Source organism: Citrobacter sp. Ce006 (assembly GCF_030336535.1).
GTDB lineage: Bacteria > Pseudomonadota > Gammaproteobacteria > Enterobacterales > Enterobacteriaceae > Citrobacter > Citrobacter europaeus.
In genome coordinates this window covers 105,992-162,641 of the sequence record NZ_JAOWDO010000070.1, presented here as the reverse complement: position 1 = coordinate 162,641, position 56,650 = coordinate 105,992, and the positions used below count along the sequence as shown (strand labels likewise).

Here is a 56,650-nt window from a genome sequence, read left to right as displayed (position 1 = left end):
GAGGTTGAGTAACGGGTACGGCCGTCCGAGATCGTCCACTTCTGTACGTCCCGTCACGTTAAATCCCATCTTCTTATAGAATCCAACTGCCTGCTCATTCTGTTCGTTAACGTTGGTTGTTAGCGTTGAACTCATTGATAAAGCATGTTCAATCAGCAACTTACCCACACCACTCCCACGCACATCCGGATCGACAAACAACGCATCTATATGCTTATCGGTAAGGAGCATGAAGGCGACGGGCTCATCCTGTTCTGTCACTGCAACCCATAGAGGGGCTTCAGGTAAAAATGAACGTACCAGCTCCTCCAGCTCAATCCGATAATCCGCAGAGAGGAAATGGTGTGTGGCATCTACTGAACGACACCAAATAGAAACTAACTTATCTCCTTCGTCCTGACGCGAACGACGAATGGTAATGGTCATAGCATTCTCCTTTTTTTCTTTACTCCACTATTCTACAGCAAGGAGCCGTGAAACTTTCTCAACTTGAGGATGCAGGCTCGACATTCGCATAATTCCTGGGTATCTTCAGCTATCTGGATGTCTAAACGTTTAAGCGTATGTAGTGAGGTTATCAGGTTATGCCAATTCGCGTGCAGGACGAGCTACCCGCCGTCAATTTCTTGCGTGAGGAAAACGTCTTCGTGATGACGACATCCCGCGCTTCCGGTCAGGAAATTCGTCCACTGAAGGTGCTCATCCTCAACCTGATGCCCAAGAAGATTGAAACGGAAAACCAGTTTCTGCGTTTACTCTCTAACTCACCGCTGCAGGTAGATGTTCAGCTATTGCGCATCGATGCCCGCGAGTCACGCAACACCCCAACGGAGCATCTGAATAACTTTTACTGTAATTTCGAGGATATCTGCGATCAGAACTTTGACGGACTGATTGTGACCGGCGCGCCGTTGGGCCTGGTTGAATTTAATGATGTGGCTTACTGGCCGCAGATTAAACAAGTGCTTGAATGGGCGAAAGATCATGTTACATCGACGCTATTTGTCTGTTGGGCGGTGCAAGCCGCGTTGAATATCCTGTACGGAATTCCCAAGCAAACCCGCACGGATAAGCTCTCAGGCGTCTATGAGCACCATATTCTTCACCCTCATGCGCTGCTGACGCGTGGATTTGATGATGCGTTCCTGGCCCCGCATTCGCGCTATGCCGATTTCCCTGCTGCGCTTATCCGCGACTACACCGATCTCGAGATTTTTGCTGAAACCGAAGAGGGAGATGCTTACCTGTTTGCCAGCAAAGATAAACGTATTGCCTTCGTGACGGGTCATCCTGAGTATGACGATCACACACTCGGCAGCGAATATTTTCGTGACGTCGAAGCGGGCTTAACGCCGGAAGTTCCCTATAACTATTTCCCGAAAGATGACCCACAAAACAAACCGCGGGCAACCTGGCGTAGCCACGGCAATCTGTTGTTCACCAACTGGCTCAACTATTACGTCTACCAGATCACGCCATATGATCTGCGTCACATGAATCCAACGCTGGATTAATCTTCTGTAGCAGACGATCCTTAAGCGTTTCAGCATGTTGAATCAGGCACCTTCGGGTGCCTTTTTTATTTCCGAAACGCACCTCATCATGTAATTAAATTTAATTTATATTGTTATCAATAAGTTAATTGATAATTAAATTAAAAATGGAAATTGTTTTTGATTTTGAAATTTAAATGAGTAGTCTTAGTTGTGCTGAACGAAAACCGCACAACGATCCTTCGTTCGCATTGGGGATGTGTTTGGATCAATGACGAGGAACTACGCAATGAATCAACAGGCAACGACAACCGATGAACTGGTCTTTACCAGGCCGGGCGGCGAACAGGAGCAACAAATTCTGACCGCTGAAGCGATAGAGTTTCTTACCGAGCTGGTGACAAGATTTACGCCAAAGCGGAATAAACTTCTGGCTGCGCGTATCCAGCAGCAGCAGGATATTGATGACGGTAAGTTGCCTGATTTTATTTCGGAAACGGCTTCCATTCGTGAGGGTGACTGGAAGATCCGCGGAATTCCTGATGATTTACTGGATCGCCGCGTAGAGATTACCGGACCGGTTGAGCGCAAGATGGTCATCAACGCGCTGAACGCGAACGTCAAAGTCTTTATGGCTGATTTTGAAGATTCGCTGGCTCCTGAGTGGAGCAAAGTTATCGACGGGCAGATCAACCTGCGCGATGCGGTCAATGGCACCATTAGCTATACCAATGAAGCGGGTAAAATTTATCAGCTCAAACCCAATCCGGCTCTGTTGGTGTGTCGTGTTCGTGGTCTGCACCTGCCGGAAAAACACGTCACCTGGCGTGGCGAATCCATCCCAGGCAGCTTGTTCGACTTTGCCCTCTATTTCTTCCACAACTACAAAACGTTGCTGGCGAAAGGCAGCGGCCCTTATTTCTATCTGCCAAAAACACAGGCCTGGCAAGAAGCGGCATGGTGGAGCGAAGTGTTCAGCTATGCAGAGGACCGCTTTAACCTGCCGCGCGGCACCATTAAAGCGACCCTGTTGATTGAAACGCTGCCGGCTGTTTTCCAGATGGACGAAATTCTGCACGCCCTGCGTGACCACATTGTGGGCCTGAACTGCGGTCGCTGGGACTACATTTTTAGCTATATCAAAACGCTGAAGAACCACCCGGATCGCGTGCTGCCGGACCGTCAGGTGGTGACGATGGATAAGCCATTCCTCAGCGCCTATTCGCGTCTGCTGATTAAAACCTGTCATAAACGCGGCGCGTTCGCGATGGGCGGCATGGCGGCGTTCATTCCCAGCAAAGATGCGGAACGTAACAACCAGGTTCTGACCAAGGTAAAAGCGGACAAAGCGCTGGAAGCGAATAACGGTCATGACGGCACATGGATTGCCCATCCGGGACTGGCAGATACCGCTATGGCGGTGTTCAACGACGTACTCGGTGAAAACAAAAATCAGCTATTCGTGACCCGTGAAGAAGATGCGCCGATTACCGCAGAACAACTGCTGGCACCTTGTGAAGGTGAGCGTACTGAAGAAGGCATGCGCGCCAATATCCGTGTCGCGGTGCAGTACATCGAAGCGTGGATCTCCGGTAACGGCTGCGTACCGATTTACGGTCTGATGGAAGATGCGGCCACCGCCGAAATCTCCCGTACCTCCATCTGGCAGTGGATCCACCACCAGAAGACGCTCAGCAACGGTAAGCCGGTTACCAAACCGCTGTTCCGTCAGATGCTGGCCGAAGAGATGTTGGTGATTCAGGACGAACTGGGCGAGCACCGCTACAGCAGCGGGCGTTTTGACGATGCCGCGCGCCTGATGGAACAAATCACCACATCAGATGACTTAATCGACTTCCTCACCCTGCCAGGTTACCGCCTGCTGGCGTAATCCACCACATAACAATATGGAGCATCTGCACATGAAAACCCGTACTCAACAAATCGAAGAATTACAGAAAGAATGGACTCAACCGCGCTGGGAAGGCATCACCCGTCCATATAGCGCGGAGGAAGTGGTGAAATTACGTGGCTCGGTCAACCCGGAATGTACGCTGGCGCAGCTTGGCGCGGCAAAAATGTGGCGTCTGCTGCACGGCGAATCGAAGAAAGGTTATATCAACAGCCTCGGCGCGCTGACTGGCGGTCAGGCGCTGCAACAGGCTAAAGCCGGTATTGAAGCGGTCTACCTTTCAGGTTGGCAGGTGGCGGCAGATGCCAACCTGGCATCCAGCATGTATCCAGACCAATCGCTGTATCCGGCGAACTCGGTCCCGGCAGTGGTGGACAGGATCAACAACACATTCCGTCGCGCCGATCAGATCCAATGGTCAACCGGTATTGAGCCGAACGATCCGCGCTATGTCGATTACTTCCTGCCGATTGTTGCCGATGCGGAAGCTGGGTTTGGTGGCGTACTGAACGCGTTTGAACTGATGAAATCGATGATTGAGGCTGGTGCAGCGGCCGTTCACTTCGAAGATCAGCTCGCATCGGTGAAAAAATGTGGTCACATGGGCGGCAAAGTGCTGGTTCCGACTCAGGAAGCTATCCAGAAACTGGTGGCCGCCCGTCTGGCAGCAGACGTCATGGGTGTTCCGACGCTGGTGATTGCGCGTACTGATGCTGACGCAGCCGATCTCATTACGTCTGATTGCGACCCTTACGACAGCGAGTTCATCACCGGCGAACGTACCAGCGAAGGGTTCTACCGTACGCATGCGGGCATTGAGCAGGCGATCAGTCGTGGCCTGGCCTACGCACCGTATGCGGATCTGGTGTGGTGTGAAACTTCCACGCCGGACCTCGAACTGGCGAAGCGCTTTGCCGATGCGATTCACGCGAAATTCCCAGGCAAACTGCTGGCCTACAACTGTTCGCCGTCGTTTAACTGGCAGAAAAACCTGGACGACAAAACCATTGCCAGCTTCCAGCAGCAGCTGTCGGATATGGGTTACAAATACCAGTTCATTACCCTGGCGGGCATCCACAGCATGTGGTTCAACATGTTCGACCTCGCGCATTCCTATGCGCAGGGCGAAGGCATGCGCCACTATGTTGAGAAGGTTCAGCAGCCAGAATTTGCGGCGGCTAAAGACGGTTACACCTTCGTATCCCATCAGCAGGAAGTGGGTACAGGCTACTTCGATAAAGTCACCACCATCATTCAGGGCGGTACTTCCTCGGTGACCGCGCTGACCGGCTCGACCGAAGAATCGCAGTTTTGATTAATGCCCGGTGGCGCTGCGCTTACCGGGCCTACGAAGGGATGTAGGCCGGATAAGCGAACGCGCCATCCGGCATGACGTTGTGCCGGATGGGAGAAATCGATGACGCGTGGCCTGGAATTACTGATTGCTCAGACTATCTTGCAAGGTTTCGACGCCCAGTACGGGCGTTTTCTGGAAGTCACCTCCGGCGCGCAGCAGCGTTTTGAACATGCCGACTGGCATGCGGTTCAGCAGGCGATGAAAAGCCGTATTCACCTTTACGATCATCACGTGGGTCTGGTGGTGGAGCAGCTGCGCTGCATTACTGACGGTAAAAGTACCGACGCGGATTTTTTACTTCGCGTGAAAGAGCATTACACCCGGCTACTGCCGGATTACCCACGCTTCGAGATTGCGGAGAGTTTCTTTAACTCCGTCTACTGCCGGTTATTTGACCACCGCTCGCTGACTCCCGAGCGGCTGTTTATTTTCAGTTCTCAGCCAGAGCGCCGTTTTCGCACGATCCCACGTCCGCTGGCGAAAGACTTCTTTCCTGATACCGGCTGGGAGTGGCTGCTTACGCGCGTTCTCGGCGATCTGCCCCTGCGCCTACCGTGGCAGAACAAACATCGTGATATCCACTTCATCATCGAACACCTGACCGAAACCCTGGGAGCGGATGTGTTGCTGGGCTGCCATTTACAGGTGGCGAACGAACTGTTTTATCGCAACAAGGCCGCCTGGCTGGTCGGTAAGTTGATTACCCCTTCCGGGACGCTGCCGTTTTTATTGCCAATCCACCGGACTGACGAAGGCGAACTGTTTGTCGATACCTGTCTGACCACGACAGCGGAGGCGAGCATTGTGTTTGGCTTCGCCCGCTCCTATTTTATGGTGTACGCTCCGTTGCCTGCGGCGCTGGTGGAGTGGCTGCGCGAGATCCTGCCCGGAAAAACCACCGCCGAACTGTACATGGCGATTGGCTGTCAGAAACACGCGAAGACCGAAAGTTACCGCGAGTATCTGCTCTATCTTGCCCATTGCGATGAGCATTTTATCGAAGCGCCGGGTATTCGCGGCATGGTGATGCTGGTGTTTACCCTGCCGGGCTTTGACCGGGTGTTTAAAATCATCAAAGACAAATTTGCCCCGCAAAAAGAGATGTCTGCCGCCCACGTCCGCGCCTGCTATCAGCTGGTCAAAGAGCACGATCGTGTTGGGCGAATGGCTGACACTCAGGAGTTCGAGAACTTTGTGCTGGATAAACGGCAAATCGATCCGGCGCTGATGGCGCTGTTATTGCAGGAAGCCCCGGAAAAAATTACCGATCTCGGCGATCAGATTGTCATTCGCCATCTGTATATCGAACGACGGATGGTGCCGCTGAATATCTGGCTGGAGCAGGTCGAAGGCCAGCAGCTGCGCGATGCCATTGAAGAGTACGGCAACGCGATTCGCCAACTGGCTGCCGCCAATATTTTCCCCGGCGATATGCTGTTTAAGAACTTCGGCGTGACCCGCCACGGGCGCGTGGTGTTCTACGACTACGATGAAATATGCTACATGACGGAGGTGAATTTCCGCCATATCCCGCCGCCACGCTACCCGGAAGATGAGATGAGCGCTGAGCCTTGGTACAGCGTATCGCCGGGAGATGTCTTCCCGGAAGAGTTTCGTCACTGGCTTTGTGCCGACCCGCGTATCGGGCCGCTATTTGAAGAGATGCACGCTGACCTGTTCAGCGCTGACTACTGGCGCGGCCTACAGACGCGCATCAAAAACGGTCACGTGGAAGATGTTTACGCCTACCGGCGTCGGCAACGGTTCAGCGTACGTTATGAAACCGACCGTAGGCCGGATAAGGCGCTTGCGCCGCCATCCGGCAATGTGCGCCGTGCCTGATGCGCTACGCTTATCAGGCCTACAAATCTGCACTAACCCTGGACAGTAGGCCGGATAAGGCGTAGCCGCCACCCGGCAATCCCATCTTAGCGAATCCCGCCATACGCCAGCGTCACTTCTTTCGCCGCTTTGATCGCCATAGCGCCAAACTCGGTCACGCGATCGTCGGTAATGCGCGAAATGGGTCCGGAAATGGAAATAGCGGCGAACGGCTCGCGGTGCTCGTCATAAATGCATGACGCCACGCAGCGCAGGCCCAGCGCATGTTCCTCATCATCAAAGGAATAGCCGCGCTTGCGCGTCTGGGCCAAATCCTCTTTCAGATGCACCGGCGACACCAGCGTGGCGTGGGTGTAAGCGTGCAGGCCTTTACGGTGTAGCAGGCCAGTCACCTGTTCTTCGCTCAGTTGGGATAAAAACGCCTTACCCGCGCCGGAAGCGTGCATCGGCAGTTTGCCGCCGATAGGCGCGGACATGCGCATCAGCTGGGTGCACTGCACCTGGTCGATAATAATGGCCTGATGGTCGCTTTGATCCAGCACGGCCAGGTTTACCGTCTCACCGGAGTCCTCCATCAGCTTGCGCAGGATCGGGTGGACAATCGCCAGCAAATTACGGCTTTGTAAAAAGCTGCTGCCGACGATAAACGCATGTGCACCGACGGCCCAGTGTCCTAAGTCACCGACCTGGCGGACAAAACCCTGCTGCTGCATGGTGGTCAATAAACGGTGAGTCGTGGAATTTGGCAGGCCAGCCTGCTGTGCCAGTTCGGTTAGCGCCACGCTGCCGTTGGATTCCGCAATCCACTCCAGTAGCTTCAGGCCGCGGGTCAGAGACTGAACCTGCCCGGTTGCAGGCGCAGTAGCAGCGGCGGGTTTTCTACCGCGTTTCGCGGGGATTGTGGCAACCATGGCGGACTCCTTTTCTGTATCGTGGAAATCATTTTCGTTTTATTCAATTATAATGCAAGAATTCCTGTACTGATCGGATGAGTGAAGCTGAACATGTCTCATGTTGGCCGTTGTTCCCTTTTCCACCTCTCAGGTTTGTGCCAGTATGGCCTGTTGAGTTTTTTTCGGTCTGGTTGAGCGTTGTCGGGAGCGAGTGTGAGCAGCAAAGTAGAACAATTACGTCAGCAGTTAAATGAACGTATTCTGGTGCTGGACGGCGGTATGGGCACCATGATCCAGGGATATCGTCTGAGCGAAGAGGATTTCCGCGGCGAACGCTTTGCCGACTGGCCGTGCGATCTGAAAGGCAACAACGACCTGTTGGTGCTCAGCAAACCGGAGGTGATCGCCGCGATCCATAACGCCTACTTTGAGGCGGGCGCGGATATCATCGAAACCAACACCTTTAACTCCACGACTATCGCCATGGCGGATTACCAGATGGAATCCCTGTCGGCGGAAATCAACTTTACGGCAGCTAAACTGGCGCGTGCGGCGGCAGACGAATGGACTGCGCGCACGCCGGAAAAACCGCGCTATGTCGCGGGTGTGCTCGGCCCAACCAACCGTACGGCGTCTATCTCGCCTGACGTTAACGACCCGGCTTACCGCAACATTACCTTTGATCAACTGGTGGCCGCCTACCGTGAATCTACCAAAGCGCTGGTGGAAGGCGGCAGTGACCTGATCCTGATTGAAACCGTCTTCGATACCCTGAACGCCAAAGCCGCTATTTTTGCGGTGAAAACCGAATTCGAAGCGCTGGGCGTTGAGCTGCCGATTATGCTCTCCGGCACCATCACCGATGCTTCCGGGCGTACGCTTTCCGGCCAGACTACCGAAGCATTCTATAACTCCTTGCGCCACGCGGATGCGCTGACTTTCGGCCTGAACTGCGCCTTAGGTCCGGACGAGCTGCGCCAGTACGTGCAGGAACTGTCGCGCATTGCCGAATGCTACGTGACCGCGCACCCGAATGCCGGTTTACCAAACGCCTTTGGCGAATACGATCTCGACGCCGACACCATGGCGGCACAAATCCGCGAGTGGGCGCAGGCGGGCTTTCTCAACGTGGTCGGCGGCTGCTGCGGCACCACGCCGGAACACATCGCCGCCATGAGCCGCGCGGTGGATGGCTTGCCGCCGCGCCGTTTGCCGGAAATCCCGGTTGCCTGCCGCCTGTCCGGCCTTGAACCGCTGAACATCGGCGACGACAGCCTGTTTGTGAACGTCGGCGAGCGCACCAACGTCACCGGTTCGGCGAAATTTAAACGCCTGATCAAAGAAGAGAAATACAGCGAAGCGCTGGATGTCGCCCGCCAGCAGGTGGAAAGCGGCGCGCAGATTATCGATATCAACATGGATGAGGGGATGCTCGACGCCGAAGCGGCAATGGTGCGTTTCCTCAACCTGATCGCCGGTGAACCGGATATCGCCCGCGTACCGATCATGATCGACTCCTCGAAATGGGACGTTATCGAGAAAGGGCTGAAGTGCATTCAGGGTAAAGGCATCGTTAACTCCATCTCGATGAAAGAGGGGGTTGAGACCTTTATTCATCACGCGAAGCTTCTGCGTCGCTACGGTGCCGCGGTGGTGGTGATGGCTTTTGACGAGCAGGGGCAGGCCGACACCCGCGCGCGTAAAATCGAGATCTGCCGTCGGGCGTACAAAATTCTTACCGAAGAAGTGGGCTTCCCGCCGGAAGACATTATCTTTGACCCGAACATCTTTGCCGTCGCGACCGGTATTGATGAGCACAACAACTACGCGCAGGACTTTATCGGCGCCTGTGAGGACATCAAACGCGAACTGCCGCATGCGCTGATCTCCGGCGGTGTTTCAAACGTTTCATTCTCGTTTCGCGGCAACGACCCGGTACGTGAAGCTATTCACGCGGTATTCCTCTACTACGCCATTCGCAACGGTATGGACATGGGGATCGTCAACGCCGGACAGTTGGCGATTTATGACGACCTGCCCGCCGAGCTGCGCGATGCGGTTGAAGACGTGATCCTTAACCGCCGTGACGATGGCACCGAACGACTGCTGGAGCTGGCTGAGAAATATCGCGGCAGTAAAACCGACGACACGGCGAATGCCCAGATGGCGGAATGGCGCACCTGGGACGTGAAAAAGCGCCTCGAATACTCGCTGGTGAAAGGCATTACCGAGTTTATTGAGCTGGATACCGAAGAAGCGCGCCAGCAAGCTGCGCGTCCGATCGAGGTTATTGAAGGACCGCTGATGGACGGCATGAACGTGGTCGGCGACCTGTTCGGCGAGGGAAAAATGTTCCTGCCGCAGGTGGTGAAATCCGCTCGCGTGATGAAGCAGGCGGTGGCCTACCTCGAACCGTACATTGAGGCCAGCAAAGAGAAAGGTTCCAGCAACGGCAAGATGGTCATCGCGACCGTGAAGGGCGATGTGCACGATATCGGCAAAAACATTGTTGGCGTGGTGCTGCAATGTAACAACTACGAAATCGTCGATCTTGGCGTGATGGTGCCCGCGGAGAAAATCCTCAGAACGGCGCGAGAAGTGAATGCCGATCTGATTGGCCTTTCCGGGCTGATTACCCCGTCGCTGGACGAAATGGTCAACGTGGCGAAAGAGATGGAGCGTCAGGGCTTCACCATCCCACTGCTGATTGGCGGTGCGACCACCTCGAAAGCACACACCGCGGTGAAAATTGAGCAGAACTACAGTGGCCCGACGGTTTACGTGCAAAACGCCTCGCGTACCGTTGGCGTCGTGGCTGCGCTGCTCTCAGACACCCAGCGTGATGACTTTGTCGCCCGTACGCGTAAAGAGTACGAAACCGTGCGTATTCAGCATGCGCGTAAGAAACCGCGTACCCCGCCGGTAACGTTACAGGTCGCTCGCGACAACGATCTGGCCTTCGACTGGGAAAACTACACGCCGCCGGTGGCGCACCGCCTCGGCGTGCAGGAAGTGGAAGCCAGCATCGAAACCCTGCGCAATTACATCGACTGGACGCCGTTCTTTATGACCTGGTCGTTGGCCGGGAAATATCCGCGCATTCTTGAAGATGAGGTGGTAGGAGAAGAGGCGAAGCGCCTGTTCAAAGATGCCAACGACATGCTGGATAAACTCAGCGCTGAGAAGACCCTGAATCCGCGCGGCGTGGTGGGTTTATTCCCGGCCAATCGCGTGGGTGACGACATCGAGATTTACCGTGACGAGACGCGTACGCATGTCATCAACGTGAGTCATCACCTGCGCCAGCAGACGGAAAAAGTCGGTTTCGCCAACTATTGCCTGTCTGACTTTGTCGCGCCGAAACTGAGCGGCAAAGCGGATTACATCGGTGCTTTCGCGGTTACCGGCGGTCTGGAGGAAGATGCGCTGGCGGACGCCTTTGAAGCCCAGCATGACGACTACAACAAGATCATGGTGAAAGCGATCGCTGACCGTCTGGCGGAAGCATTCGCGGAGTATCTGCATGAGCGCGTGCGTAAAGTTTACTGGGGCTATGCGGCGAATGAGAATCTCAGTAACGAGGAACTTATCCGCGAAAACTACCAGGGGATTCGCCCGGCGCCGGGCTATCCGGCGTGCCCGGAACACACTGAAAAGGCCACCATTTGGGAACTGCTGGACGTGGAAGCGCACACCGGGATGAAGCTCACTGAATCATTTGCGATGTGGCCAGGCGCGTCGGTCTCCGGCTGGTATTTCAGTCATCCGGACAGCAAGTACTACGCCGTGGCGCAAATCCAGCGCGATCAGGTTGAAGATTATGCCTTCCGTAAAGGCATGAGCGTGGCGGAAGTCGAACGTTGGTTAGCGCCAAACCTCGGCTACGACGCTGATTGATTCACAAAACTGTCATCTTTATTTACAACAAACAGGGCACTCATTGAGTGCCCTGTCTCTTTATTACGTTTAAACCCTTATACTGAAAGAAGGCTTCGGCCTCAGGAACATATAACGATAAGGAGTACCTGATTCCGTGTTAACTCTGTTACACCTGCTTTCTGCCGTCGCGATGCTGGTTTGGGGTACGCATATTGTGCGTACCGGCGTGATGCGTGTCTTTGGCGCCCGCTTGCGTACCGTCCTCAGCCGTAGTGTTGAAAAGAAGCCGCTCGCCTTTTGTGCGGGTATCGGCGTGACGGCGCTGGTGCAAAGCAGCAACGCCACCACCATGCTGGTCACTTCGTTTGTCGCGCAAGATCTCGTGGCGCTCACCCCTGCGCTGGTGATTGTACTCGGCGCCGACGTGGGGACCGCGCTGATGGCGCGTATCCTGACTTTCGACCTCTCCTGGCTGTCGCCACTGCTGATTTTTATCGGCGTGATCTTCTTTCTCGGACGTAAGCAGTCCCGCGTGGGGCAACTGGGGCGGGTTGGTATTGGGCTGGGATTGATTTTACTGGCGTTGGAGCTGATTGTGCAGGCAGTAACGCCGATCACCCAGGCGAATGGTGTGCAGGTTATTTTCGCCTCGCTCACCGGCGATATCATGCTGGATGCGCTGATTGGCGCCATGTTTGCGATTATCAGTTACTCCAGCCTGGCGGCGGTGCTGCTGACGGCCACACTGACCGCCGCAGGCATTATCTCGTTCCCGGTGGCGTTGTGTCTGGTGATTGGCGCCAACCTCGGCTCTGGCCTGCTGGCGATGTTGAATAACAGCGCCGCGAACGCCGCCGCCCGCCGAGTGGCGCTCGGCAGTCTGTTGTTTAAGCTGGTGGGGAGCCTGATTATCCTGCCGTTTGTTCATCCGCTGGCTAATCTGATGGATGAACTGCCGCTGGCGAAATCTGAACTGGTTATCTACTTCCACGTCTTCTACAACCTGGTGCGCTGCGTGGCGATGGTGCCGTTCGCCGAACCGATGGCGCGTTTTTGTAAGCGCATCATCCGCGATGAGCCAGAACTTGATGCGCATCTGAAGCCCAAACATCTGGACGTTAGCGCGCTGGATACGCCGACGCTCGCTTTGGCTAATGCCGCCCGTGAAGCTTTGCGCATTGGCGACGCGATGGAGCAGATGATGGACGGGCTGAAGAAGGTGATGCACGGCGAGCCGCGGGAAGAGAAAGAGCTGCGCAGGATGGCGGACGACATTAACGTGCTATACACGGCCATTAAGCTCTATCTGGCGCGGATGCCAAAGGATGAGCTGGCGGAAGAGGAATCACGCCGTTGGGCGGAGATTATCGAAATGTCGCTCAACCTCGAGCAGGCTTCCGATATTGTCGAACGTATGGGCAGCGAGATAGCCGATAAGTCGCTGGCCGCCCGCCGGGCATTCTCTGTCGAAGGGCTAAAAGAACTGGATGCGCTCTACGATCAGTTGCTCAGCAATCTGCAACTGGCAATGTCGGTGTTCTTCTCAGGTGATGTGACCAGCGCCCGCCGTCTGCGCCGCAGCAAGCACCGCTTCCGTATTCTCAACCGTCGTTATTCGCATGCGCACGTTGACCGTTTGCATCAGCAGAACGTGCAGAGCATCGAGACCAGCTCGTTGCACCTGGCGCTGTTGGGCGATATGCAGCGTCTGAACTCGCTGTTTTGTTCAGTGGCTTACAGCGTGCTGGAACAGCCGGATGAAGACGATGAGCGGGATGATTATTGAGTGAGGTGAAGCGGTAGGCCGGATAAGGCATTTATGCCGCCATCCGGCAATGCTGTCGTCTACCATATAGGCCGGATAAGGCGAAGCCGCCATCCGGCATCAGACAATAAATCAACTAAAAGCAGTGGCCTGCTTCAACGGCAACCGCCTCTTCACCCGCTTTAAAGATATACGTGGTGTTCGGGCCGCCGAGCACGGACTTACCGTTACTCACCTTAATCCAGTTACCTTCCGGCAAGCCAATTACCGTCAGCTCTGGCGCCACAACCAGCAGCTCGCGAATACGCTGTTCACGCGTTTCTCCTTTGTGGCCTTCCGGCAGCGCGTTGGTGAAATGTGGGTTAATCTGCAGCGGGAACAGACCCAGGGCATCAAAGCCTTTTGGATCGACAATCGGCATGTCGTTGGTGGTGCGGATGGTCTGGCAGGCAAGGTTGGAACCCGCGCTCCAGCCGATATACAGCGCACCGCGTTTGACGACATCCACAATCGGCGCCAGCAGTCCGCGTTCGCGGCTTTCTTTCAGTAACTGGAAGGTATTACCCCCGCCGACAATCACCAGCTCTGCATTTTCAATAGCGGCAATCGGATCGACAACGGTATGAATACCCGTAACGTTGACGCCCATTGGCGCAAAGATGGCTGCCGTTTTCGCCGTGTACTCATCCCAGGTTTGCGTCACGCCAGCGAACGGAATAAACACCGCCGTACGGCGACCATTCAGTTGTTCAGCAATCAGCGGCAGCGCATGTTCCATCCAACCTTTGCCCGGCAGCGTCGAGTTACTCAATAAAAGCAGTTCCATCATTTCTCCATGTAATCAGAAAATTACCAACCGCAGTCATGTTACCACCGTCAGTATAACGCCTCACTGATATGGCTCACGATGTTGGAAGGGGGACAGAAGCTGTGGCTATTTTTTAAGTGTAAATCCAATACCGAGCGCCTTCATCACAGCCAGCGTGGTTTTCAGCGTCGGGTTTCCTTTCTCACTAAAAGAGCGATAAAGCTGCTCGCGGGATAATCCCGTTTCTGCCGCAATGTTCGCCATTCCCTTAGCGCGAGCCACCACGCCCAGTGCTTTTGCAATGTACGTTGCATCGCCTGTTTCGAGGGCATCGGCCATAAACACGGCAATTTCTTCATCATCAACCAGCGCAGTGGCGGGATCGTACTGAGTAAGTTTATTCATGGCGGAAGATCTCCTGATAATTCAGTGAACAGGCGAGCATTTTTGCAAGAGTAATATCGTTGGCTTGTGAGCTTTTATCGCCCCCACATAACAAAATGATGATGCGGCAGCCTTGCTGTTTAAAGTAAATCCTGTAACCAGGACCGTATGAAATGCGCATTTCGCTGACGCCTTCTCCAACAGGTTTAACATCACCAGCTAAACCATTCGCTAAACGAAAAAGGCGTGTAGCAATGAGCGTTTTAGCTCTCCTGTCCCGTAGGTTGTGCTCCCAACGCTGGAAAACCATTGTCTGAAGAATTTCCATGATGACGTTCCATGTATTTTATAAACTACATTATGAATTGACAAGTTGAGACTAGAGAGTAAAAAAATGGGGAGTAAGGGGAAATGCTTGCTGGAGGAAGCAGGAAAGTGTCTCGCAATAATACGTAGTTTATCAGGACGCTGCGGTTGATACGAGAAACGATAACGGGGGAGAGGGGCTGCTTTGTGCCAATAGAGGACATTGTTATCATCTATCTGCATCAATCAGTGGGGGCAAGTCATATCAACTTCCAAAACATTCAAATTCTTTACGCAAAAAAAATGTTGATTTCTTGTCAATTAATTCCATAATGAAATTAATATATGAAAATCATTAGAAATCTTAACGTTAGGTGGTTAATATGGCATCAGATAACTGGAATAAAATAGATGATTTCACATTGGACAGTGAGCTTTACTACTGCGCGTTTTTAGATGTTCTAGGATATAAAAATAAATCTGATGAATTCTTTGATGGGCGATTTAATCTGCGTGGAAGGTATGAAAGAGCTCTGACTTCATCTTTGGAATTATTGGAAAATGTTACCGTTCGTGGCTTTACAGATACAAGCAGACTAGAAGTGAGGTTTTTCTCTGATAGTATCATCATAACGCACCCTAAAAATACAAATAAAGAAACTTCTTTTTTTAATATATTATTTTTATGCCAAGTATTGTCTGCACATCTAAGCTTTGAAGGTTTGTTCATTCGAGGCGGGATTTCCCAAGGTCAACACATTGAAAAAACTAATAAAAAACACAATTTCTCATTTTTATCCTCTAAAGCGCTCGAGAAAGCTTACATGCTTGAATCTACAAAGTCAGTTTATCCTAGAATATTAATTGACGATGATATTATTCCAGATGTGAGCGGACACAACCTCACTATGATTGTTAAAAACGCTTCTAGCTACATAGTGCATTTTTCTCCTCATATTATAAATAGAGAAGGGAATAATCAGTCAGACGTGAAGCTTGAAATGGAGGATATATATAAGATTTATGAATCAGTAACTACCCAAAGAGTTAAAGATAAATACAAGTGGTTGCTCTGTTATTACTATTGGTCGTTATCAACAATACCAGGGGTAAATATGGATGAATTTGAAAAATTTAAAGTCGGTAATGTTTGTGATTTTGAAATGATGTCCTCTGGTTATTTTTCCCATCAATAAGTATGTCGAAGATAATCCGGCTTCTTTGAGAAAGCCTCTTTGAGAAAGTAAGTCGCATTGAACCTCGAGAAATAGCATCATATGGAAATAGTCAGAATAATTTGAAAAGCACTATGTTGTTTGGCAAACCCTCATGACAGCACTCAGCAATGCACCGGGCATGTCCGCTCACAGCCAAAAGCAGAAGTTGGAATGCCGGAGACTCTCTTATAGTGGATCGGTAGTTTTGTAGGGATGATAACGCTGACATTAAGATGTTAATGGGATACGCTCAATTTGCACCGGGTCGTCTCAACGAAGCCATCCACTTTACCCCTCTTAACAATATGGATTGAATGACGTTATGGAAAATAAATACAAGCATGACAAAGCGTCGCTGGCAGACTGATATAGAGGGGTTAGTCTTGAAGTTATACGCAAGTTAAGGCTAAACTGGAAGAACAAGTTTTGGTTACTGCGCTCCTCATAAGTCAGTTAACTTTGTTCACACAGTGCCAACTTTATGAACTTTCGAAGAGAAGAAATTAATCTCTAATCTCAAAAATCACAAGGTTCTTAATAACAAGAATGGTATAAATATGGAATTACTAAATTCGATTGATTGGTATCTAACGAAAATAAATAATGCGCAGACAGCATTACTTGAAACCCCACCGCCCGCAAATATTGAACACCTAAGATTTAATCATGGCGTTTACATTGAGTCTATATTTTCACTAATAGATTACATGAAAGATAATAATAATTGTATACAGGAAGATATCAAAATAACAATAGGCAGTAACCTTTTTTATTTTAGGACGCTAAGGAATTCAATTGTACACCGTGGATTTGATCTTAGCACTAGAGGCACCGTCGTTAATGGAAATACACGAGTATTAACGCCAGACAATGTTGTCGACAAGGGAGTGTTACTCCCAACACCTGTAGAGCCGTTGCTATTAAAAGCAACAATGCAACTGGATATCGTAATGAGATCAATGCTAATCCTAAAGCTCAACAGTCTTGGAGCTTTAGATGAAAAAGAAATAGATGAGGATGTTGAATTTAAAAAGCATTGTTCATTGATAGAAAATGATAATTACATACCTTTATTCGTAAAAGAGATGTATATGAAAAACATTGAAGAAATAAAGAGAAGTTTGAATTTTACAGAAATAAATAGAGATAGAATCAATAAGTTAAAAGATAAATTATCACCAGTCAATACATTAATGTCGTTTTCAAAAATATAAAGTGTCATATAAATAATATTAAAAACACGCATATGATGGCTGCTTGGAGATTAACTGATAATATGCGAACATCTTCTTCTCAATCAATTAGTAAGTACTCCTAATCGAGTGTGGGCAGCCCAATTGTTAAACCAGTGGCGATTTAACTGCGAACTTCCGTTTTTCGCTCTAAACAGACCTTCAGAAAAGCGATATAAAGTACTGCCTCTTACACTTCGATCCCTTTCTGTTTCAGCTCTTTTCTAATCACTCGTTTAATCCAGGCTGCCAACGATTCATCGCCATCCTGCCGTTGTGCTTCTTCCATCGCTTTGCGCAGTTCCGGATCCAGACGGAATTGAAACGGGGGATTGCCTCTTCTTTCGTTCATGTGTGTTGACACCTTAATTACATAAGAGTAGTGTGAGTATGTGTGATGACACATTACTCTCACACACCAAAAATGACAACGCCCCGAAAGTGCGGGAACACGATCAGGGCGTCTTACCACAACATTATACGAGGTAATGCTATGGCTGATGCTAATAGTACCACTAACGCCTGTTTTGCGTCTTCTTCTCTCATTTCACAGGCCGATCTGCTTTATTTTCCACTCGCCGAGGCGTTTCGCCATCTTGATTGTAGCCATCTCACCACCGAAGAAAATCTGGCGCTATCGTTTGGCTGTGAAGAGGCGCTGGCAGGGTTGTACCAGACGCTGAATTTTATGGGCGAAAGCCTGCTGACCATGGCGGGTGAAGGTCAGGAACATTTTGAGTATGAGAGCATATGCCAGTTAGGACACAGTCTGGTAAACATCAGCCAGTTGATTCCCGCGTTGGCGCAGTTGGAAGTGAAAGCTGACCAGCAGCTGTTTGCTCGCGATCCCCTCAACTAATCTGGAAAACGCCTCGCAGACTTCTTCTTCGGGGCGTGACAGACCTGTGCAACCATCTTAGTGTGACATGATGATTTGCCGGCCGGGAACAGGAAATGCTCGCTTATTACGCACACCTTAGGTGTGTCATGCGTACTGCTATGGGGGTTATCATGCGCACAGTGTTTAAGGTAAAAAATCAGTCAATGTCTCTCTGACTCCAGAGATCCTGGAAGAGGCGCGCAAGCTTAAAATCAATCTGTCAGCGGTTTTAACCGAAGCCCTAATCGAAAAATTTCGCGAGAACAAACGCGAAGAATGGTTGCTGGATAATAAAAAATCGATAGAAGCATTAAATCAATGGGTGGAAGAAAACGGTTCGTTCAGTGATTTTCAAAGGACATTCTGATTAATGGCTATTAGAGCGCCCATCCCTGGCGCTCTGTTCCTGCTTTTTACCCCGCCCGCGCAAATTCCGCCGCTTCGGCGATTAGCGCGTCATCCGGGCGTACGCCGGTGTACATGGCGAACTGCTCCACGGCCTGTAAGGCAATCACCTCTGCACCGCTGATGGTCTTTTTACCTAATTGCTGTGCCAGTTTGATTACCGGTGTTTCCGGCGGCAGGGCGACGACGTCAAACACCACGCTGGCGGCAGCGACCATTGCTTCGCTGTAGGCCAGTTCATCGCTCTCTTTACCGCCAGCCATGCCGACGGGCGTCACGTTGACCAGAATATCGCAGGTAATCCCTTCCGGCTGAGGCTGCCACTGGAAACCGTACTGTTTTGCCAGCGCCGGGCCGCTCTCACGATTGCGGGCGGCGACGATCACATCGCGAAAACCGGCATCGCGAAACGCGGCGATAACCGCTTTACCCATTCCACCGCTGCCGCGGATCATGACGCGTGCGTGGGTATCAAGCTGGTGGCTGGCAATCAGGCTTTTTATCGCAATGTAGTCGGTGTTAAATCCTGTCAGCTTACCGTTGTCATTGACGATGGTGTTGACAGAGTCAATGACTTTTGCGGAAGGATCGATGGCATCCAGAAACGGCATGCAGCTCTCTTTAAACGGCATCGATACCGCGCAGCCGCGGATGCCTAGCGCGCGAACGCCTTTCACCGCGGCCTCAATATCCTGCGTGGTAAAGGCTTTGTAGATAAAATTTAACCCCAACTTTTCATACAGATAGTTGTGAAAACGTGTGCCGAAGTTGCCGGGGCGGCCGGCAAGCGACATGCACAACTGGGTGTCGCGGTTAATCATGTTAAATTTCCTCGGCGTGAGACAATATGTACTGTTCGGCTTCCTGCGACCAAATCCCCTGATGGCGCTCCAGGATGTCACGCAGGGCTGAATCATCAATCTGGGTGAGCGCGGTTAACGGAAAGGCTTTGCCGGTGTAGACCAGTTTTTTCCCGCCACCGACTTTTGGCAGTTCCAGCGTTGTCTCACCAGCCGCATTCAGCCCCAGAATGTGCGTCACCACTTTTGCGGCCTGAACCTTCTTCTCTTCGATCAGTTTTACCGCCGTGCGCATATCGTCGGTATTGCCGCCAGATGTCCCAACATAATGGGTAAAGGCGTAGTGCACGTCGTAGAAGTTAATCGGCGCGCTAAACTGCTTATCCTGCGGACCCGCAAAGAAGTTCATGCAGCCATCGGCAGCCAGCAGGGAAGAGGCCAGCGTGACCAGCTCTTCGTTGGGTACAAATACAAAGATGTCGTCAAACCCATGGCCGCCGCTCAATGCCATCAATGTGTCATAAGCTGCATCCTGGGCGTGAAGGTAGTGGATCAACGTTTGTGGCTCTGACGGATAGTGCTTGCGGGCGTAGCTCAACTTGTCGTTATTGGTGTCGGTCACTACCAGCAGCGCCGGGTTAACCGGACCATGCAGCGCGTAGTCGATCGCCAGTAGTCCCATTGGCCCAGTGCCGCCGAGGATTAACGTACGCCCCTGCGGACGAATGCCCATCTTATGGTTATAAGTGCCTTCCTGCAGGTGATAGTTGGCGTTGAATGCGCCAATCACGCAGGACAGTGGCTCAACCAATGAACCTTCAAAATAGGTTTCGCCTTCGTAAGCCAACAAGCAGTCCTGCTCCATGACTTCATCAGGAATGATGACGTGCGTGGCTTCACCGCCCACCCATGGGAAGGAGTAGCCGGGACAGTCCGGGCGATCCGGCAGTTGCAGGTTAGCCTGAATGACATAGCGTTGGCCGGGCTGAAACTTGTGCTGCCATTTTTTCCCCACGGCAATAATATCGCCGCAGAACTCGTGGCCGATAATGATTGGATTGGTGGCCACATCATTTGGCACCTTTTTGTGGTTCTCACCCTGATTAGCCTCTTTCCAGGAAGAAAGGCAAAGGCTGTCGGTTACGACGGAAGCAAGAATTTCATCATCCTGCATTTCAGGAAGATCGAAGGTTTCCAGGCGCAGATCGCGTTTACCATAAAGGCGTAAAGCTGTTGTTGTTTGCATTGTTACCACCTCTTCCTCTTTCGAGGACAATTTGTTGAAGTAGCCCCAGCATCGCCGGGGCGGAAAAATCAGGACAGGAAGCCCAGCGCGTTACCGATAATCCCCAGCGCAAACAAGGCGAAGATCAGCCACACCGGATTAATTTTCTTGTTGAGTAGCCGCACCATCAGCAGCGTCAGACCCAGCGCCAGCAGGCCGGGGCAGAGTTGGTCGAGAATGTTCTGCACGGTCATGGTGACGGTGGTACCGTCTGTGCCAGGCGTTTGCGATACCACCAGTGGTACGTTGATGCTGGTCCATTTGGTGACCAGCACCCCCATGACAAACAGGCCAAGAATTGATGCGCCTTCGGTCAACTTTTGCAGCAGGTTGCCGCCCATGTCGCTGACGATGTTGACCCCTTTACGAAAGCCAAGCTGTAAGCCGTACCACTTCATTGCCAGACGTACTGCATTGAAAATAAAGAAGAACAATAGCGGGCCGAGAATGTTACCGGACAGTGCCAGCGATGCGCCGAGCGCGGCGGTAATCGGGCGCAGCGTTCCCCATACCAGCGGATCGCCGACGCCGGCCAGCGGACCCATCAGCCCAACTTTGATGCCATTGATTGCACCATCGTCAATTTCCGCGCCGTTGGCGCGAGCTTCTTCCATCGCGGCGGTCACGCCAATTACCGGGCCGCAAACGGCAGGTGTGGTATTGAAGAACACCAGGTGCCGTTTGAGTGCCGCAACCTGGTCCTCTTTCAGTGGATACAGGCGCTTGATGGCAGGGATCATGTCGTAGCAAAAGCCCAGCCCATGAATACGTTCAAAGTTGAATGATGCCTGTTGCAGGTTGGAGCGAACAAACATGCTAAACAGGTCGGATTTGGTCAGTTTTTTCTGTTCCATGGCTGGCTCCATTAGTCATCAAGCTGGTCGAGAGCTTGGGAAGAGGCGGGTTGCGCCTGCGGTTCGGCTTTACGCCACTGTGGGTTTAACTGGATGTAGACCAGCGCGATGATCACGCCCACGCCACCGAAAGCCAGCAGACTCAAATCGAGATACCCTCCGGCAATAAATCCGAGGAAGAAGAAGGGCATCAGGTACTTCACGCCCATCATGCGCAGCACCATGGCGTAACCGACCACCACGATAAAGCCGCCGGCAATCTGCAATCCGCGGGTGACGAATTCCGGAATGGCGTTGAGCATGCTGCTGACCATATCCGCGCTGACAAACAGCGAGACGATTAATGCAGGAATGGCAACGCGCAGCGCCTGTACGCCGAGAGCGGAAACGTGCAGCATGTCGATGGTGCGAAAGCGGGCGTCTTCGGCTGCTTTATCCGCCGCGTGCTGGAACACCACGGTGATGGTACGGGCGAATACCGTCAGTACCTGACCTGCCGCCGCGACGGGCAGGGCGATGGCGATACCGGTAGCAATGCTTTGCTGACCGACGATAACCAGAATGGCGGAGATAATACTGGCGAGCGCTGAATCGGGAGACTGCGCTGCGCCGACGTTCATCCAACCCAGAGCAATTAACTCCAGCGTGCCGCCGAGCATAATCCCGGTTTTTAAATCACCGAGGATCAGCCCGATAACGGTACAAGCAATAAGCGGACGGTGGGTCTGGAACTCATCCAACACGCTGCCCATTCCGGCAATACAGGAAAATATAAATATGGCGATAATTTGTAGGGTACTTATTTCCATAATATGTCACCTTGTGAATGTGATCATCCCTGCCTGTTAAAGCATAAATACACAGGCATTTTTATTTATTCAGCGAGCGATTGTTCTTTTATTTTTTCAAGGATATTAACTGATGGATCCGATGCGACGACGCGTAAATCCAGCGTAACCCCCAATTTATCTAACTCACGAAAAGCTTTGATATCGTCATCATCTAAAGAGACCGCTTTGGTTAATTGTTTTTTACCTGGCCGCCAGGCCATGCCGCCAATATTTAACGTGGCGATTTTTACCCCTTGTTTTACCATTGCTAAAGCATCCTGCGGGCAGGTAAACAGATAAAAAACGGTTTCGCTCTGATATTGCGGGTTATGGTAAACAGCGACTGCTTTTTCGAGATTAACGACGTTAACCTTCATTCCTGGCGGGGCAGCCTGACGTAATAATGTGCGCCGTACTTCATCGTTATAAACGTCGTCATTGCAGATAATAATTCGTTGGGCATTCGCCACCTTCGACCAGACGGTGGTGACCTGACCGTGAATCAAGCGGTCATCGATACGAGCAAGGGTAATGTTCATCAGAAATCCTCTTCGGTCGTTTCCAGATGTTGCCAGACGACACAGGTTTGTTGAGCAATGGTCGTCAGGTGTTCACACAGTTCATCCACATTCATACTGCTTTGGTTGTCTACCAGTTCCAGCGCCAATGGCAGCGACAACCCGCTAATAACCCGAATAGCGGGATTTTTCATTGCCAGCGTAGCGGCAGCATTCCAGGGACTGCCACACTGCAGATCGACGGCAATCAGCCATTCATCGCCAGTGTGAACGCTTACTAACTTTTTCAGTTTTTCCACGATGTTGCTGGCGTTCTCCCCAGGGACAAATGCCACGGCTTCGACGTTGGCATCGCCGTAGACCATCTGTACCGATTCCAGCATGGCGCAGGCCAGATTGCCGTGAGCGCAGAAGATTGCATTGACCATAAAACCTCCTTAGCCGCGCGTTTTTCCGCCCGCAATGTTAGTGGTTACTCCGGTGATATAACTGGCGCGCTCTGAGAGGAGATAACAAACAAAATCAGCGACTTCGCTTAAACGTCCTGAGCGACCAATCGGGATCGCGTTCCTGGTATAACCCTCACGCAGTTGTTCGACGGTGATGTTGCGGGTCCAGGCCAGCGCTTCTTCATATTCGGGGGTGCGCAAACCGGTTTTTTCCAGAATGCCAGGTGCTATGCCAACCACACGAATGCCGTGTTTGCCCAACTCTTTCGACCAGGAGCGGGTAAAGCTGTTCAACGCGGCTTTAGTGGCGGCATAGCAGCTTTGGCCCTCTGAGCCTTCCAGTCCGCTTTCTGAAGAGACATTCACAATCACGCCGTTATGCTGTTTTACCATTTGGCGTGCCGCCGCTTGCGACATTAAGAACACACCTTTCTGGTTGATATTAACCATTTTTTCAAAAGCAGCTTCGTTCAGTTCGTATTGCCCGGCGGGTGCTTTTTCATCGACCAGTAGTCGCGGGAAGTTAACGCCAGCATTATTTACCAGTCCATCAATACGTCCGTAGCGTTGGATAATTTCAGTAACAGTATGATTAACCTCTTTAGCGCTGGAAATATCCGTTGGCCAGAAATGATATCCGCTATGGTTTTCATATTTACCTTCGCCACTATGAATATCTGCCATTTGCACATTTGCGCCTTGCGCTAATAACTCCTCTACAATGGCCAGACCAATTCCGGATGCACCACCGGTAACAATAATGACTTTGTCTTGCAGATTTAACCACGTTTGCATAATAAACTCCCAATTTCAGATAAGGGGATCCCACATAAAATTAATTATGGCAGGATCAATTCAAACATATTTACTTCAACAATAATTCAGCGGTATGGCTGTTGGTGACTAAACAGTTAATATAATTCCCACGTAATGCGCCTAATATCCCAGTGTATTTTTCTTCACCCATTGCAATGCCAATGGAGTAACGCGCCTGTTTTAATTTATTGGTTTCGATGGAGAGCGTCTTTTCACTCATCCTGGTCTCTACGGTTACACCGTTGATATCGTAAAAGCGCGAGCAAATGTCTCCGGCCACATGGCGGGCATGCAGGTCATCACTCTCTTCACTGCCGTAAAAAGCGTGCCAGTTGGCACCATCGCGTATTGCCGGAGACCCAATTCCGACCAGCGCGACGTCCAGATTATCCCAGTAGGCGGAAATCGATTTAAAGTGCCGGGACTGCATAATACCGTTACGGATCAGCGAGTTTTCCAACAGCGCCGGGAAATCGGCCAGGTGCGATTCCCCCTTGAGCTTTGCCGCGGCGCCGTAGGTCAGCGTATTGACGTGGTAGCGGCTTTCAAGTTTGCCGGACGGTCCGCCGATAATCGGCACACAGATAAGCTGGCGTGACTGGTTGGCCGGGGATAATCCTTCAACCAATCCCCGTACCGCGCGACCCCATGAAAAACCAATAATGTCGCCGGGCTCCAGTAAGCGTTCCAGTAACTGTGCGCCATGCACGCCCATCATATTAAGTTGTTCATCTTCCTGTTCGCTGTCGCAGGAGACTACGACCGCTTCTTTCAGGCCAAATTTTTGTTTTAGCTGCTGTTCCAGCCACAGATTTTCGTTGTAGTCGTAATTAATGGCGATGGTGACGATACCCTGCTCGCGGCCACGTTTTAGTAACCGACTGATCGTGGTGCGGTAAATCCCCAGCTCGCGGGCGATTTGCGCTTGTGTCATATCCTGCTCGTAATAAAGCTGCGCGATTTTTACGATCAGGCGGATATCATCGCTGTTTTCCATCGCCATTTTGGGACTCCTGCACATTTGTGCAAATCACGAAATTGCCTTCTTGATCTGATATAACCCCATCTGTTTCACATCTCAAAGCTATTTTCACTTATTTCAGCGTCAATAACTGACCGATTGTGCTGCACATTTGATGTGGTGATTGCGCGTCTTTGGCACATATGTGCTTGTCGCTCTAATGTCTTGATTCTGCTTGTTTTCATTCAACAAAATTGCAGATATGGATCACTGACACTTTTGTGTCAAAAGGCGGGGCGGATCACAAATAGCGCTCGGGCATTCGAACACGATTATTTTTTATCGCCCACAAGGTAGGGTATATTTCGCTTTTAATACACAAAGTCATTCAAGTTGTACCAAGGCGGCAAGGTAGCGAATCCCTGGGAGCATAGATTGCTATGCGACCTGGGTGAGTGAGGGCAGCCAACGCAGAGACAGCTTGAAGGATGAAGTGTATACAGGAGAAACTATGCTGCCCGACTCATCTATCCGATTAAACAAATACATCAGTGAAAGCGGAATCTGCTCGCGTCGCGAGGCGGATCGCTTTATCGAACAAGGGAATGTCTTCCTGAATGGCAAACGCGCCACCATTGGCGATCAGGTGATGCCTGGCGACGTCGTAAAAGTAAATGGTCGGTTGATTGAGCCGCGTGAAGCGGAAGATCTGGTTTTTATCGCGCTGAATAAGCCGGTAGGGATTGTCAGCACCACCGAAGACAGCGAGCGCGACAACATTGTTGATTTCGTCAATCACAGCAAGCGCGTGTTCCCAATCGGTCGTCTGGACAAAGATTCTCAGGGACTTATCTTTCTGACCAACCACGGCGACCTGGTGAATAAAATCCTGCGTGCCGGTAACGATCACGAAAAAGAGTATCTGGTGACGGTAGATAAGCCGGTCACTGATGATTTTATCCGTGGGATGGGGGCCGGTGTGCCAATCCTCGGCACCGTCACCAAAAAATGTAAGGTGAAGAAAGAAGCGCCGTTTGTGTTTCGCATTACGCTGATTCAGGGGCTGAACCGTCAGATCCGTCGTATGTGCGAACACTTTGGCTATGAAGTTACCAAACTTGAGCGTACGCGTATCATGAACGTTGGTTTGTCCGGTCTGCCGCTGGGTGAATGGCGCGACCTGACGGATGACGAACTGATCGATCTGTTCAAGCTGATTGAGAACTCGTCCTCAGAAGCCAAACCGAAGGCGAAAGCGAAGCCCAAAACCGCAGGCATTAAGCGCCCGGTAGTGAAAATCGAAAAATCGGCGGAGAAAGAGAAATCGCGCCCGGCGGCAAACGGTAAGCGTTTTACCTCGCCGGGGCGTAAGAAGAAAGGGCGTTAACGTCTGCCGCGCGTTGGCGTATTTGCTGACCAGGAAAACGATGCTTCCGCATCCGGTTTATAAGCCTGCTTTTTCTTCAACTGGCGGGCTTTTTTCGCTTCCGCTTCGCGCAAGGCCATCAGTTTATCGATGTACTCTTTCTTGATGCTGTTGGTTTCTGCGTTGGTCAGCAGGCGACCATGCGCAATGCGCGCGCGGTCGAGCAGCGTTTTCAGTTCACGCTGTTCGCGTTCGGTCATCTCTTTTTGGGTAATGCGGGGGAGTGCCATATGGGTGCCCTCTGTTAGCCGATATCCTCAGTGTACGGTAATCCAGAACCTGCTGATAGCGTCATGTATTGTATTATTCAGCAATACGTAATTTTCCGGCAAAGTCCTGCTGTGTATAGCCCGTTGTTCTGAATCGCTTGTCTGTGATGATGTTATCGATCTCTTTTAATGTGGCGATACACATCACACCGTCCTGGCCAAATTTTGTATGGTCGGCAAGAATTACCGACTTTTTACTCATAGCAATCATTGATTTGGCAACATAGGCTTCATCGAAGCTTTTCACCAGCACACCATGTTGAGGTGAAATACCACCCGCGCCGATGAAGCAGATATCTGCGTGAATAGTGTTTATTTGCTGACAAACGGAGACGCCGAGATTGGCGCGGAAATGGTAGTCATATTCACCACCTAATACATAAACGCGCGCTTTGAGATTATGTTCTTTGATTTTATCGGCAATCAAGGCTGAATTAGTAATAACGGAATAGGCCAGAGGAGGTAATTGTTCGGCCAGAATAAGATTGGTTGTGCAGGAATCAATGAATAGAGTGTCGTGCTCGCTGACCATCCCGGCGGCAAGTTTACCAATTGCCATTTTTTCTTCGCGGTGTATATCAATCCGCGCGCCAAATTCATCTTCCTGAACAACCTGCTTCTTGACGGCTCCACCGTGAATCTTGGTAATTTGCCCTTCAGACTCCAGGATGGAGAGATCGCGGCGAATGGTCTCTGATGTGACTTTTAGCGTTTCCGATAATTTGATAACCGTCACTTCACCGAATTTATTTAATTCATCGAGGATATGTTTTCTTCTTTTAATCGGGTTCATTATTTTCCGCCAACGTCGTGCTTTGGCGCATGGTAACTGGATGTGCAGAGCAACGCAACCACTCCAACGCACAGACAATACCCTCATCATCATTAGAGGCCGTCACATAGCTGGCTTGTTGTTTTACTGCCTCTGGCGCATTCCCCATTGCAATACCAATGCCGGCGGCGGAAAACATACTGATATCGTTTTGCTGGTCGCCAATCGCCGCAACCTTTTCTGCTGTTATATTTAACTGGCGCATTAACATGCTAATAGCATAACCTTTATTTATTTCGCTACGTTGGATGTCAATGTAATTCTCCCCAGTGATAGTCGCTGTATAGCCATAAGGTAATTTATTATTCACTTCTGCAAACAGTGCATTTATTTTTAACTGCTCAGTAACGAGTGTGATTTTATAAATATCATGCCGGTTTAAAATATTTCCAGGTGCTGCCGAAATAAGTGGTAATTCAAATAAACGGGCTTCATAAGTTGTCCATGGCGCTACCTGTTGGTCGCAACGATGATAAATAGCATCGGCGCTAAAAAAGTGATGAGGACAGAGGGAAAGCGCAATATGTCGGTCAATATCCCGAAGATTCATATAAGAGAGCGCTGCAGTATGGATATTGCGCTGCTGCGCCATCTCGAGAATCTGACCTCCGTTGAAGCCTGCGCACCAACCAAACAGTGCATCAACCTGCTGCTGCTGTAGCAGGCGTATCATAGAGGAGACCGGTCTGGCAGAACAAGCGGCCAGCAGGCCACCGCGCTGGTGGAAATCAATGAGTGCCTGACGTGTGCGTGGACTGATTGTCTTTTGCGAAGTCAGTAGTGTTCCATCCAGATCGGTGACCAGTAACATGCTTCTTTTCCCTTAATATCAATGCGCAATAAACGGTGTGACAGCCTCTTTGGCGGCGTTGCAGACCATATTGTCGATTGCCGTACCGACGACCAGAATATTGACCCCGGTATCCTTAAACGCTTTGGCATTGGCGAGGTTAATTCCGCCTTCCGCCAGCGTCGGCACGCTTACCGCGCCGACCAGTGCCCACAGGCGATCTTTAATGGCTTGCGGAATATCACCTGCGGCTACGCCTTCGTAGCTCATACCGGTCATTAAACCAATCATGTCGACGCCAATTTCCTGCATCCGTTTTGCTACGCTGGCGACCTCTTCCGGAGTGCGCGCAGGAATACCGAAGGTATGCAGGTCATCCGGGTGACCAATATAAGCATCAACGGTCAGGCCATACTGATGGGCGAGATTAACGATGTCCTGTAGATCGTCCCAGTCGGATTTATGGGTGTGTAAGCCATCGGCACCAGCACGGGCAATCTCCAGTATCTCTGTTTCCGTGAGCGGGACTGGTAACGTTTCGGTAAAGCCACCTGCGATACCGACGGTAATGAAGATATCGTCAGGGACCACATTACGTACGCCATGTACTGCTTCGGCCATCTGGCTGTTAGTAATTTCGTGGCGGATTTGTTCCGCCGCGTGCATGTTGCTCACCCCCTTATGCCCACGCGCTAACGCCAGTGCGGGATGGTTCGGTTCGAGCAGCTTAACGCCCGCCTCACATACTGCTTTTGCCAGACGCGCATCGTCGCCGGTTATCCCTGTGCTGAGGATGGTTTGCCCGCCGTGCAGCGTGATGGCATCTTTCACTTTCTGTAACGCTTTAGCGCGTTTTTTATTCATATCGCCTTTAAACATGGTGTACCTCTGGTGTTGGTGCATTAATTAATGGGCTGACGCGGTAGATTCTTTCTGTGCGACAGCCTTAAAACGGTTGGCAATAATGGTGGAAATACAGGTCAGGCCCATGACGGTAACCATCACAATCGCCATTTGCAGCGCATTGCTGGATAAGAACGGAGAGGCAAATGCAGGGACATAAGCCACGCCTTTGACGTTAAAGAAACCCAGCATCATGCCGCCCAGACCGGCCCAAACGATCGCTGAACCAAAGACAATTTTGTTGGCAAACATGAACGGATAGGCCGATTCAACGAAGGTCCCAAAGCCGAGGTTGATAAGCAGGCCGGGCGTCGCGACGGCTGCTTCGCTTTTTTCTCGTGGTGCGATGACGTTAGCCAGGTTGATACCTGCAGCAACCATCACCAGGCCCACCATATCGACAGCACCGAGGAAGCTGACACCGGATTTTTCCATTTCCAGGAGCACCAGCGGCAGAATGACTGCGTGATAGACTCCCCCCAGAATAGCTGGCCAGATAACCAACCCAGCCAGCAGGCCGGCAAGAATAGGGCTGAAGGCCAGTGTGCTTTCGATAGCCAGTTTGATGTAATTACCTGCTGACAGCGCCAGCGGACTCAGCAGATAGTGCATGATTAACCCAGCGGCCAGGCCCGAGATCCCACCCGCTACAATGTTGACGGTGGTCATCGGAAAGCGCCAATTCAGGCATAATTCAAACAGCCAACGAACGAAAATCCCGGCCATCAAACCACCGATGATCCCTCCAATCAGACCGCCTTCGACGGAAAGTACTCCGGCGACCACCCCAGCAACAATTGAGACTTCATCCAGTTCCGAAATCTGTTTTGCTGCGAGAACCGCAACTAAAACCGGCAGGCCCTTCAGTAGAATTTCAAAGATATCGTTGAGTTTTTCCAGGCCCGGAATGTGACTGAGTGCGAGCACGATTGCCATGGCGATAAAGCCCGGCAGCGCAGGGATCATAATGCTGCGAATATTGAAGCGCTTAAGCAGGCTTTTTCCAGAACCGCCCTGTGAAGGAGAAGCGCTGCCCAACTGTGGTTTATATTTAACGCCCCAGTGCTTACACAGTGATGCGATGAAGGAGACTGCGCGGGTTCGGCTGGTGGTTCCCGTCGTGCCCGAGGTTGCGACGACATTTGCCCCTTTTGCCGCCACTAGCGCCATTGAGGTTCCGCCGGTGCCAACAATCGGTGTTTTCATCTCAACAGCGGCGGCAAAGACAGCCTGGTTGGCCTTCACCGGATCGGCGCTCATCACAATGATCCCGTCGATCTCACCGTTACGGATCATCTCAGCAATCCTGAAATCGCTCTCAACTACCGAGTCGTTCACTTCTGAAAGTTTGCCCTTAAATATCCTTTGTGGTTTTTGTTGGTTTTCTGTGGTTAGTGCAAATACAGACGCTGGCGTGTGAGGTTTGGCAGCGTCCATTGAGGCCTCTGCCGCAATGAACTGCACAGCGGCAACTTCCACACCTGCGGCTTCGCACTGCTGGTAAATTTCCTGGAGTAGCTTTTCGGGTTCAGCACCACCCAGGTTGTAGAGGTTGCCTCCACTGCTTCCAATAATCGCAATTTTTTTCATAGCGGCCTCGAAGATAGGGTAAGGGTTTATCTGTGTTGTAGTGGAATCATATTCCCAATTAAAACAAACTAAATCAACATTCTAAAAATGATTAATTTGGGGTTTGAAACTGGTTTATTTATATATTTAATTGAAATATAACAATTAAATAATTATTTTGTTTTGTGTTGATATTTGTTGTTTTGTGATGGGGTTCAAATGCAGGTAGGGAGAAATGGAGGATGCCTCCTCCATTTATGAAGATTAGTGTTGTTTTACTGCGTGTGGTTTCTCTTCAATCGGCTTGCCGGACCAGTAGCCTGCCAGCAGCGAACCGGAAAGGTTATGCCAGACGGAGAACAACGCGCCGGGCAGGGCGGCAAGCGGGCCAAAGTAGATCTTGCCCAGCGCAGCGGCAAGTCCCGAATTCTGCATGCCCACTTCGATAGCCAACGTCCGGCAGGTTGACTCGTCGAAACCAAACAGTTTTCCGCCCCAGTAGCCGCCGAGCAGGCCAATGGTGTTATGCAGGATTACGGCGATAATCACCACAAAGCCGACCGACGCAATGTGCGAGGCAGAACCCGCCACGACGGCGCTGATGATTGCCAGAATGCACACCATAGAAAATGCGGGCAGATAGGGTTCCACGGCTTTTACGACGCGTGGGAACAGGTGGTGAATGACCAATCCCAACGCAATCGGAATGACCACGATCTGCAGGATACTCAGCAACATACCCATCACATCGACCTGGATATGCGCGTCGACATACAGCCGTGTCAGCAGTGGTGTGGCGACAACGCCGACCAGCGTTGAAACCGATGAAATAGTCACAGAGAGCGCCACATCGCCTTTTGCCAGATAGATCATGACGTTTGATGCCGTTCCGCTGGCGACGCTACCGACCAGCACCATCCCTGCGGATAATTCCGGCGGCATGTTAAATGCCAGCGCTAAAATCCATGCGGCGAGCGGCATCACCAGATAGTGCAGGAAAATACCCGCCGCGACGGGGGCTGGACGTGAGAGTACGCGTTTAAAGTCGTCCACCTTCAGGTGAACGCCCATGCCGAACATGATCAGCATCAGTAACGACGGCACGAATGGCCCGACAGGCGTAAAGGTGGTGGGCGTGTAATACGCAATCACAGAGAGCAGCAGCGCCCATAACGGGAACAGCCGCGTGAGAGTAGCGAGCATGTTATATTCCTTGCGATTGAAATGTGTTGTGTTGTTATAAAAAGCCGGGTTCGAGCCCGGCTATAGTTATTGTTTATCGCGTGATGAAATATTATTCAAACAAATTATGTTTATGTTCCGCTGCGAACGTTTTCCCAGCTCAGTCCGAAGCGGGCGAGATATTTGCGCAGGCGGTCTGCATCGTTAGGATTGGCTTTCTTCTGCCGTGAGACGGCAAACAGTTCGCGCCCCGCCTCCGACAGCGACGCGCTGCGGCGGCACACTTCCAGCACCGTTTCTAACTGGCGGCGATCGAACAGGTCTATGTCCATGTTCAGTTCAGGTTGCGAAGCGACAATCTGCCAACTCTCCTTTAACAGCGCAATTTCTTCTTCGACAAGGGATAAGGTGATGCGCCCCTGTTCGGCAAGTGTCGCCATTCGCGCGATGGATGAACTTAGCTCGCGAAAATTGCCGCGCCACTGCGCCTGTGGGGAACAGGCAAATGCCAGATAACAAACGCGAGCCTCTTTGTCGAAACGGATCTGCATCTGTTTACGGCTGGAAAAACGGTGTAGCTCATACTCGATGTTCGGGGCGATATCTTCCCGCCGCTGCGCCAGACCGGGCAGGGCGAAGCTCCACATATTGATACGTGCATAGAGATCTTCACGAAAACGGCCTTCAGCGACCCATTGCTGCATGTCGCGATGGGTTCCGGCTATCAGTTGAAAATCGCTGTGTACTTCTTTGTCCGATCCAAACGGGAAAAAGGTTTTTTCCTCTATCGCTTTTAGCAGCATGGCCTGCTCGTCCAGCCCTAACTCGGCTATCTCATCAAGGAACAGCACGCCGCCATCCGCTTCACGCAGCAGTCCGCTGCGCGCCGTGAGTGCGCCGGTAAACGCCCCTTTCACGTGACCGAACAACGTAGACATCGCATTGTCGCCACGCAGGGTTGCGCAGTTGACGGCGACCAGTTTCCCTGCCACCAGATGCCTCGACTGGCGTAGCTGAAAAATACGTTTCGCCAGGAAGGATTTACCCGCGCCGGTGGGGCCGGTGAGCAGGATCGGGTCGGTCGAACGTAATGCTACACGCTCAATGCGATCGATCAGTTTATTGAAGGTGGCGTTGCGCGTATCAATCCCGTCCTTCAGAAAGGAGACAGACTGTTGCTGTTCGCGCTGAAAACGACTGGTGAGCGTGGCATAGCGGCTCAAATCGAGATCGATAACCGAGCAGACGCCAGCGGCGACGGCTTCGTCCGATGAACCGGCTGGTGCCGGGCTGGTTTGTAGCAGGCTGGCGGGCAGGTAGCGGGCTTCCGTCAGCAGAAACCAGCAGATCTGCGCGACGTGCGTCCCGGTGGTGATGTGCACCAGATACTCTTCGTTTTCCGTATCAAAGCTGTAGTGGGTGGCGAAGTCGAGAAAGGCGGCGTAGACCTCTTCAAAATCCCAGGGGTCGTTAATAGTCACGGCATGTGGGCGTACTTCGGTATCTGGTGAGAGCAGCGCGACGTCTTCAATCAACCTTTGCGCCATGCTCTCATCGCGTGGCTGGTGCAGCAGTTCCAGTCTGTCGACAGGGAGATCAGGCTGTTGGCACAATCCAACCGTGGGTCGCCACTTTTTAAATCGATTAGCGCGTTTACCGCGCTTGTCCAGCACCGTACCCAGTACACCAATGACTACCCGTCTCTTTTTCATGGTTTATCCACAAAGATAAATGTCGATATAAAAAGATAAGAAAATATCTTCGCCACGGCAATCTTTAATCTAAGTGCGTAAAATAAAATGATTGTTAATCAATTAGTTAAAAATTTAATTCACGTATTTTTCTTTTTGGCACGCTTCTGGCAATAACTCTTACGTCAATCACGCTGAAAACGCAGGGGGTTAAACCTCGCCGGCACGTCAGGAACGGTACAGGCTGTTTTCCAGAAGTGTTCCGTCAGCCGATGACACACAGTGGGTTCGATTCCCAATTTCATCCTCCGAATGAAAACTGGTTGTTAATCATAGAAATAAAACGGAGCGATGCGCAGTTAGCACGCTCCAGAACAGGCTGCCGGTAAAGATGCCGTGCGACAGGCAAAAGGGAATTCCCCTGCCGCTTCGCCCCTGCACCCGCACCTGAACAACATAAAGGAATAATAAAATGGCTAAGAAAATCACGATACAAAAAGGGCAGTTAGGTCTTTTATCCCGCGAGGGCGATTACTATCAGACGCTGGAGTCTGGGCAGCACCGCTTGCCGTGGTTTAACGCCCCTGAAGTGCTGATCGTTAATAGGGATGGTAGCGAGGTACCGCAAGCGCTGGCGGAGTATTTGCGTCGCTTCCAGCCTGCATGGGTAGAGCGTTACTGCCTGGTTGTTGATACGACGGATACCGAAGCCGGAGCGTTGTATGTCAACGGTGTTTTACAGGAGATCTGCCCACCTGCCACGCGCCGTCTGTACTGGCGTGCAGAGGAAGCGCTGACGCTGGTTCGCATGGATACTCGTCAGGTTTTGGTACCGGTTGGGGTGATGAATGCGGTATTACAGCCACGACGTAACGATACGGTGAAAGGTCGTGAAGCCATCTTAACGGTGCAAGTTCCTGCGTGGCACGTTGGTGTGCTGAAAATTGATGGCGAAACCCAGGCGCTGTTACCGCCGGGTTTGACCGCATACTGGAAGATAAACCATCTGATTGAAGCTGAAGTTGTTGATACCCGTTTACAGGTGCTGGAGGTCGGCGGGCAAGAGATCCTGACCAAAGATAAGGTCAATCTGCGATTAAATCTGGCCGCAAACTGGCGTTATAGCGATGTGTTGCAGGCTTTTGGTCAACTGACCAAACCGCTGGACCACCTTTACCGCGAGTTACAGTTTGCGCTGCGTGAAGCGGTGGGAACGCGCACGCTGGACGAACTGCTGGAAGATAAGCAGGTGATCGATGAGGTGGTGAGCGCACAGGTGAAAGCCCGAATGACGCCGTTTGGTATTGAGGTGGCTTCGCTCGGCGTGAAAGATATTGTCCTGCCGGGAGATATGAAAGCCATTTTGTCCCAACTGGTTGAAGCTGAGAAATCCGCTCAGGCCAACGTTATCCGCCGTCGTGAAGAGACTGCCGCAACGCGATCGCTGTTGAATACTGCGAAAGTAATGGAAAACAACCCGGTGGCGCTGCGCTTAAAAGAGCTGGAAACCCTCGAAAGAGTTGCTGAACGTATCGATAAAATCTCGGTGTTTGGTGGCCTCGACCAGGTACTGCACGGCCTTGTGAACATAAAAGGATAAGAATAATGAGCTACAACACAGTGGACGGCGCGATGCGCGAAAGGGTATTGCGCCAGCTAAAAGAGGTAGAGCAGCGCTATGGCGTCAGGGTGCTGTATGCCTGTGAATCCGGCAGCCGCGGCTGGGGATTTGCCTCGCCGGACAGCGACTATGACGTGCGATTTATCTATGTTCATCCGCCCGAGTGGTATCTGCGGGTCGAGGCGCCACGAGATGTTATCGAGTTGCCGATAGATGATGAGCTGGACGTCTGCGGCTGGGAATGGCGCAAGGCGCTGGGATTACTGAAAGGCGCAAACCCTACGCTTATCGAGTGGCTGGATTCTCCAGTGGTCTATCAGCAGGATGAAGTGACCGTGTCAGCGCTGAAAGCGTTGGTGCCTAAATGGTTTTCTCCGCTACGTGCTCGTTGGCACTACTATTCGATGGCGCGGAAAAACTTCCGTGGCTATCTGCAGGGTGACGACGTACGGCTGAAAAAATACTTCTATGTTCTGCGCCCGCTGCTGGCTGTGCGGTGGGTCGAAGCGGGGAAAGGTGTACCACCGATGCGTTTTGCCGACCTGCTGGCGGGAAGTGAACTGGATGCGCCGTTGCGTCAGGAAATTGATGAACTGCTGGAACGCAAGCAGTGCGCGAGAGAAGCGGAGTATGGTCCGCGCCGCCCACTGTTGCATGCGTTTATCCGCGCCGAACTGAAAAGAGGAGAGATTCCGCCGACGTTACCGGATAGCCGGGAGGGTGATGTCAGAGAACTGGACAGATTGTTATATGAAACGGTGATGCGGTGAAAACGCCCGATGGTACAAGAGCCATCGGGCGTTGGCATCTACTCACTCAAACAAATTATGGTGCAGCTTCTGTACCACCTGTTCGGCTTCGGTACCAGGCACCAGGAAGCACAGGTTATGGCTGGACGCGCCGTAGCAAATCATGCGGATGTTGAACGGCTCCAGTACGCCGAACACCTCTTTACCCACGCCACAGGCTTTGGACAGGTCGTTGCCAATCAGCGCCACCAGCGCCAGGCCTTCTTCCACTTCAACCCGACACAGGGCAGACAGTTCCATCAGCAGAGACTGTGTTAACAGTGTATCCCCGGTGGAGGTCGAACCGGTGGTATCCAGCGTCAGCGCCACGCTGACTTCGGATGTGGTAATTAAATCTACCGAGATGTTATGGCGTGCCAGAATACCGAAAACTTCCGCTAAAAAGCCACGAGAGTGCAGCATATTCAGGCTATGCAGCGTTACCAGCGTTTGCTTACGGCGCAGCGCCAGAGCCCGGAACAGAGGTGGATTCGCGGTTTTATTGCAGACCAGCGTACCGCCTGCTTTTGGATCCTTACTGGAGCCCACAAACACCGGGATATCGCTACGTACGGCTGGCAACAGGGTTGCCGGGTGCAGCACTTTCGCGCCAAAGGTCGCCATTTCCGCGGCCTCTTCAAAGGCGATTTCATCAATACGCTGCGCCGCCGGAACAACGCGTGGATCGGTCGTGTAAATGCCCGGAACATCGGTCCAGATATCGACGCGTGTGGCATGCAGCGCTTCGGCCAGCAGGGCGGCCGTATAATCGCTCCCGCCGCGCCCCAACGTGGTGGTGCGGCCTTTGCCTTCACTGCCAATAAAACCCTGAGTAATTACCAGACCTTCGCTCAGACGCGGTGCCAACTGGAGCGTTGCCAGTTCAGCCAGCGCCGCGACGTCAGGTTCTGCGCGGCCAAAACGATCGTTGGTGCGCATCACTTTACGTACGTCAAACCACTGCGCCTGCACGTTGCGTTCACGCAGGATCTCGACGAACAGCAGGGTAGACATCAGTTCACCGTGGCTGACCAGTTCGTCGGTCAGTGCGGTTGAGGTCGCCAGTGACGCCGCTTCTGCCAGTGTGGTGATGTTTTCCAGCAGACGTTCGATCTCTTCCCGGATCACGTTTGGATAACGCAGGCGTTCCAGAATATTGAACTGAATTTGACGAATGGCATCGAGTTTTTCGAAGCGCTCGGTTGGCTCCAGCCCTTCAGCCAGTGCGACCAGCAGGTTGGTGATTCCCGCGGAAGCGGAAAGTACCACTACACGGACATTAGCATCAGAAAGCACTACATCAGCGCTACGATTCATGGCATCAAAATCCGCCACGCTGGTACCGCCAAACTTGGAGACAACTACATCAGTCATAACTACCTCGTGTCAGGGAATGAATAGAGCGACCATGGCACATAAGGCAGAACAGAAACCGGTGCAGGCGCAAATGCAAATACCGTATTACATTTCGTCCTTCAATCTGCCTCTTCGTTGGCTGCACCTGCTCACCACAGTCACTTACTTCAGTAAGCTCCTGTGGATTCTCAGGTTTGCCGCCTTGACGCATATCGAATGACTTTATGTATATAAATAAAAGGCATGGCTTGTACTGTCAACGCTGGGATTATGCGGATTTTTCATGCTGCAACTGCGTTGAGTAACGGTACTAATAACAACGCTGATAACCGCTATACTTTTTAGCCACGTTTGGCGGATGCCCTGGCAATGGCATTAAAACAATCACACTTTTCTGTGACTGGCGTTACAATCGATCTCAGTCACAATTCTCAAAATCAGAAGAGTATTGCTAATGAAAAACATCAATCCAACGCAGACCTCAGCCTGGCAGGCACTACAAAAACACTTTGAAGAAATGAAAGACGTTACTATCGCGGATCTGTTCGCGAAAGATAGCGATCGCTTCACTAAGTTTTCCGCGACGTTTGACGATCTGATGCTGGTGGATTTCTCCAAAAACCGCATCACTGAAGAGACGCTGGCTAAACTGCAGGATCTGGCGAAAGAGACCGATTTGGCAGGCGCCATCAAGTCCATGTTCTCCGGTGAGAAAATCAACCGCACCGAAGATCGTGCCGTGCTGCACGTGGCGCTGCGCAACCGTAGCAATACGCCAATCATCGTTGACGGCAAAGATGTCATGCCGGAAGTGAACGCGGTGCTGGAGAAGATGAAATCCTTCTCTGAAGCGATCATCTCCGGAAGCTGGAAAGGCTATACCGGTAAAGCCATCACTGATGTAGTAAACATCGGTATCGGCGGTTCTGACCTCGGTCCGTTCATGGTGACCGAAGCGCTGCGTCCGTATAAAAACCATCTGAACATGCACTTTGTGTCTAACGTCGATGGGACGCACATTGCTGAAGTGCTGAAGAAAGTGAACCCGGAAACCACGCTGTTCCTGGTCGCTTCCAAAACCTTCACCACCCAGGAAACCATGACCAACGCCCACAGCGCACGCGACTGGTTCCTGGCTACCGCAGGCGACAACAAGCACGTTGCCAAACACTTCGCTGCGCTCTCCACTAACGGTAAAGCGGTTGGCGAGTTCGGTATTGATACCGCGAATATGTTCGAGTTCTGGGACTGGGTTGGCGGTCGTTACTCCCTGTGGTCTGCTATCGGTCTGTCTATCATCTTGTCCGTAGGCTTCGACAACTTTGTTGAGCTGCTCTCCGGCGCCCACGCAATGGACAAACACTTCTCCACCACGCCGGCTGAGAAAAACCTGCCAGTGCTGCTGGCGCTGATCGGTATCTGGTACAACAACTTCTTCGGTGCCGAAACCGAAGCGATTCTGCCGTACGACCAGTATATGCACCGTTTCGCGGCCTACTTCCAGCAGGGCAATATGGAATCCAACGGTAAATATGTTGACCGTAACGGCAATGCTGTAGACTACCAGACTGGCCCAATCATCTGGGGTGAGCCGGGTACTAACGGCCAGCATGCGTTCTACCAGTTGATCCACCAGGGCACCAAAATGGTTCCGTGCGATTTCATCGCGCCGGCAATCACCCATAACCCGCTGTCAGATCACCATCCGAAACTGCTGTCTAACTTCTTCGCGCAAACCGAAGCGCTGGCCTTTGGTAAATCTCGTGAAGTCGTTGAGCAGGAATATCGCGACCAGGGTAAAGATCCGGCAACGCTGGACCACGTTGTGCTGTTCAAAGTGTTCGAAGGCAATCGTCCAACTAACTCCATTCTGCTGCGTGAAATCACGCCGTTCAGCCTGGGGGCGCTGATTGCACTGTATGAGCACAAAATCTTCACTCAGGGCGCCATCCTGAACATCTTCACCTTTGACCAGTGGGGCGTTGAGCTGGGCAAACAGCTGGCAAACCGCATTCTGCCAGAGCTGAAAGATGGTTCCGAAGTGAGCAGCCACGACAGTTCTACCAACGGTTTGATTAACCGTTATAAGTCCTGGCGTTAATCTGCTTCTTCCTTCGAACCGCAGCGGTGTTGGCTGCGTTCGTTAACCCCGGTCACATAGCTATCTATGCTCCCGGGGATTAACGATCTTGCCGCCTTGCTGCAATTCGAATGAATTTGCAGATTGCTTATAAAAAAGCCGATATTAATATCGGCTTTTTTTATAAGATTGCTCCAGGATATCTACGTTTTATCTTCATTACTTAATTGAGCTTAATCCTAAAATAATTTCCTAAATGTTGTTCAATATCTGGTGTTTTCGGATTTACCGGATATTGCGTTTTCTATATTTATATTTTAACTGATTGATTAAATGGATGTTATTTTATTTTATTAATCGTTATCTCGCTTGTTGACTAATTATCCTAAATTCCCGTATGGCGTAATTTGCACACTTTGGCTTGTGTATACTCGATCTCGCCCGAAATTCTTTTGGGTAAATCTCCATTCATACAATGAAGGGAATTTGTGATGAAAAAAGTTCTGTATGGCCTTTGGGCTATATCTGCGCTTGCGGCGACTTCTGTCTATGCCGCCCCCGTTGAGGTGGGTGAGGCTGCAGGGTCGGCTGCCGCGTCGGTTTCGGCAGGAAGTTCCTCCGCAACCAGCGTGAGCACCGTAAGTTCTGCGGTGGGGGTTGCCCTGGCTGCGACCGGTGGCGGCGATGGTTCTAATACCGGAACCACCACCACAACAACCACCAGTACCCAGTAATACCGGTACGTAGCCCCTAAATAATTCGCGTTGCAGGAAGGCGGCAAGTGAGTGAGTCCCCGGGAACATAGATAGCTATGTGACCGGGGTGAGTGAACGTAGCTAACGCATCTGCAACGTGAAGTATGACGGGGATTAATTCTAACCACACTTCGGTGTGGTTATTTTGCCGCTGCGGAGAAACGTCGTGAAGCGACCAGCGATCATAATGGTTTGCCTGTTACTGCAGGCGTGCTCAGCCACCACCGAAGGGTTGGGTCATTCGCTATGGGAGAGCGTGTTTGGTACTCCCGGCGTACAGATGACGGACGATGAAATCCAAAACATGCCCTACGCCAGCCAGTACATGCAACTCAACGGCGGTCCCCAGTTGTTTGTGGTACTCGCGTTCGCAGAAAACGGACAGCAAAAATGGGTGACTCAGGATCGGGCCATTCTCGTCACGCAGCATGGGCGCATTGTGAAAACGCAGCTCGGTGGTGACAACCTGATCGAGATGAATAATCTGGCGGCAGACCCGCTCATCAAACCAAATCAAATAATCGATGGCGCAACGTGGACCCGTACGATGGGCTGGACTGAACATCAGCAGGTACGCTATGCCACCGCACGCTCAGTTTTCAAATGGGATGGCGCAGACACCATCAAAGTCGGCAGCGATAACACGCCGGTACGGCTCCTCGATGAAGAGATAACTACCGAACAAACACGCTGGCATAACCGCTACTGGATCGACAGCGAAGGGCAGATTCGCCAGTCGGAACAGTATCTTGGCGCACGTTACTTCCCGGTGAAAACCACGCTGATTAAGGCGGCAAAATCATGATCAAACGAGCCGTACTGGCGCTGCTGTTAAGTCTGAGCACAGCGTCCGTTTTTGCTGCGGGCAGCGTTAAGGTCTTTACCTCCGCCAGCGCAGAGCCAAAAACGCTGACCGGGGCTGAACATCTGCTCGACCTGGTTGGACAGCCGCAGTTGAGCAATAGCTGGTGGCCAGGCGCAGTTATCAGTGAAGAGCGGGCAACGACTGAGGCGGAACGTCAGCAGCAGGCATTACTGGCTCGCCTGGCGACGCTGAGCGCTGAAGAAAGCGGTGACGATGCCGAATCTATCAAGGCATTACGCCAGCAAATTCAGGCGCTGAAGGTGACCGGCAGACAGAAGATTAATCTCGATCCGGATGTTGTGCGCGTCAGCGAGCAAGGTAACCCGCCGCTGCAGGGCAATTACACGCTGTGGGCCGGAGCGCAGCCAACCGATATCACGCTGTTTGGCCTGCTAAGCCACCCAGGTAAACAACCGTTTATGCCCGGGCGTGATGTCGCCAGCTACCTCGATGGGCAAAGTCGGCTCAGCGGCGCGGATCGTAGCTACGCGTGGGTCATCTATCCCAATGGACGCACGCAGAAAGTACCGGTCGCTTACTGGAACAAACGTCACGTTGAGCCGATGCCCGGCAGCATCATTTTTGTCGGACTCTCTGATGCTGTCTGGAGCAGCACCCCGGATGAAATCAATGCCGATATTCTTCGCACCCTGACCCAGCGGATACCCGAATAATGAGAAAAACTTACCTGCTCAGCTTACTGGCGCTGGGCGTAAGCGTTGCTTGCCACGGTGAAACCTGGCCCGCGCCCATTGGACCTTCGCAGTCCGATTTTGGCGGCGTGGGACTGCTGCAAACCCCAACCGCACGCATGGCGCGCGAGGGCGAAATGAGCCTCAACTACCGCGACAACGATCAGTACCGCTACTACTCTGCGTCGGTACAACTGTTCCCGTGGCTGGAAACCACGCTGCGCTACACCGATGTGCGTACTAAAAAATACAGCAGCGTCGAGTCGTTTTCAGGCGATCAGACATACAAAGATAAGGCTTTTGATCTCAAATTACGGCTGTGGGAAGAGAGCTACTGGATGCCGCAGGTAGCGGCTGGCGCGCGCGATATTGGCGGGACGGGCCTGTTCGATGCGGAGTATATAGTGGCGAATAAAGCCTGGGGGCCGTTTGATTTCTCGCTTGGCCTGGGCTGGGGATATCTCGGGACCAGCGGCAACGTCAGCAATCCGTTTTGCTCATACAGCGATAAATTCTGCTATCGCGATAACAGCTACAAGCAGGCCGGCTCTATTGACGGCAGCCAGATGTTCCATGGTCCGGCATCATTATTTGGCGGTGTGGAATATCAGACTCCCTGGCAACCACTGCGCCTGAAGCTGGAGTATGAGGGGAATAATTACCAACAGGATTTTGCGGGCAAGCTGGATCAGAAGAGCAAGTTTAACGTCGGCGCTATTTATCGCGTCACCGATTGGGCCGACGTTAACCTGAGCTATGAGCGCGGGAACACCTTTATGTTTGGGGTCACGCTGCGGACTAACTTTAACGATCTGCGGCCAAACTATAACGACAACGCCCGGCCGAAATATCAGCCGCAGCCGCAGGATGCCATCCTGCAACATTCGGTGGTGGCGAATCAGCTAACGTTGCTGAAATATAACGCCGGGCTGGCCGATCCTAAAATTCAGGTGCAGGGCGATACGCTGTATGTGACCGGTGAACAGGTGAAATACCGTGATTCGCGTGAAGGGATCGAACGTGCCAACCGGATCGTGATGAACTCCCTTCCCGACGGGATCCGCGCGATCCGTATTACGGAAAATCGCCTTAACTTGCCGCAGGTGACGACTGAAACGGAGGTTTCCAGCCTCAAGCGCCATCTGGAAGGCGAGCCGTTGGGTCATGAAACCCCACTGGCGCAAAAACGCGTTGAGCCCGTGGTGCCGAAAACGACCGAGCAGGGTTGGTATATCGATAAGTCACGCTTTAATCTCCACATCGATCCGGTGCTTAACCAGTCGGTGGGCGGCCCGGAAAACTTCTATATGTATCAGTTGGGCGTGATGGGAACAGCGGATTGGTGGGTGACCGATCATCTGCTGACCACCGGGAGTTTGTTCGCCAACCTCGCCAATAACTATGACAAATTTAACTACACCAACCCGCCGCAGGATTCGCATTTACCACGAGTGCGTACCCATGTGCGCGAGTATGTGCAAAACGATGTCTACGTGAATAACTTGCAGGCCAACTACTTCCAGTCACTCGGAAACGGGTTCTACGGACAGGTTTACGGTGGCTATCTGGAAACCATGTATGGCGGAGCGGGGGCGGAAGTGCTGTATCGCCCGCTGGACAGCAGTTGGGCGTTTGGTGTTGATGCCAACTACGTGAAACAGCGTGACTGGCGTAGCGCGCAGGACATGATGAAATTCACCGACTACAGCGTGAAGACCGGGCATTTGACGGCTTACTGGAATCCGTCATTCGCTCAGGATGTACTGGTGAAAGCCAGCGTGGGTCAGTATCTGGCGGGGGATAAGGGCGGAACGCTGGAAGTGGCGAAACGCTTTGATAGCGGTGTTGTGGTAGGTGGCTATGCAACCATCACCGATGCCTCGCCGGATGAGTACGGAGAGGGTGATTTTACCAAAGGGGTGTACGTTTCCGTACCGCTGGATCTGTTCTCGTCTGGCCCGACCCGCAGCCGTGCGGCGATTGGCTGGACGCCGTTAACGCGTGATGGCGGCCAGCAGCTTGGACGTAAGTTTGGTCTGTATGATATGACCAGCGACAGAAGTGAGAACTTCCGTTAACGCTTGATCGCCCGGTGCGCAGAGCTTACCGGGCCTACAGTACGGCAGTAGGCCGGATAAGGCATTTATGCCGCCCTCCGGCAATTTATAAACGACGCAATAATTTTGCCGGGTTGCCCGCGTACACACCTTTCTCGGTAATCGATTTGGTCACTACGCTTCCCGCGCCGATGACTGCGCCATCGCAGATAGTGACCGCCAGAATGGTCGCTCCACTGCCGATCGAAACATCGTCGCCAATGATAATTCTCCCCCAACTGTTGCGGTCAGCGTTGGGTTTTCCTTCGCGAAACATATCGTTGGCGAACATCACGCCATGCCCGATAAAACAGCGGGCGCCCAGGGTGACATATTCGCAGATGAAGGTGTGCGACTGAATTTTGCTGTCTGCGCCAATCTGCGTATTGCCCTGGATTTCTACAAATGGTCCGACAAAGACGTTGTCACCCAATGTGCAGTCGTAGAGATTGGCGGGCTCATAAATCACCACGTTCTCACCGCAGGTAACGTTGCGGACAGCGGATTGTCTTATCTGCATACTTCATCCTGTGAAATGTGTCGTGACATTCATCATTCCCCGTTGACCTTTCTTGCACAAAACATAAACAAAAAATGTAGATCTCTGTCACATTTTTGCGTTATACAGAAACCTCGTCACTGAACAGGAGGGGTCGTTATGACGTCGCTATCTCGTCCGCGCGTGGAGTTTATCTCCACCATCTTACAGACTGTGTTGAATCTGGGGCTGCTGAGTCTGGGCCTGATCCTGGTTGTATTCCTCGGGAAAGAAACGCTGCATCTGGCAGATGTGCTGTTCGCGCCGGAACAAACCAGCAAGTATGAGCTGGTGGAAGGGCTGGTGGTTTACTTCCTCTACTTTGAATTTATCGCCTTGATTGTGAAATACTTTCAGTCAGGGTTTCACTTTCCGCTGCGCTATTTTGTCTATATCGGGATCACCGCGATTGTGCGGTTGATCATTGTCGATCATAAAGCGCCGATGGATGTGCTGATCTATTCTGCGGCGATCCTGCTGCTGGTGATCACCCTGTGGTTGTGCAATTCCAAACGGCTGAAGCGAGAGTAACAGACAACACGCCGCACTCGGGCTGCGGCGTGTAGACGTGGTTAATGACTGGCGAATATCTTAATCAGGCCGATTCTATTTGCTTTCATTTACGGTTTCCATCATGAGCTGTTGCTGCTTTTCTTTGGACAAGCGAGCGATGCCAAAGCCAGTGAAACCCCATAGCGTCGCAAAGAAAATGCCACTCCAGCAGAGAATAGCCCACGGAAGATAGCTTAATGTAGCAACACCAAGCGTACCTGCCATGTAGGCACCCGCGGCAGTCCAGGGCAGAATCGGTTCAAATATGGTGGCAGAGTCTTCTACAGTCCTCGCCAGATTTTTTGGATGTAGCCCGCGCTCAATATAAGCACTTCGTAACATTTCAATCGGGATCAGGATTGAGATCTGACCATTACAGGTCACGCTAATCATTGTTAAGCCACAGGCAATAGTCGCAAGAATCATGGTTCCTGTGGAATGAACTAATTTGAGCAGATTATGGACGATGACTTCTAAAGCGCCGCTCAAGGCCAATGTTCCCGCGAATGAAAGGGCGCAGAAACAAATAAGCAACGTACTCATCATCGAGTTCATGCCACCGCGGTTGAGCAAATTACCTAATAGCGGATTAACATCTTTATCGGTAAGCATTGAAACGTTAAATCCGTCTACTGCACTTTTTACAATGTCGTGTAGTGCGAAACCCTGAATGACGCTGGCGTTGATCATGGCTACCAGTGCCGAAACAAGCATAATTGGAATAGTTGGTTTCTTGGTAATCGAACCGTACAGGACAATGGCAATGGGGAGCAATAACAACAAATTAAAATGATAAATCCCCTTTAATCCCTCTGTAATTAGCTGAACTTTGTCGGGCACGGTTGAGCCGCCGAGATCGCCATTCATTCCATAGAGGGTCATAACAACGGCTGACAGAATCAATGAGGGAAGGGTTGTGTAAAGTAAATGAGCGATGTGTTCATAGAGATCTATCTGGGCCGCCATCGCGGCCAGGTTAGTGTCGCCAGAAAGAGGTGACAGTTTGTCCCCGAAATAAGCCCCCGCCACAATAGCGCCAGCAGTTGCTGCCAGATTAGCCTCCATTCCGATGGCCACACCCATAAATGCTACACCGACAGTGCCTGCCGATCCCCAGGATGTCCCTGTGCATACAGAGACGACGGCAGTAACGAGCAGGGCGGTCACATAGATCATTGAAGGATTTATCAGATTAAGGCCGTAATAAATCATCAGCGGAATAGTACCGCCTATCATCCATGTCCCAATCAGGAGGCCCACGCTGATCAAAATTAGCAGAGCAGGCATTGTTTTGGCGATTTTCTGCGATATTGATTCAAGGATTGCATTGTAGCCGTACCCCAACCGCTTAACTAACAGCGCAGCAATGACGGTTGAAAGAACCATTAATGGCTCAGGTGGCAGATCGAAAGCTGCATAGCCAACTCCCAGCAATAGAACCATCGCTAGTATTGGTAACAATGATTCCACCAGAGTTGGTGTTCTTGGAGTATTGTTATTATTCATGGAGGGAAACTCCTGTAGTGAAGGGTATGCTCTGATAAATCCGTTCAAATGCTTGTGTAAGAGTGGTTCTTGGCGTGGCGATGTTCACGCGGAAAAAACCAAGTCCTTCATCGCCAAAATCTGATCCCCAACTCATCTCAACACCAGCGAGGGAGACAAACCAATGGCGTAGTTGCTCTTCGCTGATGTTCATCGCTCGGTAGTCGATCCACAACATGTAAGTTCCACCACCAGAGGCGACAACCCAGTCTGGAAAATGAGCCTGGCAGAATGATTGAACCCAGCGCCTGTTTTCGGCCAAATAATTTTTTAATGCTGCTAACCAAGAATCGCCATGGCGGTAAGCACAGAGAAATGCAGGAACAGAGAAATAACCAGGATTATGGATACCTGCTGCAATAAGAGCTGATTTAAACTTTTCACGATACTTATCATTAGCAATAACAATATTGGCGATTTCAAGTCCGGCCATATTGAATGTTTTTGCTGGAGATGTACAAATAAACGAGTTTTGTGCAACGTATGAACTTATCGAAGAGATTGTTTGATGTTGTTTTTTGGTGAAATTGAAGTCTGCATGAACATCATCGGAAATAATAAAAACATTATATTTCTCTGCTAATGAAGCTATTTTTCTCAGATTGTCTTCTGACCAGATTGTTCCTGTTGGATTATGCGGCGATATTAGAATAAAACAACAAGCCGTTTTAAACTTATCTTCGAGATCCGCAAAGTCTATTTCATAGCGGTGGTCACGATAAAGTAACGCACTTTCCAGCAATACTCTATGGTTGACTTCAACTGCATGGCTAATAGGATGATAGGCTGGGGCCAGGCTGACAATAGCATCTCCCGGCTGGGTAAAGTTCTGGATAAATAATGAGACGGCTTGTACCACTCGTGGGCAAAAAACAATGTGTTCAGGGTTGACCTTCCACGAGTAATGGCGTTGGTACCACTGTGCTGTTACTTGCTGCCAGTCATCACTTAATAATGTATAACCGTAGATACCTTTCTGATTTGCGACTGACAATTCAGAAACTATAAAATCAGCTACGGGGATATCCATATCAGCTACAGACAGAGGGATGATGTCACGCCCCTTGTTATTATATTTAGCGCTATAGGTTCCGTCGCGTGAAATAACTTTATCAAAATTATAAACTTTCATATTTGTTACTCGCCCGATTTTATCGTTAGGGTAATGTAATATTTCGAGAGTGGAAGTGTTATTCTGTATTTTGTTTTCGTCATTATGAAAATTTGCATATGTGATGCTTATCACAAAGATGTTAACTGTCTGTCAATAAAAATAATCCAGTGAGTGTAAACGTTTTACATCGCTTAAGCGTATGGAATTTACATAAAAAAAGGGCGCTCCGTAGAGCGCCGAATAACAGTCACAGGTTGGGATAACATAAATTGAGGGTTGCAGTGGCATTGCCCGTTGCCGGGCGGTTACTTCGGTAAAACTTAACCTTTCACACCACCCGCCGTCAGGCCGTTGACCAGCCAGCGCTGCGCCAGCAGGAATACCAGAGTGATCGGAATGGCTGAAAGTACAGCTGCGGCGGCAAAGTCGCCCCACAAGTAGTTCTGTGGATTGAGGTACTGCTGCATACCTACCGCGAGGGTGTAGCTGTTCACATCACGCAGCAGCAGTGACGCGACCGGTACTTCGGTAATGGCGGCAATGAACGACAGAATAAACACGACCGCCAGAATCGGAACGGAAAGCGGTAACAGCACCAGGCGGAAAGCCTGCCACGGCGTAGCGCCATCCAGCGCGGCCGCTTCTTCCAGCGAACCGTCGATGGTTTCGAAATAGCCCTTAATCGTCCACACATGCAGCGCAATACCGCCGAGATAAGCAAAGATCACGCCGCCGTGAGTGTTCAGGCCGATAAACGGAATGTACTGGCCCAGGCGATCAAACAAAGCATACAACGCGACCAGAGACAGTACCGCCGGGAACATCTGGAAAATCAGCATCCCTTTCAGCAGGGTTGCTTTGCCCGGGAATCGCATACGGGCAAAGGCGTAAGCACAGGTGGTGGAAAGCGTCACGATACCGATCGCAGTAATGGTGGCCACTTTCACCGAGTTCCACAGCCATAACAGCACCGGGAACGGCGGCGGGGTCACGCGGCCATCCGCGTGCTCAACGCTAAAGCCCAGCGCCAGTTTCCAGTGCTCCCAGGAGATGTTTTCCGGGATCAGGCTGCCGGTAGCAAAGTTACCTTCGCGCAGCGAGATAGCGATAACCATCAGCAGCGGGAACATGATCGCCGCGATAAAAATCAGCAGCCCTAAGTGCGTTGCGAATAAACGTAACTTTTGTGATTTCGGTTGGACCATAGCCATTGTCGTTATCTCCCTTAATCAAACTTCATACGTGTGGCTTTCAGGTTCACAATCGCCAGCGCGCCAACCAGCAGGAAGATCAGTGTGGCAATCGCCGCCGCCAGACCGAAGTCCTGACCACCGCCGCCTTCAAAGGCAATACGATAGGTGTAGCTCACGAGCAGATCGGTATAACCGGCTGGCGTGGTGGTACCGAGCCTGTCAGGACCACCGTTGGTCAACAGTTGAATCAGCACGAAGTTGTTAAAGTTAAAGGCGAAGCTGGCGATCATCAGCGGCGTCAGCGGCTTGATCAGCAGCGGCAACGTAATCTTAAAGAAGTTCTGGAACGGACCTGCGCCATCCATCGCCGAGGCTTCGTACAGATCGTCAGGAATTGCTTTCAGCAGGCCCATGCACAGGATCATCATGTATGGATAGCCCAGCCAGGTGTTGACGATAATAATCATCGAACGCGCGGTGGTTGGGTCGCTGAACCAGGCCGGCTTGATGCCAAACAGCGCGCTCAGCATCATGTTAATTTCACCAAAGCTCTGGTTGAACAGCCCTTTGAAAATCAGAATCGAGATAAACGATGGCACGGCATACGGCAGAATCAGCAGGACGCGGTAAATCGCTTTGCCCTTCAGGGATTCCCACTGCACCAGACAGGCGAGCACCATGCCGACGGCCACGGTCAAAATAACGGTCAGTACCGAGAAGACCACCGTCCAGACGAAGATAGCGAAGAACGGTTTCTGGATGCCCTCGTCGGTAAAGACGCGGGTAAAATTATCCCAGCCAATAGTAACGGTGTAGCCCGGGCTAAGCTTGTCATCGCCCCAGTTACCGTCTGCATTCACCGACTGATAGAAACCAATGTCGTTGTTCGGACGATATTTTACACCGCTCTGGCTGTTGGTGAGCGTACCGTCATCAGCGAGCGCATAGAGTGGCTGCGTGCCGGAGAACTGGCGCAGTGAACTCATAATCACTTTGCTTTCATCCGGCAGGATGGCGGTCAATTGGGTTAATGCCTGGCGATTTTGCGTAATGATACGCAGCGTTGCACGCTCGCCCGCTGGCAGCGCTTCGGCTTCTTTCAACTGCAGTTTCTGTTCGCCGCCAAATTTAAAGGCGTCGGAGAGATAATTCTTGCCGGTTTCACCGTCGGTGAGGGCCAGTTGCCACTCATCACCCGCCGGATACAGGCCAAAATTGTAGGTTTTACCCGCCTGATAAGAACGATCCATCAGAACTTCCTGAGCGCGTTCAAAGGTCAGTTGGTTGGTGCTGCTGTAGTTGGTAAAGGCAATGGCGATCGTACAAATCAGCGGAAACAGGACAAACAGCCCCATACCGGCAACGCCTGGATAAACATAGCGCCAGGCATAGGCTTTACGGTTAGCAAAAATATACAGGCCAGCAGAGCTTAAAATCAGCGTCATGATGGCAAACAGGTACTCCCCCTGAGCGTACATCAAAACAACAAGGTAACCGACCAGCAGCCCAAGCAGACCCATCACTGACCATTTCAGCGTGTCGCTTTGCCACCAGTGTTTCTTTTTAATGACATCCATGGGGATCTTCCTCTACAACATTGAACATCTGTCGGCAAAAGTGCCTGATGGCGCTGCGCTTATCAGGCCTACGGTGAGTTGTAGGCCGGATAAGGCATTTATGCCGCCATCCGGCACGTGTGCTACAGCACTACTTGGTGATACGACCTTGTGCATCTTTCAGTGCGGCATCGACGGTCTGACGACCGCTGGCTGCGTTAATCACTGCGGTACGTACGGCATACCAGAATGCGGACATCTGTGGGATGTTCGGCATGATTTCGCCTTTCTGGGCGTTATCCATGGTGGCGGCGATGCGTGGGTCTTTTGCTAACTGATCCTGGAAGGATTTCAGCGCAACGGCGCCCAGTGGTTTGTCCTTGTTCACTTCCTCCAGACCCTGATCGGTCAGCAGGTAGTTTTCGAGGAACTCTTTCGCCAGTTCTTTGTTCGGGCTGGCGGCGTTGATACCCGCGCTCAGCACGCCAACAAACGGTTTAGACGGCTTGCCTTTGAAGGTTGGCAACAGCGCGACACCGTAGTTGATTTTGCTCTTGTCGATGTTAGACCACGCCCACGGGCCGTTGATGGTCATCGCGGTATCGCCTTTGTTAAAGGCCGCTTCGGCGATGGAGTAATCGGTATCCGCGTTCATGTGTTTGTTCTTGATCAGGTCAACCAGGAAGGTCAGGCCCGCTTTCGCGCCAGCGTTATCCACGCCCACGTCTTTCACGTCGTACTTGCCGTTTTCAAACTTGAACGCGTAACCGCCGTCGGCGGCAATCAGCGGCCAGGTGAAGTACGGTTCTTGCAGGTTGAACATCAGCGCGGATTTACCTTTCGCCTTCAGTTCTTTATCCAGTGCAGGAATTTCTTCCCAGGTTTTCGGTGGATTTGGCACGAGGTCTTTGTTGTAAATCAGCGACAGCGCTTCAACCGCGATCGGGTAGGCAATCAGTTTGCCGTTATAGCGTACGGCATCCCAGGTGAACGGATAGAGCTTGTCCTGGAACGCTTTGTCAGGCGTTATTTCAGCCAGCAGGCCAGACTGAGCGTAGCCGCCAAAACGGTCATGCGCCCAGAAGATGATGTCCGGGCCGTCGCCGGTCGCGGCAACCTGCGGGAATTTCTCTTCCAGTTTGTCCGGGTGCTCAATGGTGACTTTGATCCCGGTGTCTTTCTCGAATTTTTTGCCCACTTCAGCGAGGCCGTTATAGCCTTTGTCGCCGTTAATCCAGATAACCAGCTTACCTTCTTCAATCTTGGCGAGAGCCGAGGCGGAAAACATCATCGTCGTTAATGCAGACAATGCGAGGATGCGTGCGCCAGTTTTGATTTTCATAGTTCCCATCCTGTTTGGTGATTTTGCAGAGGTGGCTTAACGGTTACTAGTTTCTTTATACGACAACCTCTTTCCATCCTCCTTACCCCTACGCCCCACCCGCTCTTTATGTGATCTGTGTTACATAAATGTGAGTATTGCGTACTGGCGCACATAAAAACCCACCGATTTTTGCAGGCTGCATCACGAAATTCCTCCGCTGCGTACGGCCCGGGTCTCAGACGCTGCTCTCTCATCCTCCCGCCTCCTCCCCCATAAAAAAGCCGGGGGGTGGAGGATTCACGCAGTCAAGGGATCACGCATAGTCAGCCCATCATGAATGTTGCTGTCGATGACAGGTTGTAACGAAGGGAGAAGGGCATGGCGAGCGTACAGCTGCGAAATGTAACGAAAGCCTGGGGTGACGTGGTGGTATCGAAAGATATCAATCTCGACATTCACGAAGGGGAATTCGTGGTGTTTGTCGGACCTTCAGGCTGCGGTAAGTCGACCTTGCTGCGTATGATTGCCGGACTTGAAACCATCACCAGTGGCGATCTGTTTATCGGGGAGACCCGGATGAACGACATTCCACCCGCCGAACGCGGTGTGGGCATGGTCTTTCAGTCCTATGCGTTGTATCCCCATTTATCTGTCGCGGAAAACATGTCGTTCGGCCTCAAACTGGCCGGAGCGAAAAAAGAGGTGATGAATCAGCGCGTGAACCAGGTCGCGGAAGTTCTGCAACTGGCGCACCTGCTGGAACGTAAACCGAAAGCACTTTCCGGCGGACAACGTCAGCGTGTGGCGATTGGCCGTACGCTGGTCGCCGAACCGCGCGTATTCCTGCTGGATGAACCCCTGTCGAACCTGGACGCCGCACTGCGCGTGCAGATGCGTATTGAAATTTCCCGCCTGCATAAACGTCTGGGCCGCACGATGATTTACGTCACCCACGATCAGGTCGAAGCGATGACGCTGGCCGACAAAATTGTGGTGCTGGATGCCGGTCGCGTAGCGCAGGTCGGTAAGCCCCTGGAGCTGTATCACTACCCGGCGGACCGCTTTGTAGCGGGCTTCATTGGTTCGCCGAAGATGAACTTCCTGCCGGTGAAAGTCACGGCAACGGCCATCGATCAAGTGCAGGTTGAGCTGCCCAACCGCCAGCAAATCTGGCTACCGGTAGACAGCCATGCGGTGCAGGTTGGCGCCAACATGTCTTTAGGTATCCGCCCGGAACATCTGCTGCCCAGCGATATCGCCGATGTCACCCTCGAAGGTGAAGTGCAGGTGGTCGAGCAGTTGGGTCACGAAACACAAATTCATATCCAGATCCCCGCCATCCGTCAAAACCTGGTTTACCGCCAGAACGACGTGGTGTTGGTAGAAGAGGGTGCCACATTCGCTATCGGCCTGCCGCCAGAGCGTTGCCATCTGTTCCGTGAGGATGGCACTGCATGTCGTCGGTTGCACCAGGAGCCGGGCGTTTAAGGTCCCCATAAAAAAAACGAAACGCAAAACCATTCGCAGTTGCAGAAGGTGGCAGCGTTTAAAGAAAAGCAATGATCTCAGGAGATAGAACGATGATTACTCTGCGCAAACTCCCTCTGGCGGTTGCTGTGGCAGCAGGCATTATGTCTGTTCAGGCAATGGCCGTGGACTTCCATGGTTATGCTCGTTCCGGTATTGGCTGGACGGGTAGTGGCGGTGAACAACAATGTTTCCAGGCAACAGGTGCACAAAGTAAATACCGTCTTGGTAACGAATGTGAAACTTATGCGGAAATCAAATTAGGCCAGGAAGTGTGGAAAGAGGGCGATAAGAGCTTCTACTTCGACACTAACGTTGCCTATTCCGTCGCACAGCAGAACGACTGGGAAGGGACTGACCCAGCCTTCCGTGAAGCCAACGTGCAGGGTAAAAACCTGATTGAATGGCTGCCAGGCTCCACTATCTGGGCCGGTAAGCGCTTCTATCAACGTCATGACGTCCACATGATCGACTTCTACTACTGGGATATTTCAGGTCCTGGTGCTGGTATTGAAAACATCGATCTGGGCTTCGGTAAACTGTCTCTGGCAGCGACTCGCTCTCAGGAAGCGGGTGGTTCATACGCGTTTAGCAGCCAGAATATCTATGACCGTACTAAAGACACTGCGAACGATGTATTTGACGTACGTTTAGCGCAAATGGCAACTAACCCGGACGGTATGCTGGAACTGGGTGTGGACTATGGTCGTGCTAACACCACCGACGACTACAGCCTGGCAGACGGTGCATCAAAAGATGGTTGGATGTTCACCGCTGAACATACCCAAAGCATGCTGAAGGGCTACAACAAGTTTGTCGTTCAGTACGCTACAGATTCCATGACCACCCAGGGCAAAGGCCTGAACCAGGGTTCTTATGGTTCTTCAACGACAACCATTACCAATCCAGACGGCACTAAGACGAATTTCGCCAACAACGTTGTGAATAACAACGGTAACCTGTTCCGTGTGCTCGACCACGGTGCCATCTCCCTGGGCGACAAATGGGACCTGATGTACGTCGGTATGTACCAGAACCTCGACCTGGATAACGACCTGGGTACCGAGTGGTACACCGTGGGTATCCGTCCGATGTACAAATGGACGCCGATCATGAGCACCTTGCTGGAAGTCGGTTACGACAACGTTAAATCACAGCAGACCAGCGATCGCAACAGCCAGTACAAAATCACCCTGGCACAACAGTGGCAGGCTGGCGACAGCATCTGGTCTCGCCCGGCAATCCGCGTCTTCGCAACCTATGCCAAATGGGATGAAGAGTGGGGTTACGTGAAAAATGGCGACAAAGTTTCTAAATATGCCGCCGCAACTAACTCTGGTATCAGCACCACCAGCCGTGGCGACAGCGATGAGTGGTCCTTCGGTGCCCAGATGGAAATCTGGTGGTAATCCAGCACTAACCTGACGTAAAGACCGAAAGAGGGGCGCAAGCCCCTCTTGATTACGGTTTAGCGCGCTATTGCCTGGCCACCGCTGAACCCATGCTATCTGAGGTGATAACAATGAAAATGAAGAAAAGTCTCGTTGCCCTTTGTTTATCTGCAGGGTTATTTGCCAGCGCGCCTGGCATCAGCCTGGCCGATGTTAATATTGTTCCGCAGAACACCACCGCGGCCCCAACAATCCCCACTGCCGCGCTGCAACAGTTGACCTGGACGCCGGTTGATCAATCCAAAACCCAATCGACACAGCTTGCGACAGCGGGCCAGCGTCTTGATATCGCGGGTATTACCGGCCCGGTCGCGGCCTATAGCGTGCCGGCGAACATTGGCGAACTGACCCTGACGCTGTCCAGTGAGGTCAACAAACAAACCAGCGTATTTGCGCCAAACGTCTTAATTCTTGACCAAAACATGACGCCATCTGCGTTCTTCCCCAGCAGCTATTTCACCTACCAGGAGCCCGGCGTGATGAGTGCCGATCGCCTGGAAGGGGTCATGCGTCTGACGCCTGCGCTGGGCCAGCAAAAACTTTATGTTCTGGTCTTTACTACTGATAAAGATCTCCAGCAGACCACGACTCTGCTTGACCCGGCAAAAGCCTATGCCAAGGGGGTAGGTAACGCGATTCCGGATATCCCTGACCCGATCGCTCGTCATACCACCGACGGCCTGCTGAAACTGAAAGTCAAAACCAGCTCCTCCTCCAGCGTTCTGGTCGGGCCGCTGTTTGGCTCGTCCGGCCCAGGTCCGGTTACGGTTGGTAATACCGCCGCACCAGCGGTGGCTTATGCAGCTCCGGCAGCAGCAGTTGCCGCACCTGCGCCGCAGCCGGTGAAGAAAAGTGAGCCGATGCTGAACGACACGGAAAGCTATTTTAATCAGGGCATTAAGGATGCAGTTGCGAAAGGCGATGTCGATAAAGCGCTGAAGCTGCTTGATGAAGCTGAACGTCTGGGATCCAAATCTGCCCGATCCACCTTTATCAGCAGTGTAAAAGGCAAGGGGTAAACATCTCCCCACATTGTTGATTTTGCAACAACTGGTGCGTCTCCTGGCGCACCTTTTTTTATCCTTCGGTGCTAATTGTTACACTTATGTTGCCCTACCGATCACTTAATTGTGTTTGCTCACCCCGTAATGCCTTTTCTGCGATACAATGCCTTCAGGTTATAAATCGGAGAGTAAGGCATGCCACACCCTGCGTTAACGCAACTGCGTGCGCTGCGTTATTTTGATGCGATCCCGGCGCTGGACGCCCAACTGCTCGACTGGTTGTTACTGGAAGATTCCATGACTAAACGTTTTGAGCAGCAGGGAAAACAGGTCACCGTCACGTTGATTCGCGAAGAATTCGTTGGGCAAAATGAGGTGTCTGAAGAGCTGCTGCTGCTGCCTGAAGAGCCCCGCTATTGGTTACGTGAAATCCTGTTATGCGCGGATGGTGAACCCTGGCTTGCCGGACGGACCGTAGTGCCTGAATCAACCTTGTGCGGTCCTGAACTGGCCTTACAAAACCTGGGGAAAACCCCGCTCGGACGCTACCTGTTTACGTCATCAACATTGACCCGAGATTTTATTGAGATTGGCCGCGATGCAGCGCTGTGGGGGCGTCGTTCCCGCCTGCGGCTGAGCGGTAAGCCGCTGATGCTTACCGAGCTTTTTCTGCCTGCATCGCCGTTGTACTGAGAGGAAGATAAAGATGGAGTGGAGTCTGACGCAGAATAAGCTGTTGGCGTTTCACCGCTTGATGCGTACGGATAAGCCAATCGGCGCCTTACTACTGCTCTGGCCTACGCTGTGGGCATTGTGGGTGGCGACCCCGGGCATGCCGCAACTGTGGATCCTGGCAGTTTTTGTTGCCGGAGTATGGTTAATGCGCGCCGCCGGATGCGTGGTGAATGATTATGCCGACAGGAAATTTGACGGACACGTTAAACGCACCGCGAATCGACCGCTGCCGAGCGGGGCCGTAACCGAGAAAGAAGCCCGAACGTTGTTCGTCGTATTGGTGCTGCTGGCCTTCCTGTTGGTTTTAACA

51 protein-coding genes and 2 pseudogenes (1 of these 53 only partly in view) are annotated in these 56,650 nt (G+C 51.8%); 25 read left to right on the top strand and 28 right to left on the bottom strand.

Features of this window, described 5'->3' with window-relative positions; genetic code table 11:
• Positions 1-426 (bottom strand): acetyltransferase (locus OGV94_RS13310; protein WP_286513414.1); only part of this gene is annotated, 426 nt, incomplete at its 3' end.
• A gap of 158 nt (positions 427-584) precedes the next feature.
• On the opposite strand from OGV94_RS13310, the gene metA reads away from it, so the two are divergent.
• The 4 genes from metA to aceK all read left to right on the top strand — a co-directional run bounded on the left by metA (position 585) and on the right by aceK (position 6,604).
• Positions 585-1,514, top strand: coding sequence for a homoserine O-acetyltransferase MetA (gene metA, locus OGV94_RS13305; RefSeq protein WP_043018036.1), 930 nt, complete (start codon positions 585-587; stop codon positions 1,512-1,514).
• Between the two features lie 268 nt (positions 1,515-1,782).
• Positions 1,783-3,384: a malate synthase A gene (gene aceB, locus OGV94_RS13300; protein WP_286523541.1), complete on the top strand. Its 1,602-nt coding sequence runs from the start codon at positions 1,783-1,785 to the stop codon at positions 3,382-3,384.
• Positions 3,385-3,415: 31 nt separating this feature from the next.
• Positions 3,416-4,720, top strand: coding sequence for an isocitrate lyase (aceA, locus tag OGV94_RS13295; RefSeq protein ID WP_016155323.1), 1,305 nt, complete (start codon positions 3,416-3,418; stop codon positions 4,718-4,720).
• 102 nt (positions 4,721-4,822) lie between these two features.
• Positions 4,823-6,604, top strand: a complete 1,782-nt coding sequence (aceK, locus tag OGV94_RS13290) for a bifunctional isocitrate dehydrogenase kinase/phosphatase (RefSeq protein WP_286523540.1) — start codon at positions 4,823-4,825, stop codon at positions 6,602-6,604.
• A gap of 86 nt (positions 6,605-6,690) precedes the next feature.
• Here the strand turns inward: aceK and iclR are convergent, their stop codons facing one another.
• Complete coding sequence (gene iclR, locus OGV94_RS13285) at positions 6,691-7,515, bottom strand: glyoxylate bypass operon transcriptional repressor IclR (protein WP_043018039.1); 825 nt, start codon at positions 7,513-7,515, stop codon at positions 6,691-6,693.
• Positions 7,516-7,710: 195 nt separating this feature from the next.
• Here iclR and metH point away from each other — a divergent pair, with 195 nt between their 5' ends.
• Together metH and OGV94_RS13275 are read left to right on the top strand one after the other, a co-directional pair.
• Positions 7,711-11,394: a methionine synthase gene (gene metH / locus OGV94_RS13280; RefSeq protein ID WP_043018040.1), complete on the top strand. Its 3,684-nt coding sequence runs from the start codon at positions 7,711-7,713 to the stop codon at positions 11,392-11,394.
• A gap of 136 nt (positions 11,395-11,530) precedes the next feature.
• Positions 11,531-13,162 (top strand): Na/Pi cotransporter family protein, encoded by a 1,632-nt coding sequence (locus tag OGV94_RS13275; RefSeq protein WP_047407292.1) that lies wholly within the window; start codon positions 11,531-11,533, stop codon positions 13,160-13,162.
• 115 nt (positions 13,163-13,277) lie between these two features.
• On the opposite strand, the gene pepE is transcribed toward OGV94_RS13275, so the two are convergent.
• From pepE to OGV94_RS13260, 3 genes are all read right to left on the bottom strand, one after another.
• Entirely contained in the window at positions 13,278-13,967 is a 690-nt protein-coding gene (gene pepE, locus OGV94_RS13270; RefSeq protein WP_087052823.1) for a dipeptidase PepE, read from the bottom strand.
• A gap of 108 nt (positions 13,968-14,075) precedes the next feature.
• Positions 14,076-14,354 carry an addiction module antidote protein gene (locus tag OGV94_RS13265; protein WP_100193830.1) on the bottom strand — a complete coding sequence of 93 codons (279 nt, stop codon included), beginning with the start codon at positions 14,352-14,354 and terminating at the stop codon, positions 14,076-14,078.
• Entirely contained in the window at positions 14,347-14,664 is a 318-nt protein-coding gene (locus OGV94_RS13260) for a type II toxin-antitoxin system RelE/ParE family toxin (protein ID WP_100193831.1), read from the bottom strand. Before OGV94_RS13260 ends, OGV94_RS13265 begins: the two co-directional genes overlap by 8 nt.
• 358 nt (positions 14,665-15,022) lie before the next feature.
• Between OGV94_RS13260 and OGV94_RS13255 the strand changes: the two genes are divergently transcribed.
• Positions 15,023-15,835, top strand: coding sequence for a hypothetical protein (locus OGV94_RS13255; RefSeq protein ID WP_286523538.1), 813 nt, complete (start codon positions 15,023-15,025; stop codon positions 15,833-15,835).
• A gap of 578 nt (positions 15,836-16,413) precedes the next feature.
• Positions 16,414-17,070, top strand: coding sequence for a hypothetical protein (locus OGV94_RS13250; protein ID WP_286523536.1), 657 nt, complete (start codon positions 16,414-16,416; stop codon positions 17,068-17,070).
• 208 nt (positions 17,071-17,278) lie between these two features.
• Here the strand turns inward: OGV94_RS13250 and OGV94_RS13245 are convergent, their stop codons facing one another.
• Positions 17,279-17,440, bottom strand: a complete 162-nt coding sequence (locus OGV94_RS13245; protein ID WP_003841416.1) for a phage protein — start codon at positions 17,438-17,440, stop codon at positions 17,279-17,281.
• Positions 17,441-17,581: 141 nt separating this feature from the next.
• On the opposite strand from OGV94_RS13245, the gene OGV94_RS13240 reads away from it, so the two are divergent.
• Positions 17,582-17,947, top strand: coding sequence for a hypothetical protein (locus tag OGV94_RS13240; RefSeq protein ID WP_200001592.1), 366 nt, complete (start codon positions 17,582-17,584; stop codon positions 17,945-17,947).
• Between the two features lie 95 nt (positions 17,948-18,042).
• Positions 18,043-18,335, top strand: a pseudogene (locus tag OGV94_RS13235) (type II toxin-antitoxin system CcdA family antitoxin).
• 46 nt (positions 18,336-18,381) lie between these two features.
• On the opposite strand, the gene OGV94_RS13230 reads toward OGV94_RS13235, so the two are convergent.
• From OGV94_RS13230 to OGV94_RS13195, 8 genes are all read right to left on the bottom strand, one after another.
• The gene (locus OGV94_RS13230) at positions 18,382-19,194 is read right to left on the bottom strand and encodes a shikimate 5-dehydrogenase (RefSeq protein ID WP_221922857.1); all 813 of its coding nucleotides are present in this window, start codon (positions 19,192-19,194) and stop codon (positions 18,382-18,384) included.
• 1 nt (position 19,195) lies between these two features.
• Positions 19,196-20,419 (bottom strand): L-sorbose 1-phosphate reductase, encoded by a 1,224-nt coding sequence (gene sorE, locus OGV94_RS13225; protein ID WP_221922856.1) that lies wholly within the window; start codon positions 20,417-20,419, stop codon positions 19,196-19,198.
• A gap of 68 nt (positions 20,420-20,487) precedes the next feature.
• Complete coding sequence (locus OGV94_RS13220) at positions 20,488-21,312, bottom strand: PTS system mannose/fructose/sorbose family transporter subunit IID (RefSeq protein ID WP_047407282.1); 825 nt, start codon at positions 21,310-21,312, stop codon at positions 20,488-20,490.
• An 11-nt stretch (positions 21,313-21,323) separates the two neighbouring features.
• Entirely contained in the window at positions 21,324-22,121 is a 798-nt protein-coding gene (locus tag OGV94_RS13215) for a PTS mannose/fructose/sorbose transporter subunit IIC (protein ID WP_047407279.1), read from the bottom strand.
• 65 nt (positions 22,122-22,186) lie between these two features.
• Positions 22,187-22,681 carry a PTS sugar transporter subunit IIB gene (locus OGV94_RS13210; RefSeq protein ID WP_047407276.1) on the bottom strand — a complete coding sequence of 165 codons (495 nt, stop codon included), beginning with the start codon at positions 22,679-22,681 and terminating at the stop codon, positions 22,187-22,189.
• On the bottom strand, positions 22,681-23,088 hold the full coding sequence (locus OGV94_RS13205) for a mannose/fructose/sorbose PTS transporter subunit IIA (protein ID WP_221922855.1): 408 nt from the start codon (positions 23,086-23,088) through the stop codon (positions 22,681-22,683). The genes OGV94_RS13210 and OGV94_RS13205 overlap by 1 nt, the downstream gene beginning before the upstream one ends.
• A 9-nt stretch (positions 23,089-23,097) precedes the next feature.
• Positions 23,098-23,904, bottom strand: coding sequence for an SDR family oxidoreductase (locus OGV94_RS13200; RefSeq protein ID WP_043018051.1), 807 nt, complete (start codon positions 23,902-23,904; stop codon positions 23,098-23,100).
• Between the two features lie 70 nt (positions 23,905-23,974).
• The gene (locus tag OGV94_RS13195; RefSeq protein WP_087050431.1) at positions 23,975-24,922 is read right to left on the bottom strand and encodes a sugar-binding transcriptional regulator; all 948 of its coding nucleotides are present in this window, start codon (positions 24,920-24,922) and stop codon (positions 23,975-23,977) included.
• A 475-nt stretch (positions 24,923-25,397) separates the two neighbouring features.
• Here OGV94_RS13195 and rluF point away from each other — a divergent pair, with 475 nt between their 5' ends.
• Positions 25,398-26,273, top strand: coding sequence for a 23S rRNA pseudouridine(2604) synthase RluF (gene rluF, locus OGV94_RS13190; protein ID WP_008786901.1), 876 nt, complete (start codon positions 25,398-25,400; stop codon positions 26,271-26,273).
• Here rluF and OGV94_RS13185 read toward each other — a convergent pair.
• The 7 genes from OGV94_RS13185 to rtcR form a co-directional block, all read right to left on the bottom strand.
• On the bottom strand, positions 26,270-26,542 hold the full coding sequence (locus OGV94_RS13185) for a YjbD family protein (RefSeq protein ID WP_003826541.1): 273 nt from the start codon (positions 26,540-26,542) through the stop codon (positions 26,270-26,272). The genes rluF and OGV94_RS13185 overlap by 4 nt on opposite strands.
• Before the next feature lie 73 nt (positions 26,543-26,615).
• Complete coding sequence (locus OGV94_RS13180) at positions 26,616-27,374, bottom strand: DeoR/GlpR family DNA-binding transcription regulator (RefSeq protein ID WP_032942078.1); 759 nt, start codon at positions 27,372-27,374, stop codon at positions 26,616-26,618.
• Positions 27,361-28,224: a Cof-type HAD-IIB family hydrolase gene (locus tag OGV94_RS13175; protein WP_286523530.1), complete on the bottom strand. Its 864-nt coding sequence runs from the start codon at positions 28,222-28,224 to the stop codon at positions 27,361-27,363. Before OGV94_RS13175 ends, OGV94_RS13180 begins: the two co-directional genes overlap by 14 nt.
• A gap of 18 nt (positions 28,225-28,242) precedes the next feature.
• Complete coding sequence (locus tag OGV94_RS13170; RefSeq protein WP_032942081.1) at positions 28,243-29,082, bottom strand: beta/alpha barrel domain-containing protein; 840 nt, start codon at positions 29,080-29,082, stop codon at positions 28,243-28,245.
• 27 nt (positions 29,083-29,109) lie between these two features.
• Positions 29,110-30,696, bottom strand: coding sequence for a PTS sugar transporter (locus OGV94_RS13165; protein WP_075145364.1), 1,587 nt, complete (start codon positions 30,694-30,696; stop codon positions 29,110-29,112).
• Between the two features lie 243 nt (positions 30,697-30,939).
• Positions 30,940-31,878 carry a ketopantoate/pantoate/pantothenate transporter PanS gene (gene panS, locus OGV94_RS13160; RefSeq protein ID WP_043018056.1) on the bottom strand — a complete coding sequence of 313 codons (939 nt, stop codon included), beginning with the start codon at positions 31,876-31,878 and terminating at the stop codon, positions 30,940-30,942.
• 110 nt (positions 31,879-31,988) lie between these two features.
• Complete coding sequence (gene rtcR / locus OGV94_RS13155; protein ID WP_286523529.1) at positions 31,989-33,569, bottom strand: RNA repair transcriptional activator RtcR; 1,581 nt, start codon at positions 33,567-33,569, stop codon at positions 31,989-31,991.
• 451 nt (positions 33,570-34,020) lie between these two features.
• Between rtcR and OGV94_RS13150 the strand changes: the two genes are divergently transcribed.
• Positions 34,021-35,148 (top strand): slipin family protein, encoded by a 1,128-nt coding sequence (locus OGV94_RS13150; protein WP_286523527.1) that lies wholly within the window; start codon positions 34,021-34,023, stop codon positions 35,146-35,148.
• 5 nt (positions 35,149-35,153) lie between these two features.
• On the top strand, positions 35,154-35,939 hold the full coding sequence (locus tag OGV94_RS13145; RefSeq protein ID WP_087050430.1) for a nucleotidyltransferase domain-containing protein: 786 nt from the start codon (positions 35,154-35,156) through the stop codon (positions 35,937-35,939).
• 42 nt (positions 35,940-35,981) lie between these two features.
• Here OGV94_RS13145 and lysC read toward each other — a convergent pair whose 3' ends face one another.
• Positions 35,982-37,331, bottom strand: a complete 1,350-nt coding sequence (gene lysC, locus OGV94_RS13140; protein ID WP_193145827.1) for a lysine-sensitive aspartokinase 3 — start codon at positions 37,329-37,331, stop codon at positions 35,982-35,984.
• A 436-nt stretch (positions 37,332-37,767) separates the two neighbouring features.
• On the opposite strand from lysC, the gene pgi reads away from it, so the two are divergent.
• From pgi to OGV94_RS13115, 5 genes are all read left to right on the top strand, one after another.
• A complete protein-coding gene (gene pgi, locus OGV94_RS13135) occupies positions 37,768-39,414 on the top strand; it encodes a glucose-6-phosphate isomerase (RefSeq protein ID WP_286523525.1) in 1,647 nt (548 codons plus the stop codon).
• A 470-nt stretch (positions 39,415-39,884) separates the two neighbouring features.
• A complete protein-coding gene (gene yjbE / locus OGV94_RS13130) occupies positions 39,885-40,127 on the top strand; it encodes an exopolysaccharide production protein YjbE (RefSeq protein WP_043018063.1) in 243 nt (80 codons plus the stop codon).
• A 187-nt stretch (positions 40,128-40,314) separates the two neighbouring features.
• Positions 40,315-40,953 (top strand): YjbF family lipoprotein, encoded by a 639-nt coding sequence (locus OGV94_RS13125; protein WP_047407247.1) that lies wholly within the window; start codon positions 40,315-40,317, stop codon positions 40,951-40,953.
• Positions 40,950-41,687, top strand: coding sequence for a capsule biosynthesis GfcC family protein (locus OGV94_RS13120; RefSeq protein ID WP_286523523.1), 738 nt, complete (start codon positions 40,950-40,952; stop codon positions 41,685-41,687). Before OGV94_RS13125 ends, OGV94_RS13120 begins: the two co-directional genes overlap by 4 nt.
• Positions 41,687-43,783: a YjbH domain-containing protein gene (locus tag OGV94_RS13115; protein WP_100193844.1), complete on the top strand. Its 2,097-nt coding sequence runs from the start codon at positions 41,687-41,689 to the stop codon at positions 43,781-43,783. The genes OGV94_RS13120 and OGV94_RS13115 overlap by 1 nt, the downstream gene beginning before the upstream one ends.
• Before the next feature lie 85 nt (positions 43,784-43,868).
• Here OGV94_RS13115 and OGV94_RS13110 read toward each other — a convergent pair whose 3' ends face one another.
• The gene (locus tag OGV94_RS13110; RefSeq protein WP_047407237.1) at positions 43,869-44,321 is read right to left on the bottom strand and encodes an acyltransferase; all 453 of its coding nucleotides are present in this window, start codon (positions 44,319-44,321) and stop codon (positions 43,869-43,871) included.
• A gap of 138 nt (positions 44,322-44,459) precedes the next feature.
• Between OGV94_RS13110 and psiE the strand changes: the two genes are divergently transcribed.
• Positions 44,460-44,870, top strand: a complete 411-nt coding sequence (gene psiE / locus OGV94_RS13105) for a phosphate-starvation-inducible protein PsiE (protein WP_003031674.1) — start codon at positions 44,460-44,462, stop codon at positions 44,868-44,870.
• 75 nt (positions 44,871-44,945) lie between these two features.
• On the opposite strand, the gene nhaC is transcribed toward psiE, so the two are convergent.
• The 4 genes from nhaC to malF form a co-directional block, all read right to left on the bottom strand.
• A complete protein-coding gene (gene nhaC, locus OGV94_RS13100) occupies positions 44,946-46,397 on the bottom strand; it encodes a Na+/H+ antiporter NhaC (RefSeq protein WP_043018068.1) in 1,452 nt (483 codons plus the stop codon).
• On the bottom strand, positions 46,390-47,568 hold the full coding sequence (locus OGV94_RS13095) for a MalY/PatB family protein (protein WP_286523519.1): 1,179 nt from the start codon (positions 47,566-47,568) through the stop codon (positions 46,390-46,392). The genes nhaC and OGV94_RS13095 overlap by 8 nt, the downstream gene beginning before the upstream one ends.
• Positions 47,569-47,870: 302 nt before the next feature.
• Positions 47,871-48,761, bottom strand: coding sequence for a maltose ABC transporter permease MalG (malG, locus tag OGV94_RS13090; RefSeq protein WP_043018069.1), 891 nt, complete (start codon positions 48,759-48,761; stop codon positions 47,871-47,873).
• A 14-nt stretch (positions 48,762-48,775) separates the two neighbouring features.
• Complete coding sequence (malF, locus tag OGV94_RS13085) at positions 48,776-50,320, bottom strand: maltose ABC transporter permease MalF (protein ID WP_043018070.1); 1,545 nt, start codon at positions 50,318-50,320, stop codon at positions 48,776-48,778.
• Positions 50,321-50,360: 40 nt separating this feature from the next.
• Here malF and OGV94_RS25230 point away from each other — a divergent pair.
• Positions 50,361-50,435 (top strand): annotated as a pseudogene (locus tag OGV94_RS25230) (hypothetical protein); the annotation flags it as partial.
• 15 nt (positions 50,436-50,450) lie between these two features.
• On the opposite strand, the gene malE reads toward OGV94_RS25230, so the two are convergent.
• Positions 50,451-51,641, bottom strand: a complete 1,191-nt coding sequence (malE, locus tag OGV94_RS13080) for a maltose/maltodextrin ABC transporter substrate-binding protein MalE (protein WP_043018071.1) — start codon at positions 51,639-51,641, stop codon at positions 50,451-50,453.
• 360 nt (positions 51,642-52,001) lie between these two features.
• Between malE and malK the strand changes: the two genes are divergently transcribed.
• The 5 genes from malK to ubiA form a co-directional block, all read left to right on the top strand.
• Complete coding sequence (gene malK, locus OGV94_RS13075; protein ID WP_048215134.1) at positions 52,002-53,111, top strand: maltose/maltodextrin ABC transporter ATP-binding protein MalK; 1,110 nt, start codon at positions 52,002-52,004, stop codon at positions 53,109-53,111.
• Between the two features lie 92 nt (positions 53,112-53,203).
• Positions 53,204-54,559: a maltoporin gene (locus tag OGV94_RS13070; RefSeq protein WP_286523518.1), complete on the top strand. Its 1,356-nt coding sequence runs from the start codon at positions 53,204-53,206 to the stop codon at positions 54,557-54,559.
• A 113-nt stretch (positions 54,560-54,672) separates the two neighbouring features.
• On the top strand, positions 54,673-55,620 hold the full coding sequence (gene malM / locus OGV94_RS13065; RefSeq protein ID WP_047407224.1) for a maltose operon protein MalM: 948 nt from the start codon (positions 54,673-54,675) through the stop codon (positions 55,618-55,620).
• 180 nt (positions 55,621-55,800) lie between these two features.
• The gene (gene ubiC / locus OGV94_RS13060; protein ID WP_075145355.1) at positions 55,801-56,298 is read left to right on the top strand and encodes a chorismate lyase; all 498 of its coding nucleotides are present in this window, start codon (positions 55,801-55,803) and stop codon (positions 56,296-56,298) included.
• A 13-nt stretch (positions 56,299-56,311) separates the two neighbouring features.
• Positions 56,312-56,650: the start of a 4-hydroxybenzoate octaprenyltransferase gene (gene ubiA / locus OGV94_RS13055; RefSeq protein WP_048227490.1), read on the top strand. The gene runs 534 nt beyond the window's last position; the window shows 339 of its 873 coding nt (coding positions 1-339); its start codon is at positions 56,312-56,314; its stop codon lies beyond the right edge, outside the window.

What these genes read in the sequence shown, in the direction of transcription:
- lysC (WP_193145827.1), bottom strand. Translation starts at nt 37,331, where the DNA reads ATGACTGATGTAGTTGTCTCCAAGTTTGGCGGTACCAGCGTGGCGGAT.
- OGV94_RS13195 (WP_087050431.1), bottom strand. Translation starts at nt 24,922, where the DNA reads ATGGAAAACAGCGATGATATCCGCCTGATCGTAAAAATCGCGCAGCTT.
- ubiC (WP_075145355.1), top strand. Translation starts at nt 55,801, where the DNA reads ATGCCACACCCTGCGTTAACGCAACTGCGTGCGCTGCGTTATTTTGAT.
- sorE (WP_221922856.1), bottom strand. Translation starts at nt 20,419, where the DNA reads ATGCAAACAACAACAGCTTTACGCCTTTATGGTAAACGCGATCTGCGC.
- iclR (WP_043018039.1), bottom strand. Translation starts at nt 7,515, where the DNA reads ATGGTTGCCACAATCCCCGCGAAACGCGGTAGAAAACCCGCCGCTGCT.
- OGV94_RS13200 (WP_043018051.1), bottom strand. Translation starts at nt 23,904, where the DNA reads ATGCAAACGTGGTTAAATCTGCAAGACAAAGTCATTATTGTTACCGGT.
- metA (WP_043018036.1), top strand. Translation starts at nt 585, where the DNA reads ATGCCAATTCGCGTGCAGGACGAGCTACCCGCCGTCAATTTCTTGCGT.
- OGV94_RS13185 (WP_003826541.1), bottom strand. Translation starts at nt 26,542, where the DNA reads ATGGCACTCCCCCGCATTACCCAAAAAGAGATGACCGAACGCGAACAG.
- panS (WP_043018056.1), bottom strand. Translation starts at nt 31,878, where the DNA reads ATGCTCGCTACTCTCACGCGGCTGTTCCCGTTATGGGCGCTGCTGCTC.
- OGV94_RS13175 (WP_286523530.1), bottom strand. Translation starts at nt 28,224, where the DNA reads ATGTTACTGGTCACCGATCTGGATGGAACACTACTGACTTCGCAAAAG.
- OGV94_RS13115 (WP_100193844.1), top strand. Translation starts at nt 41,687, where the DNA reads ATGAGAAAAACTTACCTGCTCAGCTTACTGGCGCTGGGCGTAAGCGTT.
- malF (WP_043018070.1), bottom strand. Translation starts at nt 50,320, where the DNA reads ATGGATGTCATTAAAAAGAAACACTGGTGGCAAAGCGACACGCTGAAA.
- OGV94_RS13215 (WP_047407279.1), bottom strand. Translation starts at nt 22,121, where the DNA reads ATGGAAATAAGTACCCTACAAATTATCGCCATATTTATATTTTCCTGT.
- aceK (WP_286523540.1), top strand. Translation starts at nt 4,823, where the DNA reads ATGACGCGTGGCCTGGAATTACTGATTGCTCAGACTATCTTGCAAGGT.
- pepE (WP_087052823.1), bottom strand. Translation starts at nt 13,967, where the DNA reads ATGGAACTGCTTTTATTGAGTAACTCGACGCTGCCGGGCAAAGGTTGG.
- aceB (WP_286523541.1), top strand. Translation starts at nt 1,783, where the DNA reads ATGAATCAACAGGCAACGACAACCGATGAACTGGTCTTTACCAGGCCG.
- OGV94_RS13250 (WP_286523536.1), top strand. Translation starts at nt 16,414, where the DNA reads ATGGAATTACTAAATTCGATTGATTGGTATCTAACGAAAATAAATAAT.
- yjbE (WP_043018063.1), top strand. Translation starts at nt 39,885, where the DNA reads ATGAAAAAAGTTCTGTATGGCCTTTGGGCTATATCTGCGCTTGCGGCG.
- OGV94_RS13145 (WP_087050430.1), top strand. Translation starts at nt 35,154, where the DNA reads ATGAGCTACAACACAGTGGACGGCGCGATGCGCGAAAGGGTATTGCGC.
- OGV94_RS13240 (WP_200001592.1), top strand. Translation starts at nt 17,582, where the DNA reads ATGGCTGATGCTAATAGTACCACTAACGCCTGTTTTGCGTCTTCTTCT.
- malE (WP_043018071.1), bottom strand. Translation starts at nt 51,641, where the DNA reads ATGAAAATCAAAACTGGCGCACGCATCCTCGCATTGTCTGCATTAACG.
- rtcR (WP_286523529.1), bottom strand. Translation starts at nt 33,569, where the DNA reads ATGAAAAAGAGACGGGTAGTCATTGGTGTACTGGGTACGGTGCTGGAC.
- aceA (WP_016155323.1), top strand. Translation starts at nt 3,416, where the DNA reads ATGAAAACCCGTACTCAACAAATCGAAGAATTACAGAAAGAATGGACT.
- OGV94_RS13070 (WP_286523518.1), top strand. Translation starts at nt 53,204, where the DNA reads ATGATTACTCTGCGCAAACTCCCTCTGGCGGTTGCTGTGGCAGCAGGC.
- OGV94_RS13220 (WP_047407282.1), bottom strand. Translation starts at nt 21,312, where the DNA reads ATGGAACAGAAAAAACTGACCAAATCCGACCTGTTTAGCATGTTTGTT.
- nhaC (WP_043018068.1), bottom strand. Translation starts at nt 46,397, where the DNA reads ATGAATAATAACAATACTCCAAGAACACCAACTCTGGTGGAATCATTG.
- OGV94_RS13110 (WP_047407237.1), bottom strand. Translation starts at nt 44,321, where the DNA reads ATGCAGATAAGACAATCCGCTGTCCGCAACGTTACCTGCGGTGAGAAC.
- rluF (WP_008786901.1), top strand. Translation starts at nt 25,398, where the DNA reads ATGCTGCCCGACTCATCTATCCGATTAAACAAATACATCAGTGAAAGC.
- psiE (WP_003031674.1), top strand. Translation starts at nt 44,460, where the DNA reads ATGACGTCGCTATCTCGTCCGCGCGTGGAGTTTATCTCCACCATCTTA.
- malM (WP_047407224.1), top strand. Translation starts at nt 54,673, where the DNA reads ATGAAAATGAAGAAAAGTCTCGTTGCCCTTTGTTTATCTGCAGGGTTA.
- OGV94_RS13210 (WP_047407276.1), bottom strand. Translation starts at nt 22,681, where the DNA reads ATGAACATTACCCTTGCTCGTATCGATGACCGCTTGATTCACGGTCAG.
- malK (WP_048215134.1), top strand. Translation starts at nt 52,002, where the DNA reads ATGGCGAGCGTACAGCTGCGAAATGTAACGAAAGCCTGGGGTGACGTG.
- OGV94_RS13265 (WP_100193830.1), bottom strand. Translation starts at nt 14,354, where the DNA reads ATGAATAAACTTACTCAGTACGATCCCGCCACTGCGCTGGTTGATGAT.
- OGV94_RS13255 (WP_286523538.1), top strand. Translation starts at nt 15,023, where the DNA reads ATGGCATCAGATAACTGGAATAAAATAGATGATTTCACATTGGACAGT.
- OGV94_RS13245 (WP_003841416.1), bottom strand. Translation starts at nt 17,440, where the DNA reads ATGAACGAAAGAAGAGGCAATCCCCCGTTTCAATTCCGTCTGGATCCG.
- OGV94_RS13230 (WP_221922857.1), bottom strand. Translation starts at nt 19,194, where the DNA reads ATGATTAACCGCGACACCCAGTTGTGCATGTCGCTTGCCGGCCGCCCC.
- OGV94_RS13165 (WP_075145364.1), bottom strand. Translation starts at nt 30,696, where the DNA reads ATGAAAAAAATTGCGATTATTGGAAGCAGTGGAGGCAACCTCTACAAC.
- pgi (WP_286523525.1), top strand. Translation starts at nt 37,768, where the DNA reads ATGAAAAACATCAATCCAACGCAGACCTCAGCCTGGCAGGCACTACAA.
- OGV94_RS13205 (WP_221922855.1), bottom strand. Translation starts at nt 23,088, where the DNA reads ATGGTCAATGCAATCTTCTGCGCTCACGGCAATCTGGCCTGCGCCATG.
- OGV94_RS13150 (WP_286523527.1), top strand. Translation starts at nt 34,021, where the DNA reads ATGGCTAAGAAAATCACGATACAAAAAGGGCAGTTAGGTCTTTTATCC.
- OGV94_RS13180 (WP_032942078.1), bottom strand. Translation starts at nt 27,374, where the DNA reads ATGAACCCGATTAAAAGAAGAAAACATATCCTCGATGAATTAAATAAA.
- OGV94_RS13095 (WP_286523519.1), bottom strand. Translation starts at nt 47,568, where the DNA reads ATGAAAGTTTATAATTTTGATAAAGTTATTTCACGCGACGGAACCTAT.
- malG (WP_043018069.1), bottom strand. Translation starts at nt 48,761, where the DNA reads ATGGCTATGGTCCAACCGAAATCACAAAAGTTACGTTTATTCGCAACG.
- OGV94_RS13170 (WP_032942081.1), bottom strand. Translation starts at nt 29,082, where the DNA reads ATGTTTAAAGGCGATATGAATAAAAAACGCGCTAAAGCGTTACAGAAA.
- OGV94_RS13120 (WP_286523523.1), top strand. Translation starts at nt 40,950, where the DNA reads ATGATCAAACGAGCCGTACTGGCGCTGCTGTTAAGTCTGAGCACAGCG.